The sequence below is a fragment of the Amycolatopsis sp. MtRt-6 genome, from assembly GCF_017308975.1.
Classification (GTDB): Bacteria; Actinomycetota; Actinomycetes; order Mycobacteriales; family Pseudonocardiaceae; genus Amycolatopsis.
In genome coordinates, this window is record NZ_JADWPD010000004.1 from 351,448 (window position 1) to 392,041 (window position 40,594).

At 72.8% G+C, this 40,594-nt stretch carries 29 protein-coding genes (1 of these 29 cut by a window edge); 18 read left to right on the forward strand and 11 right to left on the reverse strand.

What is annotated here, in order from left to right; translation table 11 throughout:
- Both I4Q55_RS10265 and I4Q55_RS10270 read left to right on the forward strand, forming a co-directional pair.
- Positions 1–4,261, forward strand: partial view of a HAMP domain-containing protein gene (locus I4Q55_RS10265; protein ID WP_206786213.1) — the 3' portion only. 290 nt of this gene lie to the left of the window's left edge; 4,261 of the gene's 4,551 nt are visible here — the last part of the coding sequence; its start codon lies off the left edge, out of view; it ends in the stop codon at positions 4,259–4,261.
- On the forward strand, positions 4,258–6,591 hold the full coding sequence (locus tag I4Q55_RS10270; protein ID WP_206786221.1) for a SpoIIE family protein phosphatase: 2,334 nt from the start codon (positions 4,258–4,260) through the stop codon (positions 6,589–6,591). Before I4Q55_RS10265 ends, I4Q55_RS10270 begins: the two co-directional genes overlap by 4 nt.
- A 193-nt stretch (positions 6,592–6,784) precedes the next feature.
- On the opposite strand, the gene I4Q55_RS10275 is transcribed toward I4Q55_RS10270, so the two are convergent.
- Entirely contained in the window at positions 6,785–7,882 is a 1,098-nt protein-coding gene (locus I4Q55_RS10275; protein WP_206786223.1) for a calcium:proton antiporter, read from the reverse strand.
- Between the two features lie 51 nt (positions 7,883–7,933).
- Complete coding sequence (locus tag I4Q55_RS10280) at positions 7,934–8,848, reverse strand: LysR family transcriptional regulator (protein WP_206786225.1); 915 nt, start codon at positions 8,846–8,848, stop codon at positions 7,934–7,936.
- A gap of 70 nt (positions 8,849–8,918) precedes the next feature.
- Between I4Q55_RS10280 and I4Q55_RS10285 the strand changes: the two genes are divergently transcribed.
- Positions 8,919–10,652, forward strand: a complete 1,734-nt coding sequence (locus I4Q55_RS10285; protein ID WP_206786226.1) for a pyruvate dehydrogenase — start codon at positions 8,919–8,921, stop codon at positions 10,650–10,652.
- Between the two features lie 37 nt (positions 10,653–10,689).
- Here I4Q55_RS10285 and I4Q55_RS10290 read toward each other — a convergent pair whose 3' ends face one another.
- Positions 10,690–11,532 (reverse strand): urea carboxylase-associated family protein, encoded by an 843-nt coding sequence (locus tag I4Q55_RS10290; RefSeq protein WP_206786229.1) that lies wholly within the window; start codon positions 11,530–11,532, stop codon positions 10,690–10,692.
- A 162-nt stretch (positions 11,533–11,694) separates the two neighbouring features.
- Between I4Q55_RS10290 and I4Q55_RS10295 the strand changes: the two genes are divergently transcribed.
- Both I4Q55_RS10295 and I4Q55_RS10300 read left to right on the forward strand, forming a co-directional pair.
- A complete protein-coding gene (locus I4Q55_RS10295) occupies positions 11,695–12,630 on the forward strand; it encodes a hypothetical protein (protein WP_307793172.1) in 936 nt (311 codons plus the stop codon).
- A gap of 94 nt (positions 12,631–12,724) precedes the next feature.
- Complete coding sequence (locus I4Q55_RS10300; RefSeq protein WP_206786231.1) at positions 12,725–13,393, forward strand: HNH endonuclease family protein; 669 nt, start codon at positions 12,725–12,727, stop codon at positions 13,391–13,393.
- Here the strand turns inward: I4Q55_RS10300 and I4Q55_RS10305 are convergent.
- Positions 13,390–14,142, reverse strand: coding sequence for a fructosamine kinase family protein (locus tag I4Q55_RS10305; RefSeq protein WP_206786233.1), 753 nt, complete (start codon positions 14,140–14,142; stop codon positions 13,390–13,392). The genes I4Q55_RS10300 and I4Q55_RS10305 overlap by 4 nt on opposite strands.
- 55 nt (positions 14,143–14,197) lie before the next feature.
- On the opposite strand from I4Q55_RS10305, the gene I4Q55_RS10310 reads away from it, so the two are divergent.
- Entirely contained in the window at positions 14,198–14,554 is a 357-nt protein-coding gene (locus I4Q55_RS10310; RefSeq protein ID WP_206786236.1) for an MmcQ/YjbR family DNA-binding protein, read from the forward strand.
- Here the strand turns inward: I4Q55_RS10310 and I4Q55_RS10315 are convergent.
- Positions 14,479–15,330, reverse strand: coding sequence for a GNAT family N-acetyltransferase (locus I4Q55_RS10315; RefSeq protein ID WP_307793173.1), 852 nt, complete (start codon positions 15,328–15,330; stop codon positions 14,479–14,481). The genes I4Q55_RS10310 and I4Q55_RS10315 overlap by 76 nt on opposite strands.
- A 154-nt stretch (positions 15,331–15,484) precedes the next feature.
- Between I4Q55_RS10315 and I4Q55_RS10320 the strand changes: the two genes are divergently transcribed.
- A complete protein-coding gene (locus I4Q55_RS10320) occupies positions 15,485–16,690 on the forward strand; it encodes a phospholipase D-like domain-containing protein (protein ID WP_206786240.1) in 1,206 nt (401 codons plus the stop codon).
- Positions 16,691–16,693: 3 nt separating this feature from the next.
- Here the strand turns inward: I4Q55_RS10320 and I4Q55_RS10325 are convergent, their stop codons facing one another.
- Positions 16,694–19,672 carry a BTAD domain-containing putative transcriptional regulator gene (locus I4Q55_RS10325; RefSeq protein ID WP_206786242.1) on the reverse strand — a complete coding sequence of 993 codons (2,979 nt, stop codon included), beginning with the start codon at positions 19,670–19,672 and terminating at the stop codon, positions 16,694–16,696.
- Between the two features lie 308 nt (positions 19,673–19,980).
- Between I4Q55_RS10325 and I4Q55_RS10330 the strand changes: the two genes are divergently transcribed.
- Positions 19,981–20,343, forward strand: coding sequence for a DUF488 domain-containing protein (locus I4Q55_RS10330; RefSeq protein ID WP_206786244.1), 363 nt, complete (start codon positions 19,981–19,983; stop codon positions 20,341–20,343).
- 110 nt (positions 20,344–20,453) lie between these two features.
- On the opposite strand, the gene I4Q55_RS10335 is transcribed toward I4Q55_RS10330, so the two are convergent.
- Both I4Q55_RS10335 and I4Q55_RS10340 read right to left on the reverse strand, forming a co-directional pair.
- The gene (locus tag I4Q55_RS10335) at positions 20,454–22,769 is read right to left on the reverse strand and encodes a glycoside hydrolase family 2 protein (RefSeq protein WP_206786246.1); all 2,316 of its coding nucleotides are present in this window, start codon (positions 22,767–22,769) and stop codon (positions 20,454–20,456) included.
- 76 nt (positions 22,770–22,845) lie between these two features.
- Positions 22,846–23,892, reverse strand: coding sequence for a LacI family DNA-binding transcriptional regulator (locus I4Q55_RS10340; protein ID WP_206786248.1), 1,047 nt, complete (start codon positions 23,890–23,892; stop codon positions 22,846–22,848).
- Positions 23,893–24,043: 151 nt separating this feature from the next.
- On the opposite strand from I4Q55_RS10340, the gene I4Q55_RS10345 reads away from it, so the two are divergent.
- From I4Q55_RS10345 to I4Q55_RS10385, 9 genes are read left to right on the forward strand one after another with little or no spacing between them, the layout of a single operon-like run.
- Entirely contained in the window at positions 24,044–25,561 is a 1,518-nt protein-coding gene (locus I4Q55_RS10345; RefSeq protein WP_206786250.1) for a sugar ABC transporter ATP-binding protein, read from the forward strand.
- Positions 25,558–26,598 carry an ABC transporter permease gene (locus tag I4Q55_RS10350; protein WP_206786252.1) on the forward strand — a complete coding sequence of 347 codons (1,041 nt, stop codon included), beginning with the start codon at positions 25,558–25,560 and terminating at the stop codon, positions 26,596–26,598. The genes I4Q55_RS10345 and I4Q55_RS10350 overlap by 4 nt, the downstream gene beginning before the upstream one ends.
- Entirely contained in the window at positions 26,591–27,589 is a 999-nt protein-coding gene (locus I4Q55_RS10355) for an ABC transporter permease (RefSeq protein WP_206786254.1), read from the forward strand. Before I4Q55_RS10350 ends, I4Q55_RS10355 begins: the two co-directional genes overlap by 8 nt.
- A 5-nt stretch (positions 27,590–27,594) precedes the next feature.
- Complete coding sequence (rhaS, locus tag I4Q55_RS10360) at positions 27,595–28,656, forward strand: rhamnose ABC transporter substrate-binding protein (protein ID WP_206786256.1); 1,062 nt, start codon at positions 27,595–27,597, stop codon at positions 28,654–28,656.
- A gap of 55 nt (positions 28,657–28,711) precedes the next feature.
- Positions 28,712–29,056 carry an L-rhamnose mutarotase gene (locus I4Q55_RS10365; RefSeq protein WP_206786258.1) on the forward strand — a complete coding sequence of 115 codons (345 nt, stop codon included), beginning with the start codon at positions 28,712–28,714 and terminating at the stop codon, positions 29,054–29,056.
- Positions 29,053–30,216, forward strand: a complete 1,164-nt coding sequence (rhaI, locus tag I4Q55_RS10370) for an L-rhamnose isomerase (protein ID WP_206786259.1) — start codon at positions 29,053–29,055, stop codon at positions 30,214–30,216. The genes I4Q55_RS10365 and rhaI overlap by 4 nt, the downstream gene beginning before the upstream one ends.
- 2 nt (positions 30,217–30,218) lie before the next feature.
- Positions 30,219–32,249: a bifunctional aldolase/short-chain dehydrogenase gene (locus tag I4Q55_RS10375; protein ID WP_206786261.1), complete on the forward strand. Its 2,031-nt coding sequence runs from the start codon at positions 30,219–30,221 to the stop codon at positions 32,247–32,249.
- Positions 32,250–32,265: 16 nt separating this feature from the next.
- Complete coding sequence (locus I4Q55_RS10380; protein ID WP_206786263.1) at positions 32,266–33,687, forward strand: L-fucose/L-arabinose isomerase family protein; 1,422 nt, start codon at positions 32,266–32,268, stop codon at positions 33,685–33,687.
- A gap of 44 nt (positions 33,688–33,731) precedes the next feature.
- Positions 33,732–35,093: a rhamnulokinase family protein gene (locus tag I4Q55_RS10385; RefSeq protein WP_206786436.1), complete on the forward strand. Its 1,362-nt coding sequence runs from the start codon at positions 33,732–33,734 to the stop codon at positions 35,091–35,093.
- On the opposite strand, the gene I4Q55_RS10390 is transcribed toward I4Q55_RS10385, so the two are convergent.
- Genes I4Q55_RS10390 through I4Q55_RS10400 form a run of 3 tightly spaced genes read right to left on the reverse strand, consistent with a single transcriptional unit; the run spans position 35,083 to position 37,122 of the window.
- The gene (locus I4Q55_RS10390) at positions 35,083–35,418 is read right to left on the reverse strand and encodes a hypothetical protein (protein WP_206786265.1); all 336 of its coding nucleotides are present in this window, start codon (positions 35,416–35,418) and stop codon (positions 35,083–35,085) included. The genes I4Q55_RS10385 and I4Q55_RS10390 overlap by 11 nt on opposite strands.
- Positions 35,419–35,446: 28 nt before the next feature.
- Entirely contained in the window at positions 35,447–36,055 is a 609-nt protein-coding gene (locus tag I4Q55_RS10395) for a response regulator transcription factor (RefSeq protein ID WP_206786267.1), read from the reverse strand.
- Complete coding sequence (locus I4Q55_RS10400) at positions 36,052–37,122, reverse strand: sensor histidine kinase (protein ID WP_206786269.1); 1,071 nt, start codon at positions 37,120–37,122, stop codon at positions 36,052–36,054. The genes I4Q55_RS10395 and I4Q55_RS10400 overlap by 4 nt, the downstream gene beginning before the upstream one ends.
- Positions 37,123–37,284: 162 nt before the next feature.
- Here I4Q55_RS10400 and I4Q55_RS10405 point away from each other — a divergent pair, with 162 nt between their 5' ends.
- A complete protein-coding gene (locus tag I4Q55_RS10405) occupies positions 37,285–40,509 on the forward strand; it encodes a TIM-barrel domain-containing protein (protein ID WP_206786271.1) in 3,225 nt (1,074 codons plus the stop codon).
- Positions 40,510–40,594 lie beyond the last annotated feature (85 nt).

The window sequence follows — 40,594 nt, forward strand, 5'->3', positions numbered from 1 at the left end:
GTGGAAGGACCTCACCGACTCGGTGAACGCCATGGCCGGCAACCTCACCACCCAGGTCCGCGACATCGCCCAGGTGGCGACCGCGGTGGCGAAGGGTGACCTCTCGCAGAAGATCGACGTCGACGCCCGCGGCGAGATCCTCGAGCTGAAGGACACCGTCAACACGATGGTGGACCAGCTGTCGTCGTTCGCGGACGAGGTCACCCGGGTGGCGCGCGAGGTCGGCAGCGAAGGCCGCCTCGGCGGCCAGGCCCAGGTGCCCGGCGTCGGCGGCGTGTGGCGCGACCTCACCGATTCGGTGAACTTCATGGCGGGCAACCTGACCGACCAGGTCCGCAACATCGCCCAGGTGACGACGGCGGTGGCGAAGGGCGACCTGAGCCAGAAGATCACCGTCGACGCCCGCGGCGAGATCCTCGAACTCAAGAACACCATCAACACGATGGTCGACCAGCTGTCCTCGTTCGCCGACGAAGTCACGAGAGTGGCGCGCGAGGTGGGCACCGAGGGCCGCCTCGGCGGGCAGGCCGACGTCAAGGGCGTCTCCGGCACCTGGCGCGACCTCACCGACTCGGTGAACTTCATGGCCGGCAACCTGACCGACCAGGTCCGCAACATCGCCCAGGTCGCCACCGCGGTCGCGAAGGGCGACCTCTCCCAGAAGATCAACGTGACCGCCCGCGGCGAGGTCCTGGAGCTCAAGGACACGCTGAACACGATGGTGGATCAGCTGTCCGCGTTCGCGGACGAGGTCACCCGGGTGGCGCGCGAGGTCGGCACCGAGGGCCGCCTCGGCGGGCAGGCCGACGTCAAGGGCGTCTCCGGCACCTGGAAGGACCTCACCGAGTCGGTCAACGTCATGGCCGACAACCTCACCGCGCAGGTCCGCTCGATCGCCCAGGTCACCACCGCCGTCGCCCGCGGCGACCTGTCGCAGAAGATCCGCGTCGACGCCCGCGGCGAGATCCTCGAACTCAAGGACACCATCAACACGATGGTGGACCAGCTGTCCGCGTTCGCGGACGAGGTCACCCGGGTGGCGCGCGAGGTCGGCACCGAGGGCAACCTCGGCGGCCAGGCGACCGTCCGCGGCGTGTCCGGCACGTGGAAGAACCTCACCGACAACGTCAACGTCATGGCGTCCAACCTGACCGGCCAGGTGCGCTCGATCGCCCAGGTCGCGACGGCGGTCGCCCGTGGTGACCTCTCGCGGAAGATCACCGTGGAAGCCAAGGGCGAGGTCGCGGCGCTGGCCGACGTCATCAACACGATGGTCGACACGCTCTCGGCGTTCGCGGACGAGGTCACCCGGGTGGCCCGCGAGGTCGGCACCGAGGGCATGCTCGGCGGCCAGGCACGCGTGCCGAACGTGGCCGGCACCTGGAAGGACCTCACCGACAACGTCAACTCGATGGCGAACAACCTCACCGGGCAGGTCCGCAACATCGCCCAGGTGACCACCGCCGTCGCGCAGGGCGACCTGACCCGCAAGATCGACGTCGACGCCCGCGGCGAGATCCTGGAGCTCAAGACCACGATCAACACGATGGTCGACCAGCTCTCGGCGTTCGCCGCGGAGGTCACGCGCGTGGCGCGCGAGGTCGGCAGCGAAGGCCGCCTCGGCGGCCAGGCCGAGGTCGAAGGCGTCTCGGGCACCTGGAAGCGGCTCACCGAGAACGTCAACGAGCTGGCCGGGAACCTCACCCGGCAGGTCCGCGCGATCGCCGAGGTCACCAGCGCGGTCGCCGAGGGCGACCTGACCCGCTCGATCACCGTCGACGCCTCCGGCGAGGTCGCCGAGCTGAAGGACAACATCAACTCGATGGTGGAGTCGCTGCGCGAGACGACGCGAGCGAACCAGGAGCAGGACTGGCTGAAGTCCAACCTGGCCACGATCACCGGGCTGATGCAGGGCCGCCGCGACCTCGCCGTCGTCGCGGCCGCGGTGATGGACGAGCTCGTCCCGCTGGTCAACGCCCAGTACGGCGCGTTCTACCTGGCCGACGACACCGCCGAAGTCCCCGAACTGCGGCTGGTCGGCGCCTACGGCCACCCGGACGACGGCGACGGCCCGCCGATCCGGTTCCGCGTGGGTCAGTCGCTGGTCGGGCAGGCCGCCCGCAGCCGCCGCGCGATCGCCGTCGACGACGTCCCACCCGGCTACGCCACGATTTCCTCCGGGCTCGGCAGCACCGCGCCGGCCAGCCTGATCGTGCTGCCGATCGTGGTCGAGGACCAGGTGCTCGGCGTCATCGAACTGGCGTCGGTGCACGGCTTCACGCCGGTGCACCGCGCGTTCCTCGAACTGCTGATGGAGCAGATCGGCGTCAACGTCAACAGCATCGTCGCCAACGCCCGCACCGACGAGCTGCTCGGCGAGTCGCAGCGGCTGACCGCGGAGCTGCAGGCCCGCTCGGAGGAACTGCAGGCACGGCAGGAAGAACTCCAGTCGTCCAACGCCGAGCTGGAGGAGAAGGCGGCGCTGCTCGTCACGCAGAACCGCGACATCGAGACGAAGAACCTGGAGATCGAGCAGGCGCGCCAGGAGCTGGAGGCGCGCGCCCAGCAGCTGACGCTGGCGTCGAAGTACAAGTCGGAGTTCCTGGCCAACATGAGCCACGAGCTGCGCACCCCGCTCAACAGCCTGCTGATCCTCGCCCAGCTGCTCGCGCAGAACCCGACCCGCAACCTCACCGCCAAGCAGGTCGAGTACGCGGGCATCATCCACTCCGCGGGCTCCGACCTGCTGCAGCTGATCAACGACATCCTCGACCTGTCCAAGGTCGAGGCCGGGAAGATGGACGTCACCCCGGAGCAGGTGTCGCTGCGCGGCCTGCTGGACTACGTCGAGGCGACGTTCCGGCCGATGACGTCCCAGCGCAACCTGGACTTCCGGATCACCGTCGCGCCCGGCTCGCCGGCCGAGCTGCTCACCGACGACTCGCGGCTGCGGCAGGTGCTGCGCAACCTGCTGTCCAACGCGGTCAAGTTCACCGAGGTCGGCGGGATCGAGCTGCACATCGAGCCGGTCGACTCCGACCGGCTGCCCCGGCCGCTGCGCGTGCACGGGCCCGCCGTCGCCTTCCGCGTCACCGACACCGGCATCGGGATCGCCGAGCACCAGCTCGAATCGATCTTCGGCGCCTTCCAGCAGGCCGACGGCACGACCAGCCGCAAGTACGGCGGCACCGGGCTCGGCCTGTCGATCAGCCGCGAGATCGCCCAGCTGCTCGGCGGCGTGATCACCGCCGAAAGCACCCTGGGCGAGGGCAGCACCTTCACCTTCGCGCTGCCGGTCGCGCGCCCGGACTTCGCGCCGGGCCCGGTGAACGAGCCGCCCAGCACGGCCGTCGCCGCGCTCGACTCCGGTGCCGTCGTCCCGGCCGCGGGGCCGCGGGCGCACCGGCGGCTGCTGGTCGTCGAGGAACGCCAGCACGGCCTGCTGACGCTCGTCGCCGAAAGCGCGGCGGCCGACCTGGCCGACAGCCGGGACATCGGCCTTTCGCCGGCCGACGTCGAAGTCGTGACGGCGGTGGGCACGCAGGAGGCGGCCGCGGCGCTGGCCACCGACGCCTACCACTGCGTCGTGCTCGACCTCGACCTGCCGGACCGGACCGCGTTCACCTTCCTCGACGCGATGCAGGGCGACAGCGCGCTGCGGCTGGTGCCGGTGCTCGCGCACAACAGCAGGCGGCTCGACGGCGAGCTCGAACAGCTGGTGCAGTCCCGCGCGGACGTGCCGTCGCTGGAGGTGCTGTCCGGGCTGGACGAGCTGCGCGAGCGGATCGCGCTGCACCTTTCGGCGGAGGAACCCGGCGCGGTATTGCCGCTGGTCCGCCCGGACGAGCCGGCCGCGCCGGTGCGCGCGGCCGACGTCGACACCACGCTGGCCGGGCGGACGGTGCTGATCGTCGACGACGACCCGCGCAACGTCTACGCGCTGACCGGGATCCTCGAACTGCACGGGATGCAGGTGCTGCACGCCGAAGACGGCCGCAAGGGCGTCGAGACGGTCGCTGCGCACCCCGGCATCGACCTGATCCTGATGGACGTGATGATGCCGGAGATGGACGGCTACACCGCGACGGCCAAGATCCGCGCGATGCCGGAGCACGCGGCCATCCCGATCGTGGCGGTGACGGCGAAGGCGATGCCGGGCGACCGGGAGAAGAGCCTCGCCTCGGGCGCGACCGACTACGTGACGAAACCGGTCGACGCGGACGACCTCATCAGCCGCATCAAGCGGCACGTGACCGCGTGATCGGCGACGACCGGTTGCCCGCCGGCGTCCCGGCCAACCTCGCGCGGCTCGCCGACACGGTCGCGCGCCTGCGCAGCGAGATCGACCACGCGCACGCCGTCGCCGACGGCCGCGCGCTGATCGAGCTCGCCAAGGGCGTGCTGATGGAACGCCTGCACTGCGCGCCGTCTGACGCGGCCCGGCAGCTGGAGACCTTGGCCGCGCGCGCCGGGATGACGCCGCTGGAGTTCGCCGCGGACGTCGTCGGCGAGGCGGCCGAGGACCGGGTGACCGAGGTGGCGCAGGAGTTCCTGGCCCGCGCCGACGACTCCGGCGACGCCGATGACGCCATTGCCGTGCGGCTGCGGACCGCGGAGAGCGGCGTGCTCGCGGCCGGGGACACCCAGCGCGTCGCGGAGTCCATTTTGGACCACGCGCTGCGGCCGCTGGGGGCGACCGCCGTCGCGGTGTGGCTCGCCGGGGCCGACGGGTCCATGACCCTGGCCGGGTCCGCCGGGTTCTCGGCCGAGGAGGCGGCGCGCTGGCGGTACGTCCCGCCGGGCGTGGCGACGCCCGCCCGCAGCGCGCTGATCGAACGTGACACCGTCTGGTGCCCGACGCTCGCCGCGGCCGGCCTGCCGTCGATCGGGCAGCACACCCTGTCCGGGGGCGGCCGGGTGACGGTGCCGACCGGGACCGGCGGGCGCATCATCGGCGTCGTCGAGATGTGCTGGCCCGACCCGCTGCCCGAGGAACCGGGGCGCCGGCGCCGTCAGCTCGAAGCACTGGCCGAGCTGTGCGCGTACACGCTCGACACCCGGGAGCTCCCCCCGGTGGCCGACGTGCTCGGCGAGCTGGTGGACTTCATCGACGGCCTGCACGACCCGGCCGTGCTGCTCACGCCGTGCCACGACGGCGGCGACTTCCACATCCACCACGCCAACGTCCGGTTCGCCGACCCGGGCGGGCGCCCGCGCAGCCGGATCGTCGGCACCCGGCTGCTGGAGTCGTACCCGCTCGCCGCCCAGGAGAGCGGGCTGCTCGACCGGGTCCAGCGCGTCTACGCCACCGGCGAGCCGTTCCGGGCCGACAGCATGGCGATCACCACCCTGGTCGACCAGGTGCCGCTGACCGTGCTCACCGACATCAGCGTCACCCGCTTCGCCGGGAACGTGCTGCTGATCCTGCGCATCCAGGACGACGCGGCGAAGCTCGCCGTGCTGTTGCAGCACGCCCAGCGGCTCGGCCGCATCGGCGGCTTCGAAGAGAACGTCGTGACCGGGGTGATCACCTGGAACACCGAGCTGTTCTCGCTGTACGGCCTGCCGCCGAACGCCGCGCCGCTGTCGCTGCACGAGCTGGCCGGCCACGCGCACCCCGACGACGCGCCGGCGATCGGCCGGTTCCTGCGGGCGGTGCTGCACCACAAGCGCCCGTCGTCGACGGCGTTCCGGCTGCAGCGCTCGGACGGCGTCGCCCGGCACATCCGGGTGGTCGCCGAGCCGGTCGTCGACGGCCGTGGCGAGCTGGTCGCGGTCCGCGGCGCCTACCAGGACGTTTCGTCGCAGCACTGGACCGAGGTGGCGCTGGCGGCCACGCGGGACAGGCTGGCCGAGACCGAGCAGGAGGCGATGGAGCGCAACCGGCTCGCGCTGCAGCTGCAGCACGCGATCATGCCGCCGGCGAAGGGCCCGATCGACATGCCGGGCCTGCGTGCCGCGGTCCGCTACCGGCCGGCGGAGAAGGAGCACCTGGTCGGCGGCGACTGGTACGACGCGGTCGCGTTGCCGACCGGCGAGGTCCTGCTGTGCGTCGGCGACGTGGCGGGCCACGGCATCGACGCGGCCACGGGCATGGTGAGCCTCCGCAACGCCCTGCGCGGCCTCGCGGCGACCGGCGCGGGGCCGGCCCAGCTGCTGACGTGGCTGAACCTGGTGGCCTACCACCTGACGGACCACGTCACGGCGACCGCCGTCGCGGCGGTCTACGACCCGGCCCACCGGAAGCTCCGCTGGGCACGGGCGGGGCACCTGCCCCCGATCGTCCGCCACCGCGACGGCACGGCGACGACGTTGCCGCTGGTCCGCGGCTCCCTCCTCGGCGCGGTCCGCGACGTGACGTACGAGGAGGACGAGCTCCAGCTGGCGGCGGGCGACATCCTGCTGATCTACACCGACGGCCTGATCGAGCGCCGCGACCGCCCGGTCCAGGATTCGGTGTCCCGCCTGGTCACCCTGGTCGACGGCCACGACGGAGGCCTGGAGCACCAGCTGGACACCCTGCTGACGTACAGCACGGCCGACACCGACGACGACACCTGCGTGGTCGGCATCGAGGTCACCACCGCCTGACGCGTGATGCCCCTCCAATCACGCGAGATGCCCTTCCAATCACGCGAGATGCCCCTTCCCGCACGGGCAGCGGCCTGCCGGCCGGTGGACCGAAACGGGCATCGGCCGTGCTCCGCCGGGCTTCTCGCGTGATTGAGGAGGCATCATGCGTGATTGGAGGGGCATCACGCGTGGTCAGGGGGACGACACGGCCTCAGGGGTTGATGGCCAGGACCAGGAAGCCCGCCAGCAGGACCAGGTGCACGCCGCCCTGGAGGCGGGTTGCCCGGCCGGGGACCACCGTCAGGACGCTCACCACCACCGTCAGGGCCAGCAGCACGATCTGGGTCGAGCCCAGGCCCAGCAGCAGCTGGCCCGGCAGCCACACCGACGCCAGCGCGATCGCCGGGATCGTCAGGCCGATGCTCGCGATCGCCGAGCCGTACGCCAGGTTCAGGCTGATCTGCATCCGGTCGCGCTGGGCCGCGCGGACCGCGGCCAGGGTCTCCGGCAGCAGCACCAGCAGCGCGATCACCACACCCACGAACGACTGCGGGAACCCGGCCGCGCGCACGCCGGCCTCGATCGCCGGCGACTCCACCTTCGCCAGCCCGACCACCGCGACCAGCGCCACGAGCAACAGCGCCAGGCTGCCGAGCGCCGCGCGGTTCGACGGCGGGTCGGCGTGGTCGTCCTCCTTGACCGCGCCGTCCGCGGCGACCGGCAGGAAGAAGTCGCGGTGGCGGACCGTCTGCGTCAGCACGAACGTCCCGTACAGCACGAGGGACGCCAGCGCCGCGAAGGTCAGCTGGGTGGGGGAGAACGCCGGCCCGGGCGTGCTGGAGGTGAACGCCGGGAGCACCAGGCTCAGCGTGGCCAGCGTCGCGACCGTCGCGAGCGCGGCCCCGCTGCCTTCGGAGTTGAACAGCGTCGAGCCGTAACGGCGGGCGCCGACGAGCAGCGAGATGCCGACGATGCCGTTGGTCGTGATCATGACGGCGGCGAACACGGTGTCCCGCGCGAGCGAGCCGGCCTCCGGGCCGCCGGAGACCATCATCGTGACGATCAGCGCGACTTCGATGACGGTGACCGCGACCGCGAGCACCAGCGAGCCGAACGGTTCCCCCACCCGGTGGGCGACGACCTCCGCGTGGTGCACCGCGGCCAGCACGGTCGCCCCGAGCGCGAGGGCGACGAGGACCACGAAGACCGGGCCGAGGTCACGGCCCCAGGCGAGCGCGAGCACGAGCACGCCGAGCACCGGGGTGACGGAGGTCCAGGACAGCAGGAAGGATCTCAGCGCGGCGACCATGTCTCCACCCTGGCACACGGACAGCGGTTTCGCTGTCCCGTAAGGTACTTCTCACATCGTCCCTTGTGGACTGTCGAGTTCGGCGGGCATCAGCCGCGGGGCGGCGGCCAGGACGTGCCGGCGGAAGGTTTCGCTCAACGGCGGGAGAATCCGGCCCGCCGCCCACGCGAGCCCGATGTCGCGCGCGGCGTCCACATCGGTCAGTTCCAGATGGGGCGCCGGGAACGCCGCCGTGTGGGGGAGTGGCACCACGGCCACGCCGAGCCCGGCGGCTACGAGCCCACGCAGCGTCTCCACCTCGTCGCCTTCGAACCCGACGCGCGGGGCGAACCCGGCCTCGGCGCACAGCCGCTCGGTCGTCTCGCGCAGCGCGTACCCCGGGCGCAGCAGGATGAACGTCTCGGCCGCGACGTCGGCGAGGCGCACCCGCCGCCGCCCGGCGAGCCGGTGACGCGGGGGCACCGCGAGCCGCAGCGGCTCGACGAGCAGCCTCGACCAGTGCAGCTGGGGGTGCCCGGGGTCGCCGCTGGTGATGACGACGTCCGCGGTGCCCTCGAGGAGCTCCTCCTCGAGCCCGGCCTCGCCGTGCTGCCGCAGTTCGAAGCGGGCGCCGGGGTGCTCGCCGAGGAAGCCGCTCAGCACCGCGGGCACCAGCCACGTGCCGAACGTGTGCAGGAACGCCAGCGGGACGACCCCGGTGCCCGGCGCGACGATCTCGCCGACCTCGCGCAGGCCCTGGTCGAGCTGGTCGAGCACGAGATCGACGTGCCGCTTGAAGGCGTGCCCGGCCGGCGTCAGCCGCAGCACCCGCCCGGACCGGCGGAACAGCTCGGCGCCGGCGTCGTGCTCGAGGCGCCGCAGCGCCCGCGACAGGGCCGGCTGGGTGAGGTGGGCCCGCGCGGCGGTCTCGGTGACGGTCGCGCCGGCCGCGACCTCCCGGAAGAGCCGCAGCGTCTGGACGTCCATGTCCCCAGTGTATGGATTTTCAGCCAATCAGGCATTGGACGCATCGATCGTCCCGGGCCACGCTGGAGGCATGGCTACCGTGGCAGAACAACTGGTCAGGACCCTGCGCGACGCCGGGGTCGAGCGCATCTACGGCATCGTCGGGGACAGCCTGAACCCGATCGTCGACGCGGTCCGCCGCACCGACGGGATCGAGTGGGTCCACGTCCGCCACGAGGAGACCGCCGCCTTCGCGGCCGCGGCCGAAGCGCAGGTCACCGGCAAGCTCGCCGTCTGCGCGGGCAGCTGCGGACCGGGCAACCTGCACCTGATCAACGGCCTCTTCGACGCCCATCGCTCGGGCGCGCCGGTGCTGGCGATCGCGTCGCACATCCCGTCGAACCAGATCGGCACGGGGTTCTTCCAGGAGACCCACCCGGACCGCCTCTTCGCCGAGTGCAGCCACTTCAGCGAGCTCGTGGCGGACCCGGCGCAGCTGCCGCGCCTGCTGCGGATCGCCACGCAGACCGCCGTCGGCAAGGGCGGGGTCGCGGTGCTGACCATCCCCGGCGACCTCGCCGACCGCAAGGCCACCGGCCCGCTCACCGAGCGGCTTCCGCTGGTCACGCCGTCGCCGGCCGTGCCGCCGGCCGAGGTCGTTCGTGAGCTGGCGGACCTGCTGAACTCCGGCGAGAAGGTGATGCTCTTCGCCGGCGCGGGGGTCCGCGGCGCGCACGACGAGGTCATGGCACTGGCCGGGAAGCTCGCCGCGCCGGTCGGGCACTCGCTCGGCGGCAAGGAGTGGATCCAGTACGACAACCCGTTCGACGTCGGGATGAGCGGCCTGCTCGGCTACGGCGCCTGTTACGACGCGATGCACGAGGCCGACCGGATCGTGCTGCTGGGCACCGACTTCCCGTACGACAACTTCCTCCCGCAGGCGCGCACGATCCAGGTCGACCACGACGCCGCGCGCCTCGGCCGCCGCACGCCGCTGGACCTGGCCGTGCACGGCGACGTGCGCGAGACGCTGCGGGCGCTGCTCCCGCTGTTGCGGCCCCGGACCGACCGGACGTTCCTCGACCGGATGCTGCGCGAGCACGTGCGGAAGCTGGAGAAGGTCGTCGGCGCGTACACGACGAAGATCGAGCACCGGCGTCCGATCCACCCGGAGTACGTCGCCTCGGTGCTCGACGAGGTCGCCGCCGACGACGCGGTGTTCACCGTGGACACCGGCATGGGCAATGTCTGGGCCGCGCGCTACCTGACGCCGAACGGCCGCCGCCGCGTGCTGGGGTCCTTCCGGCACGGCAGCATGGCGAACGCGCTGCCGCACGCGATCGGCGCCCAGCTCGCCCAGCCGGGCCGCCAGGTCGTGTCGCTCTCGGGCGACGGCGGGCTCGCGATGCTGATGGGCGACCTGCTGACGCTGCCGGCGTACGACGTCCCGGTGAAGGTGGTGGTGTTCAACAACGCCACGCTGGGCATGGTGAAGCTGGAGATGCTCGTCGACGGTCTCCCGGACTTCGGCACCGACCACGCGCCGGTGAACTTCGCGGCCATCGCGGCCGCCTGCGGCGTGTTCTCCGAGCGCGTCGAAGACCCCGGCGACGTGCGCGGCGCGCTGGAGAAGGCGTTCGCCCACCCCGGGCCGGCCGTGGTCGAGGTGGTGACCGACCCGAACGCGCTGTCGATCCCGCCGCGCATCACCGGCGAGATGGTGCGCGGGTTCGCGTTGGGAGCGACGAAGACGGTGCTCAACGGCGGCGTCGGCAAGATGGTCGACCTGGCCCGCGCCAACCTGCGCAACACCCCACGGCCGTGACGGCCCGGCCGGTGCGGTCCACTGTGGACCGCACCGGTCACGGCGTGGTGCCGCCGGCCCACTCCGGCAGCCGGACGCCGTGCAGGCCGCGGTAGGCCGCGCGCTCCGGCGGGCGCCAGTCCGCGAGCAGCTCCGCCCGCGGCTTGAAGACCTCGACGCCGATCGGGCGGCAGGTGCCGATCGGGTCGCGGGCGTCCGGCCCCCACAGCGGCACCGACAGGTCGCCGCCCGGGCAGGTGGACAGTGCGCACAGCAGGTCGACCTCGGCGAAGAACTCGAAGTGGTCGCCCGGCCGGGCCGGGCTGGCCTTCATGAAGTACCGGTCCTCGTCGTTGAGGCCGGTGCACTGGAAGACGTTGAGGACGTCGTGCACGTCGAACTCGGTCAGCCCGAACGGCGCGACCGCGCGGACCAGGTTCGAGTGGCAGCAGAAGTCGAAGTCGTCGCCGGTGAGCAGCCGGTTCACGTAGGGATCGCAGCGCGTGCCGAGCAGGTCGTGGACGCGGCCGCCGTCGCCGTCTTCGCCGTTGCCGGCGAGGGTGTCGGCGGTGATCGTGGCCAGCGGGCGCAGGAAGGGCAGCGTCGACCAGAGCCGGTCGAAGGTGCTGACGTGGGCGCGCTGCAGCTGGCGGGTGCGCGCGGCCCAGAACCGTTCGCGGGGGTCGTCGGCGTGCCACAGGTTGAGGTCGCCGACCTGCGGCCCCTCGACGGTCTTGAGGCGGCAGAGGTGCCCGCGCGGCACCCGCCACGCGCGTCCGGAGCGGATCGGCACCTCGAACGCCTCGACGAGCTCCCGGCCCGCTTCGCCGGCGAGCCGCCGGTAGAAGGGCCGGTCGACGTCGAGCGCGCGACCTTGGTAGGCAGCGGGGGGTGAAGACATCGGCGGTCTCCCTGGTCGGTCTGATCGATGGGCCGGTCCGGCTCCAGCATGCCCCGGCTACACACGGTGGTGATCGACCACTCGTTCGGCTGCTGGGGCGGCGGCGGGGTCGCCTCTTACCGTCGAGGGAGTGCTCGCGTTTCGTCGTGGGAGGTGACCGGCGTGCTCGTGGCCCGCCAGCGCACCGGCGAAAACCGCCCCCTCACCGCGGCGGCCGAGCACCTGGTGGGGGTGCTGTGCTCGTGGGGCCCGGGGCCGAACCACCTGACGGGCCTGGCGCTGGCCGGCATCACGCTGCAGAGCCGGCTGGGGCCGCGGCGGGTGGACGCACTGGTGTTCACGCGGACGGGAGTGGTGGTGATCGCCGCCCACGAACCCGGGCCGGTGGAGTGGCCGGGTCCAGGCGACCGGACGGGGCTGGCGGTGGCGGCGGCGCGGGGAGCGCTGGCCGGCCACGAAGGCGGCCGGCACGTGACGGGCCTGGTCGCGGTGGTCCCGCCGCCGGAACCGCGGGGGGACGGAAGCGCTTCGGGCGAGCAGGGCTTGCGGTTGGGTGAGTGGGCGGCGGTGCGGCGGGCGAGCGAGCCGGAGGCGGTCTGGTCGGAGGGTGAATCCGACCGGCTCCCGCCGCCCCGAAGCGATCGGCCCGCACCCGCACTGCGCTGGCCCGAGCCGGCGGCCGTGCCGGGAGTCGCCGTCGTCCTCGCCGATCCTCGCGGACTGCGGCGGATCATCGCCCAGCACAACCGGTGGCGGACCGTCTGGTCCGCCGACGAGGTCCTCGACGCCTGCTACGCCCTCTCCCTCGCGCACCTCGCCCCGCCGCGGGCCGCGCTGATCGCCGATGGGTTCCCGGCGCGGCTTCCGGTGCTCACCCCGCTGCCGGAACTGCCCGCTGTGATCCCCGTGCCCGCGGAGCCGCCGCCCGTGGTCGAAGACGATCCCGTCCCGTGGACGCCGGCGGTGCGGGCGACCGTCTTCCCGCGGCCGCGACCGATCCGGCAGGTTCCGTGGGGGCTGCTCTTCGTGCTCACCGTGCTGGTCGCCGTCGGTGTCGTTGCCGCCGTGTTCGTCGCGCAGGTCTTCCACGGCTCCTGAGCTGCCACGATCGTTTCGCGCCAGCCGACGCGGCTGCACCGTTTCCCCGGCGCGTCCGCTGGGCATCTCCCGGTAGACGTGAAAGGGGTTCACGATGCCGCGCACCCGAGCGCTTGTCCTTCTCGCCGTCCTCGCGGGCTCGTCCCTCACCGGTTGCAAGCTCGCCGACGAGCTGGCCGCCGGGGCCGGGCCCGTGACCCAAGCGCCCGGAACGGTCGCCGCCCCGCGGATCTCGCCCGGTGCGGCCCGGACCGAGCTGGCGGCGCTCAAGGTCGCCGTCCGGGGGACCATGGACGGCTACAGCCGCGACGAGTTCCCGCACTGGGACAAGGTCGACGCGAACTGCGACGTCCGCGAGCAGGTGCTCAAGCGCGACGGCAAGGACGTCCGGACCGACGACCGGTGCGCCGCGAAGTCCGGCACCTGGGTCAGCCCCTACGACGGCGCAACCTGGCACAAGGCGTCCGATGTGGACATCGACCACATGGTGCCGCTCGGGCAGGCCTGGATCAGCGGTGCGAAGAGCTGGACGCGGGAACGGCGCGAGCAGTTCGCCAACGACCTCGTCCGCCCGCAGCTGAAGGCGGTCACCGACAACGTCAACGAGCAGAAGAGCGACAAGGCCCCCGACGCCTGGAAGCCGCCGCTCGTGTCCTACTGGTGCGCCTACGCCACCGACTGGATCGTCGTCAAACGCAACTACGGCCTGACGATCACCGTGCCGGAGAAGGCGGCGCTGGAGTCGATGCTGCAGCGCTGCTAGAACGAGCGGGCCGCCGCCACGGCCTGGCCGGCGTAGGACTGTCCGAACAGGACGGTGTGCACCAGCAGCGGGAACAGCTGGTGCAGCCCGATCCGGTCGCGCCAGCCGTCGGCCAGTGGCTTGACCTCTTCGTACGCGCCGAGGACGTGGTCGAGGTGCGGGCAGCCGAACAGGTGCAGCATCGCCAGGTCCGTCTCGCGGTGCCCGCCGTGGGCGGCCGGGTCGATCAGCCACGCCTCGCGCCCGTCCCACAAGACGTTGCCGTTCCAGAGGTCGCCGTGCAGCCGCGCGGGCGGCTCGGCCGAGGCCGGGATCCGCGCGCAGGCCCGCTCGAACAGCGTCGCTTCGGCCGGGCCGAACGTCCCCGCGTCCACCGCCAGCCGGACGTAGGGCAGCACGCGGTCGGCCGCGTACCAGGTCGCCCAGTCCTCGGCCGGGACGTTGGCCATCGGTGCCCGGCCGATCCAGGCGTCGGGACGTCCGTCCGGCGGCGGCGCGCCGAACGCCGGGGCGCCCGCGGCGTGCAAGCCGGCCAGCCCGCGGCCGAAGCGTTCCGCCGCCGCGGCCGACGGACGCCCGGCCGGGACGCGGTCGATGACGAGCCGGTCCTCGTCGTGACTGCGCACGGCAGGCACCGGGACCGTGCCCGCCGCGGCCAGCCAGCGCAGGCCCGCCACCTCGGCCGCCGTCGCGCCGGGCGCGTGGCCCCGCTTGACCACGACGTCACGATCCGCTTCGGACTCGGTCATGTCCCGCACGGTACCGGCGCGCTACGGTGGTCGCCGGAGACAGGGGGAAACGGCGGTGACGGTGCAGGTCCGGGAATTCGAACAGCTGCTTGCGGCGCTGGCGGAGGTCCAGCGCTCGGAGGCACGCGACTACTCGTCGTTCAGCGTGCGCGGCAAGCGGTTCGGCTACTTCTGGCCGCGGACCCGGACCGTCGGCCTCAAGCAGACGGTGTCCGAGCAGCTCGCGCTGGTTTCGGAACGGCCCGACGTGTTCGAGGTGCAGTTCACCGCCGGCGGCTTCGGCTGGGTCGTCGTCCACCTCGACGGCGTCGACGCCGACGAGCTCGCCGAACTCCTCTACGAGGCCTGGCGGCTGTCGGCCCCGGAAGAGCTGGTCGCGGAGGTGCCCTTCACCAGGATCGCCCGCGCGTAGAGCAGGTCGAACCCCTGCCGCTGCGCGTTCTGGTGCGACTTCGACCCGGGCTGCGTGGTGACGACGGCGAGGTCGCACCCGGCCTCGGCGGCCGCCGCGAGCCGGGCCCGCAGCAACGCGGTCTGGACGCCGCGGCGCCGGTGGGCGGGCAGCGTCGCCGCGCCGCCGAACTGCGCGATCCCGTCGGTGACCCGGAAACACGCGCCGCCGGCGAACTCGCCGTCGCGCGTCGCGAGGTACCGCCGGACGCCGGCCATGTCCCGCAGCGCGTTCAAGAGGAGCTCGCGGGGGAAGTGCTCGTTCGAGGGCAGGCCCTGGTCATCGGCGACCGCGGAGGCGTCGGCCATCGCGGACAGCCAGGTCTCCAGCTCGTCGTCGCGGCAGGGGCGGACGTCTTCCGGGAACTCGCCGGCACCGACCCGCCGCCCGAGCACGTTCTCGTACGACTCGAGCCGGTAGCCGCGCGCGGTCAAGAACGCCCCCACCGCCGAGCCGGCGAGCTGGGAAAGCTCGACCTGCACCGGCGCACCCAGCTCGGCGAAGGCTTCTTCGACCTCGTCGAGGCCTTCGGGCAAGCCCGCGAAGCCCAGGCCGGCGATCTTGTTGAAGGGTGAGCCCGCCTCGGCGAAGGTCGCGACACCACCGGCGAGCGGGCGCGTGAAGCCGAGGCCATCCCCGAGCCGCAACCGGGTGGCATCGCAGCAGCCGGCGACGAACCGCGCCTCCGCGCGTTCGATGTGCTCGGCCAGAGCTGTGTCGCAGAAGAGCCGTTCCACGCCCCCCACAGTGGCGGACGCGGACGCGGAACGAAACCGATTTTGCCGGTGCTCCCCGGTAGCGTGGAAAACGGGGGCTGCTCAGCTCGCCACGCGGTGTACGAATCTTGTACGCCGCATTGCGAGCTTGGGGTCATCCGACAGGGAGGAAGACATGGCCCCCAAGTTCAAGGCGCTCACCGTGGCCGTCGGCGCGCTGCTCGCGCTGGCCGGCAGCGGCCTCGCGCACGCGGCGCCGGCCGCGGTGGCCGCCGACGCGACCGGCATGGAAGCGATCTTCAACAACCCGCCCGAAAACGGCGACCGCGACCACGCGATCGAAACGCGGCTGGTCCAGCTGGCCAACGCCACCCCGGCCGGTGCGGAGATCCACGTCTCGCTCTTCAGCTGGACGCGCCCGGCGTTCGCCGAGGCGATCAAGGCGGCGCAAGCGCGGGGTGTCAAGGTGCGGATCGCGCTCGACGGCGCCGCGGACGACGACCCGGCCAACACCGCGATGCCGATCCTCAAGTCCGCCGGGCTCACCCAGCTGGTCTTCTGCGGCACCGGCGGCCTCAACACCGGCTGCATCGCCCACGACGGCAGCCCGCACTCGATCAACCACGACAAGCTGTGGATGTTCTCCGAGGCCGAGGGCAAGAAGAACGTCGTCGTCATCGGATCGCACAACCTGACCACCGTGCAGGGCAACATGTTCAACAACGCCCTGCTCACCCACGGCGACCCCGACCTGTACGGCTTCTACCTCGGCCACATGCAGAAGATGCTGGCGCAGAAGAAGAACAACAACTACTTCGCCGACGCCGGCTACCACAAGACGCTGACCACCATGGTCACCAGCTACCTCTCGCCGCGCGCGGACTCCACGGGCGGCACCTCGGAGGAGTTCGCCACCGACACGTGGGCGCAGCTGCTGAAGTACATCACCAAGTACGAAGCCGGCTGCTCGCTCAACGTCGTGCAGGCCAACATCGCCGACTCGCGCACCCCGGTCGTCACCGAGCTGGCCCGCATCGCGAAGCTGGGCTGCAAGGTCCGGATCGTCTACGACGACATGGGCACCGCGGCGCTGGCCGCGCTCAAGGGCAAGGCGAACGTGACGCTCAAGAAGTTCAGCACGACCGTCAACGACCGCGAGATCACCGTGCACTCGAAGTACATGCTCTACACGGGCAACTACAGCGAGAAGGCCGGCCGGCAGCTCGTCTTCACCGGCTCGCACAACATCTCCGGCGCGGCCCTGCGCGACAACGACGAAATCCTGATCAAGGTCGAGAACGCCGGGATCAGCGCGGCCTACCAGGACAACTTCGGCACGATCCTGGCCCGCGCCAAGTGCACGGCACCGGCCACCTGCTGACGTTCAGGCGGCCAGGCCCGCGAGGGTGCGTGCCGCCCGGGTTTCCAGCGGCCGGTAGCCGGCCTGGGCGGCGAGCCTGACCGCCGCCGCGCCGTGGGTGCGCGCCGCTTCGGTGTCACCCACGGTGAGCGCCGCTTCGGCGAGCCCGGTCAGTGCCGCGGCTTCGCACCACGTGAAGCTCGTTTCGCGGGCGATGTCCAGTGCGGCGCTCAGGTGCTCGACCGCGTCCGCGGGGCGGTCAAGCCGGAGGCAGGCTTCCCCGAGGGAGGCCAGTGCCGACGCTTCGGTGCCGCGGTCGCCGATGCGGCGGGTCAGCTCCACCGCTTCGGCCGCGTCGGCGAGCGCCCGGGTGCCGTCGCCCGCCCGGGCCTCCATGACCGCGCGGCCGGAGAGCGCGGCGGCTTCGCCGTACTGGTAGCCGAGTTCCCGGTTGGCGACCAGGGCCCGCTCGTAGAAGTCGGCCGCGACGGCGTTCCCGAGGTCGCGGTGGACGTGCCCGAGGTCGACCAGCAGCACGGCCACGCTGAACCGCGCGCCGTCGCGTTCGGCGATCTCCAGCGCCCGGGCGAAGTGGCCGAGGGCGGCCTCGAAGTCGCCGACCTGGCCACAGGCGAAGCCGAGGTTCGCGAGCGCCATCGTGATGCCCGGCATGGCGGTTTCCTCGCACAGCCGCAACGCTTCGGAGCCGCACGCGATCGCCTCGCGCGCGTCGCCGAGGCGCTGCAGCACGGCGCTCAGGTTGTTGAGCGCCGCGGCCCGGCCGGGCGGCCACTCCGCCGCCAGCCCGTCGGCCAGGACCGTCGTCAGGTGGTGCCGGGCTTCGGCGTACCGGCCGCTGTTGACCCCGGCGAGCGCGATCGACAGCCGCATCGCCGCCTGCGCCTGCCGGTCGCCGGCGGCCAGGGCGGCCGTGAGCGCCGTCGTCGCGGTGTCGATCCACTCCGTGTGGTGGCCGCGGTGGTGGAAGAACGCCCGCAGCGCGTCGGCCAGGTGCCAGGCGTACTCGCGCGGGCCGTGCGCGGCCGCGTGCTCGACGGCGGCGGCGAGGTTCGGCCACTCGGTGTCCAGCCAGGCGAGTGCGTCCTCGGTGCCCTCGAACGGCTGCTCCGGTTCGGGCCGGGGCAGCCGGAGGAAGTGCGGGATCAGCAGCCGGCCCGCCGCGTCGGCCGTGGCGAGGTAGTGGTCGAACAGCCGTCGCCGTGCCGCGTCCCCGTCGGCGGCGGTGTCGTCGGCCGCGACCCGGCCGCCCGCGTAGCTGCGCAGCAGGTCGTGGAAGCGGTAGCGGCCGGGCAGGTGCCGTTCGACGAGGTTGGCCGCGGCGAGCGCCTTGAGCTGCTGCCCCGCCCGGCCGTCGGCGATCGCCGCGAGCCGCGCGGCGACCGGGGCGGTGAACGTCTGGCCCGGCACCAGCGCGAGCCGCCGGAACAGCAGGCGGTGCTCGGCGGGCAGGGCCCGGTACGACACGGAGAACGCCGTCGTGACCGCGCTTTCTTCGGCGCCGTCGACGCTCAGGCCGGCGAGGGGATCGCCGTCGGCGAGTTCGCGGGTCAGCTCGGCGATCCCCGGCACCTCACCGGCGCCGAGGTTCGCCGCGGCCAGCCGCAGGGCCAGCGGGAGGTGCCCGCACAGCCGGGCCAGCTCCGCCGCCGCGGCCGGCTCGGCGGCGACCGCGGGCGGTCCGAGCACGGTTTCCAGCAGCTGCCGGGAATCCTCGGCGGGCAGCACCGACAGCGGCACCGCCCGCGCGCCGGTGCGGGCGATGAGGTCGCCGAGCCGTTGTCGGCTGGTGACCAGCACGGTGCCCGAGGACGGCAGCAGCGGTGTCACCTGGGTGCTGTCGCGCGCGTTGTCGAGCAGGACCAGCACCCGCCGGTCGGCCAGCAGCGAGCGCCACAGCGCCGTGCGGCCGTCCGGGTCCGGCGGGATCGCCCGCGGGTCGGTGCCCAGCGCGCGCAGCAGCTGCGCGGCGGCGACGGCCGGGGTGAGCGGTTCGTGGTCCGGGTCGAACCCGCGCAGGTCGAGGTAGAGCTGCCCGTCGGGGAACCGGTCGCGGACGCGGTGTGCCCAATGGACGGCGAGCGCGGTCTTGCCGACGCCCGCGGTGCCGGTGACCACGCGGACGTCCGGCCCGGCGTCCACCGGTGCGTCGAGCCGGGCCAGCTCGGCGGCGCGGCCGGTGAAGCCGCGGACGTCGTGGGGGAGCTGTGCCGGGAGCACCGGTTTCCCGGCAGCAGGCTCCGGCGCGGGGTCCAGCGCCGGGTCGGCGGCCAGGATCGCGGCTTCCAGCCGGACCAGCTCCGGCGCCGGGTCGAGCCCGAGCTCTTCGACGAGCCGGGCGCGCAGCCCGCGGAAGGCGGCGAGGGCGGCGTCGGTGCGGCCTTCGCGGTGCAGGGCGAGCATCAGCTGGCCGACGAACCGCTGCCGCAGCGGGTGCGCGGAGACCAGCGTCGTCAGCTCGGCGAGCACGTCACGGCCCCGGCCGAGCCGCAGCTGCGCGTCGATGCGGTCTGCCAGCGCGCTCCAGCGGGCCTCGGTCAGCCCGGCGAGCAGCCGCTCGGCGACCTCGCCGGACGCGGCGCCGGCCAGCGCGTCGCCCCGCCACAGCGCGAGAGCTTCGCCGAGCAGGGCGACGGCGGTTTCGTCGCCGGCCGCGCGGGCCCGGCGCGCGAGGGCGGTGAAGCGGTGGGCGTCGATCGCGTCCGGTTCGGCACGCAGGACGTACGCGCGTCCTTCGGTGACGAGCTCGGGGCCGCCCGCGGCGCGGAACACCGCGCGCAGCCGGGAGACCAGTGCCTGCACGGTGTTGCGCGCGCTGGCCGGGGGATCGTCGGGCCAGAGCAGGTCGACGAGGGTGTCCAGGGCGACCGGGCGGCCGGCGTCGAGGAGGAGGACGGCGAGGACGAGGCGCTGCTTGCGGGAGCCGAGATCGACCGGGGTGCCGTCCGCCGTCGCCTCGACGGCGCCGAGGACGCGGAACTCCACAGACCACCTCGTTCTTTTTTCACCCGATCGTGGCGTGCAAGCGTACTGCAAGCGTGGTGCAGCCCCGGTCCGTCATCCTGGCCGGGCTGCAGGACACGACCCCGACGATGTCCACGGCCGGCTCGCTCGCCGGGGAACCGGCGGATTCGGCTGTCGTTGTTCACGGCGGCACGAGCTGGGGGTAGGGCCACCACGGCGACCCCTCCACGGTCGCCGTGGTGGCCCTTTCGCTGCCCCGGGCAGCCTCCGCCCCGGGCTGTTGCCGCACTCCGGTGGCGGCCGGCGGCCACCCGACGCAGAATGCGCGCATGCAGCCGACGGTCGTCCGGGTGGCGCGCCTGGCCGACCCGGCCGGGCCCGCTGACGGCGTCCGCGTGCTCGTCGAACGCCTCTGGCCGCGCGGCACCGCCCGCACGGCGGTCGTCCTCGACGGCTGGTACCGCGGCCTGGCCCCGTCCGACGAGCTGCGCACCTGGTACGGCCACGACCCCGAGCGGTTCGCGGAGTTCGCCGAGCGCTACCGGGCGGAGCTGCGCCAGCCCGACCGGGTGGCGGCGCTGGCGCGGTTGCGGGAGCTGGCGGGCGACGGCCCGGTCACGCTGCTGACGGCGAGCGGCTCGCCGTCGATCAGCCAGGCGGCCGTGCTCGCGGAGGTGCTCACCGACGGGTGACGGTGGAGGCATCACGCGTGACTGGATGGGCATCACGCGTGACTGGACGGGCATCACGCGTGATTGGCGGGGCATCACGGTCCGGGACTGGTCTCCGGAGTGTCGCCGGGTCAGAAGCTCGTTGTCACCCGGACCGTTGCCGTTGCCGAGCCGAGCTTCTCGTGGCGGGCCGTCAGCGTCAGGGTTCCCGGCGGGCCGGCGAACGGCCGCAGCCAGACCGCCGCCGCGCCGCCCGTCGCTCCGAAGTCCAGCACCGGGTCGCCGACCAGCTCGCCGGGGCCGGTCAGCGTCAGCCGCACCTCGCCCGCCGTGCCCGCGCGCAGCGTCCCGTAGCGGTCCCGTGCCGCCACGACCACGCGGGTCGCGTCACCGCCGTCGGCGCGCAGCTCCGGGTCGTCGGGCACGCAGCCGAGGACGTCCGAGCCGCGGTCGCCGCTGAAGTGCCTGCTGACGACCAGCCGTCCGGCCACGTAACCGTCGATGCGCAGCTCCGGCCGCCGCCCCTTCGGCACCACCAGGTCGGCGGCGAAGGGCGGGTGGCTCAGGTGCGGGAACTCGGCCCGTCGGCTGCGGGCCTCGCCCGCGGGCCTGCCGTCGAGGAACAGCACCAGGCGGTCGCAGTTCGACCAGATCGGCGCGCCCGGCCCGGGCCCGGAGGGCTGGGTGGTGAAGTCCCACGCGAAACCGGGCTCGACGACCGCCCGCTTCGCCGGGTCGATCTGCGAGGCGTAGAAGGCCGCGGCGGGCTTGGGGATCCGGAAGATGTCCGACACCCCGGCGTACTTCGACCCGCCGACCGACCGCTGCCAGCCCGACGGGTAGTCGAACGCGCACCACGCGAGCAGCCCGCAGTAGCGGTCGTCGGCAGCCGCCAGGTCGTGGGCCTTCGCGTGCAGTTCCGCCTGCTGCCGGACCGCCGGGAAGTCCGCGCGGCGGTACGCGCGGGCCCCGGCGAGCGTGCCGATCGTCTCCGTCACCAGGTAGGGCATCCCCGGCCGCGGCGGGCGCAGCCGGAAGGGCGCCCCGCGCCGGGCCGTGTAGTCGTTGTAGGCCAGGACCTCGACGTCGCTGCCGGCGAACCGCCCGAGCGTGGTGCTGGCCAGCGCGCCGCTGGTCGGCCGGGACGGGTCGAGCTGCCGCGCAAGCCTTCCAGTGCGCTGGTACATCGCGGTCGTGCCGTTGGCTTCGTTCACCCGCGTGCCCCAGACGACGATGCTCGGGTGGTTGCGGTCGCGCACGACCATGCCCTCGACGTCCGCCAGGTTCCGCCGCTGCCAGGCGTCGTCCCCGACGTGCCCCCAGCCTGGGATCTCCGCCCACACCAGCAGGCCCAGGTCGTCGCAGGCGTCGAGGAAGGCACTCGACTGCGGGTAGTGCGAGCAGCGGACCATGGTGCAGTTCAGCTCGCGACGCAGGATCTCGGCATCGCGGCGCTGGACGCGGTCCGGCAGCGCGCCGCCGGCGAACGGGTACCACTGGTGGCGGTTGAGGCCGAACAGCTTCAGCCGCCTGCCGTTGAGGAAGAACCCCTCGGTGGTGAACCGCGCGTCGCGGAACCCGGTCCGGACCACCCGCTGGTCGAGTGCGCGTTTCCCGGACTGGACCGTCACCACGACTTCGCAGAGGGCGGGATCTTCGACGTCCCAGAGGCGCACGCCGCCGAGCCCGCCGATGGCGAACTCGACCGTCGTGCCCCGGATCGGCGCGGTCCCGCGGGCGAGTTCGCGGCCCGCCTGGCGCACCGACGCGGTCACCTGGCCGGCCACCGGCGCGTCGAGCGTGCACGTCAGGTGCAGCGACCGGCCGGGGGAGAGGACATCGACGGGCCGGGCGAAGACGTCGGTCAGCCGGACCCGCCGCACCGCGCCGACGGTGGCGGGCCGGTAGATCCCGGCCGGCTGGTAGAAGTCGATCAGCGCCGGCCCGCCGCGCGGCAGGTTGGGCGGCACGTCGAGCGGCCACCGCCCGTCGACGACCACGGCGAGCACGTTGTCGCCTGCCACGACGTCCGCCAGCTCCACCTCGAACGGCAGGTAGCCGCCTTCGTGGGTGGCGACGAGCCGCCCGTTGAGGTGCACCTCGGCGTTCGTCAGGACGCCGTCGAAGCGGGCGGTGTGGCGTTCGGCCGTCGCCGCGGTGAAGTGCTTGCGATAGATCCACCGGTCCTGCCAGGACGCCGGGTCCCAGCCGGTCCACGAAAGCGGCGTCACGCAGTGGGGCAGCTGCACGGGCGAAAGGTCGATTTCGTCGAAGCCGAGTTCGGTGCAGCCGTCGTCGTACCGGCCGAAGAGCCAGAAATCGCCCAGCCGCACGGCATCCGGCCCGGGGGCGGCGTACCCGGCCGACCCGGCGACCACGCCGAGCACCGCGGCCCCGCCGGCGGCCAGGAACCCGCGCCGGGACAGCCGCGCCTGCGAGTCGGCCATCCGCGACCTCCGTGCTCGGGCTTCCCCGGTGTATCGCTTGTGGCCGGTAAGACGTCACAAACGATCAGCGGGTTGCTCAGCGCAGGGTCGAGGCGCGGACCACCAGCTCCGGGGTGAACACGACTTTCCGGTGTTCGTGGCCGGTTTCGGTCGCCTCCGCCAGCAGCAGCTCCACCGCCGTGCGGCCGAGGCGCCGCCGGGGCTGGCGGACCGACGTCAGGGGCACCGCGGCCGCGGCGGCGAACTCGATGTCGTCGTAGCCCACGATCGCCAGGTCGTCCGGGACGCTCATGCGGAGATTCGCGCACGTCTGGAGCAGGCCGAGCGCGACGAGGTCGTTGGCGCAGAACGCGGCGGTGGGACGGACCGCCGCCGGCAGCCCGGCCAGCCGCTCGCCGGCGCCGCGGCCGTCGGCCACGGTCAGCGCCGACGTCGTCAGGTCGACGAGGTGGTCCGGGCCCAGCCCGGCGGCCTCGAGGGCGCGCAACGCGCCGAGCCGCCGGTCGCGCACCTGGCCGACGGTCGTGTGGTTGCCGATGAAGGCGATCCGGTCGTGGCCCTGCTCCACCAGGTGCCGCACGGCGATCTCGCCGCCGTAGACGTCGTCGACCGCGACCGAGCAGTGCGTGGTGCCGGCGGGCGTCCGGTCGACGACGACCACCGGCGTCCCGCGGCGCGCGATCTCGCCCAGCAGCGGGGCGTCCGGGTCGACCGGGGTGATGAGGACACCCTGGACGCGCTGCTGTTCGAGCCGCCCGAGGTAGGCCGCCTCCCGCGACGGCTGGTGCGCGCTGTTGCACAGGAACAGGGAAAGGTCGCCTTCGCCGGCAGCGTCTGCTGCGTCTTCCATGCCGGCCGCGACGTCGGTGAAGAACGGGTTGCTGCCGTCGAGCATGACGTAGGCCAGCACCCGGCTGCGCCCGGCGCGCAGCTGCCGCGCGGATTCGTTGCGCACGAAGCGGAGTTCGGCCATCGCGGCCTCGACCTTCGCCCGGGTCGCCGGGCTGACCCGGTCGGGCCGGTTGAGCACGTTCGACACCGTGCCGAGGGAGACGCCGGCGGCCGCCGCGACTTCCTTCATGCCGGCCACCCGCGGCTCGGCACCGGGCTCCCTGATCACCATCGAAACCCCCTCGTTGAAACGTAACATCACCGCGGATGACCTGGTAAAGATGCCGTTTGGCCACGCCTTCGCCGATGCATTGACTTCTCGTTCCGTCGCATAGTAGCTTCACCGCACCAGATTTGTGAAACCTTTCAATCCGGAGGTCGCGATGACGCGGCAGGACCCCGGCCCGGCGCCCCTGCTGGAGGTGCGCGGCGTGACGAAGTCGTTCGGCGCGGTCGCGGCCGTAGCCGGCGTGAGCTTCGGGCTGCACGCCGGGGAGGCCCACGCGCTGGTCGGCGAGAACGGCGCCGGCAAGTCCACGATCGTCAAGATGCTGGCCGGGGTGCACAAGCCCGACGACGGCACGCTCCTGCTGGATGGCGAGCCGGTCGAGTTCGGCTCGCCCGCCGACGCCAAGGCGGCCGGCATCGCGGTGATCTACCAGGAGCCCACGCTGTTCCCCGACCTGAGCGTCGCCGAGAACATCGTGATGGGCCGCCACCCGCGCAAGAGCCTCGGCCGGATCGACCGGGCGGCGATCCGCGCCGAGGCCGAGCGCCTCTTCGCCCGGCTCGGCGTCCGGATCGACCCGGCCCGCCCGGCGCGCGGCCTGTCCATCGCCGACCAGCAGATCGTCGAGATCGCCAAGGCACTCAGTGCCGACGCCCGCGTGCTGGTGATGGACGAGCCGACCGCCGCGCTGACCCAGATCGAGGTCGAGCGGCTGTTCAGCGTCGCCCGGACGCTGCGCCAGGAAGGCGCGGCGATCATGTTCATCTCCCACCGCTTCGAGGAGATCACCGAGCTCTGCCAGCGCGTGACGATCATGCGCGACGGCAGGCACGTCTCCACCGACGCCCTGGAAGACGTCACCGTCGAGGAGATGGTGAAGCGCATGGTCGGCCGCGACCTCGACGCGCTGTTCCCCAAGCAGGACGTCGAACCCGGCGCGGTCGTGCTGGAGGTCGAGGGCCTCGCCCGCGAGGGCGTCTTCCGCGACATCTCCTTCTCCGTGCGCGCCGGCGAAATCGTCGCGTTCGCCGGGCTGGTCGGCTCCGGCCGCTCCGAGGTCGTCCAGGCCGTCTTCGGCGTCGACGAGCGGGACGCGGGCGTGGTCAAGGTGAGCGGCAAGAAGCTCAAGCCGCACTCCTCGCGGGCCGCGATGGCCGCCGGGCTGGCCCTCGTGCCCGAGGACCGGCGTCAGCAGGGCCTGATCATGGACCTCTCGATCGAGCGGAACGTGACGCTGCCGCGCTCGCGCGCCCTTGCGAAGCTCGGCTTCCTGACCGGCGCGAGCGAACGCCAGGAGGCGCGGCGCTGGACCGAACGGCTGCGCACCAAGTACGGCAGGCTCGGTGACCCCGTCGGCACGCTCTCGGGCGGCAACCAGCAGAAGGTCGTGCTGGCCAAGTGGCTGGCGATGGCGCCGAAGGTACTGATCGTGGACGAGCCGACGCGCGGCATCGACGTCGGCACGAAGGCCGAGGTCCACCGGCTGATGTCGGCGCTGGCCGCGGAAGGCGTCGCGATCGTCATGGTGTCGTCCGAACTGCCGGAGGTGCTCGGCATGGCCGACCGCGTGCTGGTGATGCGGGAGGGCCGGATTGTGGCCGAGCTGCCGCGTGCCGAGGCGACCGAGGACTCGGTCATGTTCGCCGCGATGGGGCAGGGGGCCGCCGCATGACCGCGACGAAGGAGGCGCCGGTGTCCTCGCCGACCACCGTCCACTCCGGACGCTCGTGGACCGCGAACGTGCTCAAGGCCCGCGAATCCGGCATCGTGCTCGCCCTGATCGTGCTGGTCGCGTTCACCGCGACGCAGAACTCGCGGTTCCTGTCCGGCCAGAGCATCCGCGACATCCTGCTCGGCACGGCTATCCTGGCGGTGCTCGCCGTCGGCCAGGCGATCGTGATGATCACCCGCAACATCGACCTGTCGGTCGGCTCGGTGCTCGGCCTGTCGGCGTTCGCCGTCGGCACGCTGATGAAAGACAACCCCGGCCTGCCGGTGCTCGTCGCGATCCTGGTGGGGCTCGCCGTCGGCGCGGTGTGCGGGCTGCTCAACGGGGCGCTGGTGCGCTTCGGCCAGGTGCCCGCGCTGGTCGTCACCCTGGGCACGCTCTACGCCTACCGCGGCGTCAGCTACTTCTGGGCCGGTGGCCAGCAGATCAACGCCGACAAGCTGCCGGCGTCCTTCCTGGACTTCGGCACGGCGTCGCTGCTCGGCGTGCCGTGGCTGGTCCTCATCGCGCTGCTCGTCCTGGTCGTCGCCGGTGTCGTGCTGCGCAGCTACCGCGCCGGGCGCGAGCTCTACGCGATGGGGTCGAGCCCGCAGGCCGCGCAGCTGGCCGGCATCCGGGTCGGCCGCAATACCAGCGCGGCCTTCCTGGTCAGCGGCGCGCTCGCCGGCCTGGCCGGGGTGCTGTTCGCGGCCCGGTTCGGCACCGTGGACGCGGCCGCCGGCACCGGCTACGAGCTGAACGTCGTCGCCGCGGCCGTCGTCGGCGGGGTCGCCGTGTTCGGCGGCAGCGGCTCGGTCTGGGGCGCCGGTCTCGGCGCACTGCTGCTGACGGTCATCGGCAGCGCCCTGGCCGTGCTCGACATCAACCAGTTCTGGCAGCAGGCCATCGTCGGCGCGCTGATCCTGCTGGCCATCGGCGCCGACCGGCTCGTGGCCGTCCGGGTCGCGAAGGCACTGAAGAAGAGGGATTCCCATGTCTGACACCGGGAACCGGCTCGGCAGGCTGCTCAGCTGGGACGCCGCCGTCGTGCTCGTGACGGTGATCGTCCTGATCGTCGCCTCCGGCGCCGTCGAGAACTTCGGCACCAGCCGCAACTTCACCTTCCTGCTGCTCGACCTGCTCCCGATCGCACTGGTCGCGCTGCCGATGACGTTCATCATCGTCACCGGCGAGATCGACCTCTCGGTGGCGAGCACGCTCGGCCTGACGTCGGCCGTGATGGGCTCGCTGTGGGACGCGGGGCTGACGATCGAGACGATCATCCCGCTCTGCGTCGTGCTCGGCGGAGTCCTGGGCGCGCTGAACGGCTTCTTCGTCACCGTGCTGAAGCTGCCGTCGCTGGCGGTCACGATCGGCACCCTGGCGCTCTACCGCGGCCTGGCGTTCGTCGTGCTGGGCGACGGCGCGGTCGCCGACTTCCCGCGTGACTACACGACCTGGGTCACCGGGACGATCGGCGACGGCCCGATCCCGAACGTGCTGATCCCGCTGGTCGTCGTCGCCCTGATCTTCGGCGTCGTGCTGCACGCGACCCCGATCGGCCGCGGCGTGTTCGCCGCCGGCGCGGGGGAGCAGGCGGCCCGGTTCGCCGGCATCCGCACCGGGCGGCTCAAGTTCTGGCTGTACGTCGTGAGCGGCGCGGTCGCCGGCCTGGCCGGCGTGCTGTGGACGCTGCGCTACTCCAGCGCCCGCGCCGACAACGGCTTCGGCCTCGAACTGGCCGTCGTGGCCGCCGTGCTGCTCGGCGGCGTGTCCATCTTCGGCGGCAAGGGCACGCTGCCCGGCGTGCTCGCCGGGGTGGTCCTGCTGGCTTCGCTGCAGAACGCCCTGCGCCTGCAGGACGTGTCCAACGAGGCGCTCAACATCGTGACCGGCGTGCTCCTGATCGTGTCGGTCCTGCTCCCCAACATCGTGACTTCGGCCCGCACGGCAGTGCGTCGCCGTCGGCAAGCGATATCCCCGGAAAGGTGACGAAGATGTCCCGACGGTTCCTCACCGGCGCAGTGTCGGCCGGGCTGGTGCTGGTCCTGGCCGCGTGCAGCGGCACGACCAAGAACGACAGCGCGGGCTCCGGCGCGCAGCAGTCGACCGCGGAGGCGAACCCCAACGCCGCCGCGAAGGAGGGCGTCAAGATGGCGTTCCTGCCCAAGCAGCTCAACAACCCCTACAGCGACATCGAGGTCTCCGGCGGCAAGGAGGCCCTGACCGAGCTGAAGGGCGAGTACAAGCTGGTCGGGCCGAACGACGCCAGCGCGTCGTCGCAGGTCAGCTACATCAACACGCTCATCCAGCAGCAGCAGGACGTCATCGGCATCGCCGCGAACGACCCGAACGCCGTGTGCCCGTCGCTCAACCAGGCCCGCGGCGCCGGCATCAAGGTCGTCGCGTTCGACTCCGACGCGGCGAAGGACTGCCGCGACGTCTTCATCAACCAGGCCACCACCCAGGGCATCGGCGAGCAGCTGGTCAAGCAGGCCAAGGAGCTCTCCGGCGGGTCCGGCGAGATCGCGATCCTGTCGGCGACGCCGAACGCCACCAACCAGAACGCCTGGATCGACGTCGCCAAGGCGGAGCTGGCCAAGCCGGAGAACTCGGGCCTGAAGCTGGTGAAGATCGCCTACGGCAACGACGACGACCAGAAGTCGTTCCAGGAGGCCCAGGGCCTGCTGCAGTCGTTCCCGAACCTCAAGGTGATCGTCTCGCCGACCACGGTCGGCATCGCGGCCGCCGCGCGGTACGTCAGCACGTCGAGCTACAAGGGCAAGGTCGCGGTGACCGGGCTGGGTACGCCGAACCAGATGCGCGCCTTCGTCAAGGACGGCACGGTGCGGCAGTTCGCGCTGTGGAACCCGGCCGACATCGGCTACCTCGCCGCGTACGCGGGTGTCGCGCTGAAGTCCGGCCAGATCACCGGCAAGCAGGGCGAGAAGTTCAAGGCCGGCAAGCTCGGTGACTACACGATCGGCGCCAACGGCGAGATCGTCCTCGGCCCGCCGACGACGTTCGACGCGAACAACATCGACAAGTTCAACTTCTGAAACTCCCGGCCGGGTCGCGACGGGCGGCCCGGCCGGGTTCCACCAAGGACGGACCGTGTCCCGATACTGCTTCTGCCTGCAGGTCAAACCCGACCGGTTGGCCGAGTACACCGAGCGTCACCGCGCCGTCTGGCCGGAGATGCGGCAGGCCCTGCACGACACCGGCTGGCGCAACTACTCGCTCTTCCTGCGCGAGGACGGCCTCCCGATCGGCTACGTCGAGGCCGACGACCTCGCCGCGGCGCAGGCCGCGATGGCGAAGACCGAGGTCAACACGCGCTGGCAGGCGGAGATGGCGGAGTTCTTCACCGGCCTCGACGGCGGCCCGCCCGACGAGGGCTTCCGGCTCCTCGACGAGGTCTTCCACCTCGAACCCCCCACCGTCGCGGAAGGACAGTGATCGCCGTGGATGTGAAGGCGGCCCTGCGGGCCCAGCGCATCGAGACGCCCTCGTGGGCGTACGCGAACTCGGGCACCCGGTTCAAGGTGTTCCCGCAACCGGGCGTCCCGCGGACGCCGGAGGAGAAGATCGCCGACGCCGCCGTGGTGCACAAGCTCACCGGCGTCGCGCCGAGCGTGGCACTGCACATCCCGTGGGACAAGGTGGACGATTACGCCGCCCTGACCGCGTACGCGCGTGATCTGGGTGTCGAGATCGGCGCGATCAACACCAACGTCTTCCAGGACGAGGACTACAAGCTCGGTTCGGTGACCAACCCGGACCCGGGCATCCGGCGCAAGGCGACGGATCACCTCCTGGAAGCCGTCGACATCATGGACGCGACGGGCTCGCGCGACCTGAAGCTGTGGTTCTCCGACGGGATCAACTACCCGGGCCAGGACGACATCCGCGACCGGCAGGACCGGCTGGCCGCGGCGCTGCGTGAGACGTACGACCGGCTGGGTCCGGAGCAGCGGATGCTGCTGGAGTACAAGCTGTTCGAGCCGGCGTTCTACGCCACCGACGTCCCGGACTGGGGCACGTCGTATGCCCACTGCGTCGAGCTGGGGGAGCGGGCGACGGTCTGCATCGACACCGGCCACCACGCGCCCGGGACGAACATCGAGTTCATCGTGGCGTTCCTGCTGCGGGCCGGGAAGCTGGGTGCGTTCGACTTCAACTCGCGGTTCTACGCCGACGACGACCTGATGGTGGGCGCGGCGGACCCGTTCCAGCTGTTCCGGATCATGTACGAGATCGTCCGGGCGGACGCCTTGGATCCCGCATACGGGATCGCCTTCATGTTGGACCAGTGCCACAACATCGAGGCGAAGATCCCGGCGATCATCCGGTCGGTGATGAACGTCCAGGAAGCCACCGCGAAGGCCCTGCTGGTCGACCGTGCCGCGTTGCGCTCGGCCCAGCAGGCGGGCAACGTCCTGGAGGCGAACGCCGTGCTGATGGACGCCTACAACACCGACGTCCGGCCGCTTTTGGCCGAGCTGCGCACGGAGGCCGGGCTCGACCCGGACCCGATCGCGGCGTATGCCCGCAGCGGGTACCAGGAGAAGATCGTGGCCGAGCGCGCCGGCGGCACGCAGGCCGGATGGGGAGCATGACGATGACCGTGCCGGAGCAGCTCATCGCGCGCAGCAACGCGCTCGGGGCCGACCCGCGCAACACCAACTACGCCGGCGGCAACACCTCCGCCAAGGGCGACGTCACCGACCCGGTGACCGGCGCGCCGACGGAGGTGCTGTGGGTCAAGGGTTCCGGGGGAGACCTGGGCACGCTGACCGAGGCCGGGCTCGCGGTGCTGCGGCTGGACCGGCTGCGGGCCCTGGTCGACGTCTACCCGGGCGTCGAGCGCGAGGACGAGATGGTCGCCGCCTTCGACTACTGCCTGCACGGGCGCGGCGGGGCGGCGCCGTCGATCGACACGGCGATGCACGGCCTCGTCGAGGCCCCGCACGTCGACCACCTGCACCCGGACTCGGGTATCGCCCTGGCCACGGCGGCGGACGGTCCGGCGTTGACCAAGGAGTGCTTCGGCGACCGGGTCGCGTGGGTGGACTGGCGGCGGCCCGGGTTCCAGCTCGGTCTGGACATCGCCGCGGTCAAGGCGGCCAACCCGCAAGCGATCGGTGTCATCCTCGGCGGGCACGGCATCACGGCGTGGGGCGCCACCTCCGAGGAGTGCCGGCGGAACTCCCTGGAGATCATCCGCACGGCCGAAGCGTTCCTGGCCGAGCGGGGTGCGCCGGAGCCGTTCGGGCCGGTCGTCCCCGGCTTCGAAGCCCTGCCCGTAGCCGAACGCCGGGCACGCGCGGCCGCGCTGGCGCCGGTGATCCGCGGCCTGGCCTCGACCGACCAGCGGCAGGTCGGCCACTACACCGACAGCGACGTCGTCCTCGAGTTCCTCTCCCGGGAGAAGCTGGCGCCGCTGGCCGCGCTGGGCACGTCGTGCCCGGACCACTTCCTGCGCACCAAGGTCCGCCCCCTGGTCGTGGACCTCCCGGCGACCGCGCCCCTGGACGACGTCGTCGCGCGGCTGAAGGAATTGCATACCGAATACCGTGCGGAGTATGCCGCCTACTACGAGCGGCACGCCGACGCCGATTCACCCGCCATGCGCGGCGCCGACCCGGCGATCGTGCTGGTGCCGGGCGTGGGGATGTTCTCCTTCGGCAAGGACAAGCAGACCGCACGCGTGGCGGGCGAGTTCTATGTCAACGCCATCAACGTGATGCGCGGCGCCGAGGCCGTCTCGACGTACGCCCCGATCCCCGAGAGCGAGAAGTTCCGGATCGAATACTGGGCCCTCGAAGAGGCCAAACTCCAGCGGATGCCGAAGCCCAAGCCCCTGGCCGGGCGGATCGCCCTGGTCACCGGGGCCGGGTCGGGCATCGGCAAGGCCATTGCCCAGCGGCTCGCCGCCGAGGGTGCCTGCGTCGTCATCGCCGACCTCAACGGCGACGCCGCCGCCGAGGTGGCCGCCGGGATCGGGAACGCGGACAAGGCGCACTGGGTCCTCGCCGACGTCACTCACCCGGAGGCCGTGCGGGCCGCGATCGACGCCACCGTGCTCGCCTTCGGCGGCATCGACCTGGTGGTCAACAACGCCGGCCTGTCCATCTCGAAGCCGCTGCTGGAGACCACCGAACGCGACTGGGACCTCCAGCACGACGTCATGGCCAAGGGCTCGTTCCTGGTGTCCCAGGCCGCGGCGAAGGCGATGGTGGCGCAGGGTATCGGCGGCGACATCGTCTACATCTCGTCGAAGAACTCCGTCTTCGCGGGCCCGAACAACGTCGCCTACGGCGCCGCGAAGGCCGACCAGGCCCACCAGGTCCGGCTGCTCGCCGCCGAACTCGGCGCGCACGGCATCCGCGTCAACGGCGTCAACCCCGACGGCGTGGTCCAGGGCTCGGGCATCTTCGCCGGCGGCTGGGGCGCCCAGCGCGCGGCCGTCTACGGCGTCGAAGAGGCGAAACTCGGCGAGTTCTACGCCCAGCGCACCATCCTCAAGCGCGAAGTGCTGCCCGAGCACGTCGCCGCCGCGGTGTTCGCGCTGACCGGCGGCGACCTGACCCACACCACCGGCCTGCACGTGCCGGTGGACGCCGGGGTCGCCGCGGCGTTCCTGCGCTGAGTCCTGGAGGAGACCGATGACTTTGGATCGCATCACCCCGCGCCGCACCCGCGTCGGCCTCGTGTCCGGCGGGCTCGGGGCGTACTGGCCGCAGTTCCCGGCGTTGCTGCCCCAGCTGCGGGCTTCGGCCCGGCGTGTCACCGAGCGGCTGTCCACCATGGACTGCGAGGTGATCGACGCCGGGTTCGTCTCGGACGCACAGGAAGGGGCGGCCGCGGCGGAGAAGCTGCGGGTGGCCGGATGCGACCTGATCATCGGCTTCCTGACGACGTACCTGACGTCCAGCATGCTGGCCCCGGTCGCGCAGCGCTCGGGCGCGCCGGTGCTGCTGCTGAACCTGCAGCCCACGGAGGTCATGGACCACGAGTCCTTCGACACCGGCGCGTGGCTGGCCTACTGCGGTGCCTGCCCGCTGCCGGAGATGGCGAACGCGTTCGGGCGGCTGGGTGTCGAGTTCCGCTCGGTCTCCGGCTACCTGGAAGACGAGCGTGCCTGGACGCGGATTTCCCGCTGGATCAAGGCGGCCGGCGTGCGGGCGGCGCTGCGGCACGGCCGCCACGGCCTGCTCGGGCACCTCTACCCGGGCATGATGGACGTCTCCACCGACCCGACGCTGGTGTCGGCCCAGCTCGGCGGGCACGTCGAGATCCTGGAGGTCGACGACCTGCGGGTGCGGGTGGAGAAGGTCACCGACGACGAGACCGCGGCGAGAGTCGCGCTGGCCCGCGAAGTGTTCACTGTGGACGAGTCCGTTGTGGACGAAGACTTCACGTGGGGTGCCCGGGTCTCGGTGGCCCTCGACCGGCTCGTCGAGGACTTCTCGCTGGATTCCCTGGCCTACTACCACCGCGGCCTCGACGGCGAGACGCACGAGCGCGTCGGCGCCGGGTTCATCCTCGGCGCGTCCCTGCTCACCGCCCGCGGCATCCCGGCGGCCGGCGAGTACGAGCTGCGGACGTCACTGGCCATGCTGGTCATGGACCGGCTCGGGGCGGGCGGCTCGTTCACCGAGCTGCAGGCGCTGAACTTCCGCGATCGTGTGGTCGAGATGGGCCACGACGGCCCGGCGCACCTCGGGATCAGCGCCCGCAAGCCGCTGCTGCGCGGCCTGGGCGTCTACCACGGCAAGCGCGGCTGGGGCGTGTCGGTGGAGTTCGACGTCAAGCACGGGCCGGTGACGCTGTGCGGGCTCGGCCAGCGCCGCGACGGGACGTTCACGCTCATCGCGTCGGAAGGCACGGTCGTGCCCGGGCCGCTGCTGCGGATCGGCAACACGACCTCCCGCGTCGACTTCGGCTGCGACCCGGGGGAGTGGACCGACGCCTGGTCCGCGAGCGGCATCGCGCACCACTGGGCGCTCGGCACCGGTCACCGCGTCGCCGAGCTGGCGGCCGTGGCGGACCTGCTCGGCCTGGAGCTGACGGTGGTGCGCCCGTGAAGCGAGTCGCGGCGGTCGACCTCGGCGCGTCCAGCGGGCGGGTGATGGCCGGGACGGCAGGGCCGTCGCTCCTGACGGTCGAGGAGGTCCGGCGCTTCCCCAACGGCGGCGTCCGCGCGGGGCCGGCGCTGTACTGGGACATCCTGGGCCTCTACCGCGAGACGCTCACCGGGATCCGCGAGGCCGGGCGCCTCGACGGCGTCGGCATCGACTCCTGGGCCGTGGACTACGGGCTGCTGGATGAGCGCGGCGCCCTGCTCGGCAACCCGGTCCACTACCGCGACTCGCGCACCGACAGAGTCCCGGCGAAGGTCGCCGAGGTGGTCTCCGCGCGCGAGCTCTACGACGTCACCGGGCTGCAGCAGCTGCCGTTCAACACGCTGTACCAGCTGGTGTCCGAAGGCGACCGGCTCGACGCGGCGTCGACGCTGCTGCTCATCCCGGATCTGCTGAACTACTGGCTGACGGGGTCGATCGGCGCCGAGCGCACGAACGCGTCGACCACCCAGCTCTACGACGTCCGCGCGCGGACGTGGGCCGCTTCGCTGGCCTCGAAGGTGGGCATCCCGCCGCGGCTGCTGCCCCCGCTGCGCGACCCGGGCACGGTGGTCGGCACGGCGGACGAGCTGTCCGGCCTGCCGGTGGTGGCGGTGGGTTCGCACGACACGGCGTCGGCGGTGGTGGCAGTGCCGGCGGAACCCGGCACGAACTTCGCGTACATCTCCTCGGGCACGTGGTCCCTGGCCGGCCTGGAGCTGTCCGCGCCGGAGCTCGGCGACGAGGCACTGGCGGCGAACTTCACGAACGAGGGCGGCGTCGACGGCACCATCCGGTTCCTGCGCAACGTGATGGGCCTGTGGGTGCTGTCGGAGACGTTGCGCACCTGGTCGTGTCCCGAAGACCTGCCGTCGTTGCTGGCTGCCGCGGCCGCGTCCCCGGCGCTGGCCGCGGTGGTCGACATCGACGCGCCGGCGTTCCTGCCCCCGGGTGACATGCCCGCCCGGATCGAGGAGGCCTGCCGGGCGACGGGCCAGCGCCCTCCGGCCGGGCGCGCGGCGGTGGTCCGCTGCATCGTGGACAGCCTGGCCATGGCCCACCGCCGCACGATCCACACCGCGGCCCGGCTGGCGGGCCGAGCGGTGGACGTGATCCACCTGGTGGGCGGCGGAGCCCGCAACGAGCTGCTGTGCCAGTCGACGGCGGACGCCTGCGGAGTCCCGGTCCTGGCGGGTCCGGTCGAAGCGGCGGCGCTGGGGAACGTGCTGGTCCAGGCCCGGGCCTTGGGGGAGGACCTGCCGGACCTGGCGGCCATGCGGGCGTTGGTGCGCGAGACGCAGGAGATCCGCCGTTACGAGCCGTCGGGAACCGCGGACTGGGCGGCGGCGGAGGCCCGGCTCAGAAGGTGATGTCGCCGTGGATGTCGCGGGCCTGGACGACCTTGCCCGTGACGTTCCCGGTCACCTGGTTGGACACACTCCCGCGGTCGAGCGAGATCTGCTGCCACTCCGCCCGCAGCGCCTCGGCGAACTCGCCGTCCGCCGCCTCGGCTTCGTGCAGCCGCTCGGCCAGCGCCGTGATCGGCTGCGTGTCTTCCGGCGCCGCCGTGGCCGCCTCCAGCAGCGCGATCGCCTGCGGGTCCTTGGCGAACTTGCGCTTGACCAGGTCGTAGAGGCCGGTCGCACCCTTCGCCGCCAGTGCCGCGGCGATGGAGACCAGGATCGGTTCGGGCATGGTTTTCAACCTAGTGGCGCGTCCCCGGTCACAACCAGCCCCGCTCGTCCGCGACCCGGACCGCTTCGACGCGGTTGCGGGCGCCGGTCTTCGTGATCGCCGCCGAGACGTAGTTGCGGACCGTTCCCTCCGACAGGTACAGCCGCGCGGCGATCTCCGCGATCGTCGCCCCGCTCCGGGCCGTGATGAGCACGTCGCGTTCGCGCGCGGTCAGCGGGGATTCGCCCGCCGCCAGGGTGGCCACCGCGAGCGCCGGGTCCACCACCCGCTCGCCCTTCGCGACCCGGCGGATCGCGTCGGCGAGCACGTCGGCCGGCGCGTCCTTCACCACGAACCCGGCCGCGCCCGCCTCCATCGCGCGGCGCAGGTAGCCCGCGCGCCCGAACGTCGTGAGGATGACGACGCGGCAGTCCGGCACCTGCTCGGCCAGCACCGCCGCGGCCGCCAGCCCGTCCAGGCCCGGCATCTCGATGTCGAGCAGGGCGACGTCGGGCCGGTGCGCGCGGGCCGCCGCGACCACCTCGTCCCCGCGGCCCACCGCGGCGACCACCTCGAAGTCGTCCTCGAGCGCGAGCAGCGCGCACAGCGCCTCCCGGACCAGGGCCTGGTCGTCGGCGAGCAGCAGCCGGATGGTCACACCGTCACCTGCAACCGCCACCCGCGCGGGCGTAGCGGCCCCGCCGAGAGGGACCCGCCGGCCGCGGCGACGCGCTCGCGCAGCCCGTCGAGCCCGGAACCGCCGGTCGCGGTCCCGCCGACGCCGTCGTCGACGACCTCCACCGCGGACTCCGAGAGCGTCACCGCGCACCGCGTCGCCCGCGCGTGCCGGGCCACGTTGGTGAGCCCTTCGCGCACCACCCAGCCGAAGAGCTCCTGGTGCGCCGGGCCGACGACGTCGACGGCCGTCGGCAGGTCCGCGGCGACCCCGCACGCGCGCAGCAGCTCGCGGCCGCGGGCGAGTTCTCCCGCCAGCGTGACGTCGCGGTAGCCCGACACCGCCGCCCGGACGTCGGTGAGCGCCTGCCGCGCCAGCGTCTCGACGGCCGCCATCTCCTCGCTCGCCCGCGCGGCCTCGGTGGTGACCAGCCGCCGCGCCAGGGTGCTCTTCACCGTGATCGCGGTGAGCGAGTGGCCGAGCAGGTCGTGCAGGTCCCGCGCGATCCGCATGCGCTCGGCCTCGGACGCCAGCCGCGCGACCTCGGCGCGGGCCTCGACGAGGGCGTTGTTGGCCCGGATCGCCTCGGCGAACGCGGCCACCATGAGCACGGTGAACACGAGCGCGACCGCCTGCGTCCAGCCGGGCCCGCCCGGCCACGGCACGACGACGGCGGCGGCCGCGGCCGCGGCCACCAGCACGAGCGCGACGCGCCGCGGCAGCCGCGGCACGGCCACGGAAAGGACGACGGCGGCGAGGAAGAACGCGTCGGCGTTGGCGAACGGGATCGCGAGGGCGAACAGCGCGGCGCAGGCGCCCACCAGCAGCCAGAACAGCCGCATGGCCTGCCGGTCCGCCGCCGCGGCGGCGAGGAGGTAGCTGACAGCGAAGGCGGCGACGACCACGCAGCCGGCGATCGCGGCGGCGCCCGCCGAGTGCTGCAGCACGCCCGCCAGGGTCACGCCGGGGTAGACCAGCAGGCCCGCGTCGAGCAGCCGCAGCCGCCAGCCGCGCACCCAGCGCTGCACGTCCGTTGTCCCGTCCACCATCGGCACGTTACCGGGCCCGCCGCGGCCGGGCGCCGGCGTGGCGATCCGCTGATCTGTCCCGGACAGGTCCGGCCAGTGGTCTGGACATCACCGGCGGCGCTGTGCTCAGCTTTCCAACGTTGTAACGCCGCCGAGTCCCCTTAACCGGAACGGAGTTCCGCCGTGCGGACCAGAACAGCGAGAACCATCCGGCGGGCCCTCGCGCTCGCCGTCGCCGGGAGCGCCGTCGCAGCGTCGACCGTCGCGACGCCCGCCGTGGCCGGGCCCGCCCGCCAGACCGTCGTCGCGGGGAACGCCCGCTTCCAGGTGCTGTCCCCGACCCTGATCCGCACCGAGTACGCCGGCGACGGCCGCTTCACCGACGCCGCCACCTTCAACGCCGTCGGCCGCGGCGCCTTCACGCCGACGCCGTACACCAGCACGGTTTCCGGCGGCGTGCTCACCATCCGGACGAGCGCGGCGACGCTGACCTACCGGCTGGGCTCCGGCCCGTTCGACGGCGGCAACCTACGGCTCCGCGCGAACGCGGGCGCGACCCCGGTCCTCGCGGCCCCCTGGCGCCACCTGACCTGCGCGGCCGGGGCGCGGTGCGAGGCCGAAGACCTGACCGCCGACGGCCTCGGCGTCGCCACCGACCACTCCGGCTACACCGGCGAAGGCTTCCTCGCCGGCTTCGAGAGCGCCGGGAACTCGGTGACGGCGGACGTCCTGGCCCCGGCCGCGGGCACGTACTCGCTGACCGCGCGCTACGCCAACGGCCAGGGCGGCGACGGGCAGCACGTCACGCGCACCCTCAGCGTCTCGGTCGACGGCGGCGCGGCGCGGCAGCTGACCCTGCCGGTGACGGCCGACTGGAACACCTGGGCCGTCGCCGCGGTCCCGGTCACCCTCGGCGCCGGTCACCACAGCATCCGTGTCGCACGGGCCGCGGCCGATTCCGGCAACGTCAACCTCGACGCGCTGGCCGTCCTGACCGCCGGTGCGCCGTTCCCGCCGGCGTCGGCGCGCGCGTTCACCGGCTGTCCGGCCGGCGTGAGCTGCGAGGCCGAAGCCGGGCTGCGGACGGGTTCCGCCGTCGTCGCGGCCGACCACACCGGGTACGCCGGCCGCGGGTTCGTCGCCGAGCTCAACCGCGGCTCGACGCTGACCCACCGCGTCGCGGACGTCCCGGCCGACGGCACGTACCTGCTGCACGTCCGCTACGCCAACGGCACCGGCGGCGACGGCAGGCACGAGCCGCGGACCGCGCCGGTCACCGCGAACGGCGTCACCCGCACGCTGACCCTGCCGATCACCGAGAACTGGGACACGTGGCAAAGCGCGTCCGTGCCGGTGGACCTGAAGGCGGGCACCGACGACGTCGTCCTCGGCTGCCCGGAGGACACCAGCTGCCACGTCAACGTCGACACCGTCGCCGTCACCCCGGCCGGCGCCGCGGCGCCGCCGCCGCACCTCGCGCTCGGCGGCTACCGGCGTGGCCTCGACGGCGTCAACGGCGACAACGGCGCGCCGTCGACGACCGAAGGGCTGCTGCACCGGGACGGCTGGTACCTGCTCGACGACACGCCCTCCGCGCTGTACGACCCGCGCACGCGCGCGGTGACACAGCGCCCGTCCCACGGCGGGAACCCCTACCAGGACGGCTACCTCTTCGCGTTCGGCCACGACTACAAGACCGGGCTGCGTGATCTGGCGACCCTGACCGGGCCGCCGCAGCTGCTGCCGCGCTGGGCCTACGGCGTCTGGTACTCCGAGTACATCGACCGCACCGCGGCCGACTACCGCGACACGATCCTGCCGCGCTTCCGCAGCGAAGGCGTTCCGCTGGACGTCCTGGTGACCGACACCGACTTCAAGGCGCCGGACACCTGGAACGGCTGGCAGGTCGACACCGCGAAGTTCCCCGACCCGGCCGGCTTCTTCGCCTGGTCGAAGGCACAGGGCCTGCACAACAACCTCAACATCCACCCCAGCATCATGGGCTCGGACCCGCAGTTCGCCCGCGCCCAGGCGACGGCGAAGGGCAAGCTGGCCAAGTCGAACTGCGGCACCGACTGCTACGTCTTCGACTGGGGCGACCCTGACCAGCTGCGGGCCTACCTCGACCTGCACGCCGGGATGATGAAGCAGGGCAACGACTTCTGGTGGCTCGACTGGTGCTGCGACGCCTCGCGCTCGAGCCTGCCCGGTGTCACCCCGGACGCCTGGATCAACCAGCAGTACGCCGACCTCGCGGCGCCCGCGACCGGCCGCGGGTTCGTCATCTCGCGGGCGTACGGGTCGTTGCAGGCGGGTGGCTACGGCGGTCCGACCGGGCTGGCGACGGGGCCGTGGGCGGACAAGCGCAGCACGCTGCACTTCACCGGCGACACGGCCTCGACGTGGGGCACGCTGCGGATGGAGGTCGGCGTGACGCCGGCGGAGTCGGCCGCGACGGGGATGTCGGCGATCAGCCACGACATCGGCGGCCACAACGACACGACGGGCCTGCGCGGCAGCGAGACCTACACGTCCGGCGGGCAGCAGCACCAGACGTTCAAGCTGCCGGACGACCTGTACGCGCGGTGGGTGCAGCTCGGCACGTTCCAGCCGATCGACCGCCTGCACAGCAACCACAGCGACCGGCTGCCCTGGCAGTACGGCGACGCGGCGAAGGCGTCGGCGACCAAGTTCCTGAACCTGCGGGAAAACCTGGTTCCGTACACGTACACGCTGGCCCAGGAGGCAGCGGCGACGGGGGTGCCGGTCGTCCGCCCGACGTACCTGGAGTACCCGGAGGAGCCGGGCGCGTACGCGGCGGCCCAGAGCGAGTACTTCTACGGGCCGGACCTGCTGGTGGCGCCGGTGACGTCACCCGGGACACCGGCGACGACGTCGGTGTGGTTCCCACCGGGGCAGTGGACGGACTACTTCACCGGCAGGACGTACGCGGGCGGCACGACCCAGCAGGTGACGTCCGACCTGGGCACGATGCCGGTGTTCCTCCGCGCGGGCGGCATCACGGCGACGCGCACGGCCGACGTCACCAACGACGTCCAGAACCCGCTGAACCGGGTGACGGTGACGGTGGCGCCGGGCGCCTCGGGGACGTTCTCGCTGTATGAGGACAACGGCGTTTCGTCGGCGCGGTCCGCGACGACGAAGATCACCTACAGCGAGCGCTCCGGGGCGCACACGGTGACGGTGGCGCCCGCGCAGGGCGCGTTCCAGGTGGGGCCCCGCGAGTGGACGGTGAAGTTCCTCGGCGTGGCCGCGGCGCCGAGCCGGGTGCGGGTGGGCGGCGGCTGGGCGCCGTCCTCGGCGTGGAAGTGGGACGCGGCGACGAAGACGCTGGCGGTGACCGTGCCGATGCGGCCGGGCCGGGCGCCGGTGACGGTCACGTACTGAGCGTCGGGACGGTGGTGGCCCCTCGGCGATCGAGGGGCCACCACCGGCGCGAGGCCCCAACGGGCGGCGCGGCGGGAGGGGAAGC

Coding starts and splice junctions, on each gene's coding strand:
- I4Q55_RS10305 (WP_206786233.1), bottom strand. CDS start 14,142: ATGACCGAGTCCGAAGCGGATCGTGACGTCGTGGTCAAGCGGGGCCAC.
- I4Q55_RS10350 (WP_206786252.1), top strand. CDS start 25,558: ATGACCGCGACGAAGGAGGCGCCGGTGTCCTCGCCGACCACCGTCCAC.
- I4Q55_RS10380 (WP_206786263.1), top strand. CDS start 32,266: ATGACTTTGGATCGCATCACCCCGCGCCGCACCCGCGTCGGCCTCGTG.
- I4Q55_RS10340 (WP_206786248.1), bottom strand. CDS start 23,892: ATGGTGATCAGGGAGCCCGGTGCCGAGCCGCGGGTGGCCGGCATGAAG.
- I4Q55_RS10400 (WP_206786269.1), bottom strand. CDS start 37,122: ATGGTGGACGGGACAACGGACGTGCAGCGCTGGGTGCGCGGCTGGCGG.
- I4Q55_RS10330 (WP_206786244.1), top strand. CDS start 19,981: ATGCAGCCGACGGTCGTCCGGGTGGCGCGCCTGGCCGACCCGGCCGGG.
- I4Q55_RS10285 (WP_206786226.1), top strand. CDS start 8,919: ATGGCTACCGTGGCAGAACAACTGGTCAGGACCCTGCGCGACGCCGGG.
- I4Q55_RS10355 (WP_206786254.1), top strand. CDS start 26,591: ATGTCTGACACCGGGAACCGGCTCGGCAGGCTGCTCAGCTGGGACGCC.
- I4Q55_RS10320 (WP_206786240.1), top strand. CDS start 15,485: ATGGCCCCCAAGTTCAAGGCGCTCACCGTGGCCGTCGGCGCGCTGCTC.
- I4Q55_RS10385 (WP_206786436.1), top strand. CDS start 33,732: ATGGCCGGGACGGCAGGGCCGTCGCTCCTGACGGTCGAGGAGGTCCGG.
- I4Q55_RS10280 (WP_206786225.1), bottom strand. CDS start 8,848: ATGGACGTCCAGACGCTGCGGCTCTTCCGGGAGGTCGCGGCCGGCGCG.
- I4Q55_RS10375 (WP_206786261.1), top strand. CDS start 30,219: ATGACCGTGCCGGAGCAGCTCATCGCGCGCAGCAACGCGCTCGGGGCC.
- I4Q55_RS10345 (WP_206786250.1), top strand. CDS start 24,044: ATGACGCGGCAGGACCCCGGCCCGGCGCCCCTGCTGGAGGTGCGCGGC.
- I4Q55_RS10335 (WP_206786246.1), bottom strand. CDS start 22,769: ATGGCCGACTCGCAGGCGCGGCTGTCCCGGCGCGGGTTCCTGGCCGCC.
- I4Q55_RS10390 (WP_206786265.1), bottom strand. CDS start 35,418: ATGCCCGAACCGATCCTGGTCTCCATCGCCGCGGCACTGGCGGCGAAG.
- I4Q55_RS10275 (WP_206786223.1), bottom strand. CDS start 7,882: ATGGTCGCCGCGCTGAGATCCTTCCTGCTGTCCTGGACCTCCGTCACC.
- I4Q55_RS10300 (WP_206786231.1), top strand. CDS start 12,725: ATGCCGCGCACCCGAGCGCTTGTCCTTCTCGCCGTCCTCGCGGGCTCG.
- I4Q55_RS10290 (WP_206786229.1), bottom strand. CDS start 11,532: ATGTCTTCACCCCCCGCTGCCTACCAAGGTCGCGCGCTCGACGTCGAC.
- rhaS (WP_206786256.1), top strand. CDS start 27,595: ATGTCCCGACGGTTCCTCACCGGCGCAGTGTCGGCCGGGCTGGTGCTG.